This is a genomic window from Anaplasma capra, assembly GCF_025628805.1.
Classification (GTDB): Bacteria; Pseudomonadota; Alphaproteobacteria; order Rickettsiales; family Anaplasmataceae; genus Anaplasma; species Anaplasma capra.
Genome location: NZ_JAOTBG010000006.1, coordinates 15,335 through 73,005, shown reverse-complemented (window position 1 = coordinate 73,005; position 57,671 = coordinate 15,335). Strand labels below are relative to the sequence as shown.

Here is a 57,671-nt window from a genome sequence, read left to right as displayed (position 1 = left end):
CCAAAATTACAAAGTCATGCTGAGACCTCATGTCACTTGGGACCCGTAGAATCAGCTCCACCACTTCCGGACTTTGGAATACTATGGTTCTGCGATCATCAAACGCTATATGCCCGTCAACAGGGGCAAGAGATTCTGCGCTGTATCGTGAGAGCACATTACCGACGTTTGCTGGGCCTCCTTCACCCCAGGAATACTTGCACTCCAAGTACGCAACGTTGTTCAGTTGCGCATCGTAGTGGTTAATGTACTCAAAATCACCAGTGACCACAAAATTACTGAGAATTGAGTGCTCCGGATTCTTAAACGCACCCCCCGCTAGGAAATGCATCGTTCCATCTTTGTTATAAGTAAACGTTGCCGGACAAAAATGGTCAATGCGATGTTCCGCCGCATTCCCACCGTTATCTGTCACAATACGTTGGTCAGAGTGTATGTACACACTACCCCCGTGAGCATTTTCTGCGGAACCGCTATCAAAATATATCATTTAAGACCTATGAAAACGAAATAAGCAAACACTCCAACTATAGCTACCTAGGCAAAAAATGATTTCAACCACCCGAGAACTTCGCGATGCCACCCGGTAGATTTGTCTGCGTTACGCAACTCTTCAAGCGGAACGTCGCCGCCGTTTTTTGTGGGTTGGAGATTGTCCGTCACGTCCTTTTCACTAGGCACTTCACCTGATGCACCGGGAGCAGGCTTGGGATCCCCATTGGTAACGGCTCCAAGCCCCAAATTAGTCTCAGCTCCAAGTCCCGAATCAGGTGTGTGCGACTGCACCCCAGATGGTTCAGCGCGCCCCTGCTGAGAAGCTTCATTGTCCGTGTTCATAAAATGCTCCGCAGCCTCACGGCTTTCCTTATCAGTAGGCCGGACTTCACCCTTGACTGGGAACACATGCTGCGGCGGGTACAATATCACATCGAGAACCTGTGAATCTGAAACCGGAACTTGAAAAACAGCCGTGTTATCCCCCAACAACACTGCACCTCTCGTTGGACCAGCTAGTATAGAAAATCCATTCCTAGTAACATCCAGACCTCCTGGTTCGGCCAGCCGTCCTACAAGAAGCTGACCTCCACCATTTTGCGCCTTGTACGTATAATATCGCTCCCCATATGACATATTAAGCAACTCTGCGGATCCATAATCCGTGTATTTGAATGACCCGTGAACCTTGCAATCTCTGAACGAATCAGTTCCCTCAGGAACAATGTATGAGAGCCCGGCAAGCTTGGGGTCTACTACGCTCTCAAAGATGATTGCACCAGCTGCACCGTCTCGACGAAACTCTATAGGCGCAAGATAGTCTATGGTGAAGACTCCTTCAGTGATTTCACCATTAATGAACCTATGTCCCCAATGTGGATCTGAGTGCACGTATATCCCCCCATTACTAAATGCTTCCATAAATTTATTGTCATCGAAATATATCATCCTAAACCTCACCCCAAACTCCAGAACAACGACAAACAGCACTAAATTCTGGTAGGCGTAACACTCCCGGTACAAAGGCGCAGTGCTCACGTTCCCGCTATCAAGTCTGTACCGGGTTGCACATAAAACTTCTTCTACGTAAACCTGTAATAGGGCACTCAATCAACGCCCGAGCCATTCATCACTTTAGCTCCCGAACTCCAGAGACTTAACATAGCACCACACCAACGCGGCACACATTGATGCCCGTGGTGTGCTCTTAATAAATCTATGTGTTGTCGCCCAAAAGGCGCAACCAGCCGGAGCTTTTAGAGACAAAATCTTAAAAAACAATTACCGCATACCAAAAGACCAGGCTGTTAAGGGCTGCTACGCGGGGTATCATGAGGAGGAAGTAAGCCTGCGTATCGTGTTGCGTATTTCCGCAGCTCGCTCAAAATCAAGGTTTTCAGCACATAAGAGCATTGCCTTCTGCAACTCCGCAATATCACAATCAGCCAAAGGCTTGCCGTAATCATGCTGCGGAGATTTTATCTTGGAGCCCACAATCTTGCCGAGACTTGTTTGTACAGATTTTTTGATAGTGCGGGGAGTAAGGCCGTGTTCCTGATTATACTTGTGCTGCGCTTCCCTCCTTCTATTAGTTTCCTCCATGGCTCTTTTCATGGACCCAGTTACCACATTCGCATACAGAATAACCCTACCTTCAGAATTGCGCGCAGCACGTCCCATAGTCTGTATAAGAGAAGTCGTAGATCGTAGAAAACCTTCCTTATCAGCATCTAATATCCCAACAAGCGCACACTCCGGTATGTCCAGCCCTTCACGCATGAGATTTACACCTATTAGAACATCTATCTCTCCTAGTCTCAGGTTACTAATTATCTCCATTCTCTCCAGAGTCTTAACGTCCGAATGCAAATACGCAACCTTGATTCCCATCTCGTGCATATACTCCGTAAGATTTTCTGCCATTTTTTTGGTCAAGGTAGTAATTAGTACCCGATACCCCCGTTCTATGGCTGCTTTACTTTCGCACACTACGTCATGCACCTGTCCGTCCGCGCTCTTGACGATACACACGGGGTCCAACAACCCGGTTGGCCTGATAAGCTGTTCAACAGCCGCACCCTTGGTCTGGGTGAGTTCGTATTGCCCGGGAGTGGCAGAAACGTAAACCACTGTCGGTTTTCTATGCTCCCATTCCTCAAAAGTCAGCGGTCGATTATCTAATGCAGAAGGCAATCTGAATCCGTGGCTGATGAGATTCGCTTTTCTCATTCTATCCCCATTATACATTGCCCTTATCTGAGGTATGGTGATGTGGCTTTCGTCTATAAACATTAGGGCATCCTGAGGCAGGTAATCCAGAAGGGTATTCGGCGGCTCTCCTTCCTCCTTACCACACAAATAGCGTGAATAATTCTCAATGCCTTTACAAGTCCCCGTTTCCCTCATCATTTCAATGTCAAACTTTGTCCTCTCGACAATCCTCCCAGCTTCAGTCACCTTGTTACATTGCCTGAATTGCAGCGCACATTTTTCAAGCTCCTTTTCAATTTCAGAAATTGCCTGTAACAGGGTAGGCCTGGGTGTGACGTAGTGGCTGTTTGGGAATATCTTTACCTTTTCCAGCTTGAGCGTTACCACACCAGATTTAGGGTCAATTTCTTGAATAGAATCTACCTCGTCACCGAAAAACGATATTCTCCATATCCTGTCTTCGTAGTGCGAGGGGAAGATGTTCAGTATGTCGCCTTGCACGCTGAAATTGCCGCGCTCACACTTACTACTACACTTGTACTGCAGCTCAACAAGCCTCTCCTGTAGCTGACACATGTCTATTTTCATGCCCAAGCAAATCGGTATTGTCATTTCTGAGTACAGCTCGGGAGAACCTAGACCATATATGCAAGACACACTCGCCACTACAATTACATCTCTTCGCTCCAGTAGCGATCTGGTAGCAGAGTGCCTCAGCAGGTCAATCTTATCGTTTACCAGCGCATCTTTTTCTATGTAAACATCACTCTGGGGAATGTATGCCTCAGGTTGGTAGTAGTCATAGTATGAAACAAAGTATTCCACAGCGTTTTCTGGAAAAAACAACCGCATCTCCTCATGTAGTTGCGCAGCCAGAGTCTTGTTGTGCGCAATTATTACCGCAGGACGCTGCGTTCTCTCTATCACAGAAGCCATGGTGAAGGTCTTTCCAGACCCCGTAACGCCTAGTAGAGTCTGCTCTTTCTTTCCGTAACTAACACCGCGTACTAGCTTGTCTATTGCACTTGGTTGGTCTCCAGATGGTTTAAACTCTGAGAAAATTTTGAAGCGTTGCATAAAACCGCTATCCGGACTTACCTAGATTTAATATAATGTACCCCACAAATACTTAGTGGTAAAATGTGCAATGTTGGGCAAGGTGGTGGCCACACTTGTGTTGTGCATAATGTCGGTGTACCTCGTCCTGCCTAATTTTATGGAGTCCAACCTCCTGCTATCGAAGAAGAAAGCAAGTCTGGGCCTGGATCTTCAGGGCGGTGTTTATTTGTTACTAGAAGTTGATTTCAAAGAACACCTCAGAGAGAGATTATATGGCCTGAGCGACGCCCTACAGGATTTTCTGCTGAAGGAAAAAATTCAGTACGGGAAACTTTACGTAAAAGATAATGCAATAGTGCTATCTTTAGCCAACCACAGGGATTACGCACGCATAAAGCGCTTTGACCCCAATGCAGTGGTTTCCGGCACGCACGATCACGCTCTGATATCCCTTAAGGAGAGCTACGTTAAGGTACTACTGCAAGAAGTGATGGCTGATTCCATGCGAAATGTACAGCGCAGGCTTGATAAATCTGGGACCAAGGAGATTACTATAAAAAGTCATGGGGAAAGTAGGATATCGCTACAAGTGCCGGGAGTACATAACACGGACAGCATCAAATCCCTGATAGGCAAGACAGCTAAGTTAACCTTCCATCTGCTGGAAGAGGTAAAGCATCTATCAGAAGTAGATCACACGGTAACGCACATCATGAGCGATGCTGCCGGCAATGTGTACCCCGTCCTAAAAAAAGTGGAAATAAGCGGTGATTCACTAATAGATGCAAGTGCGGGCCTTGACAACCTGGGAAGGCCTGCGGTGTATTTTAAGTTCAATAGTGCAGCAACTAAAAAGTTTGCCGAGCTTACAACAAAGAACGCGGGTAAACCTTTCGCCGCGGTACTGGACAACGTGGTGCTAACCGCACCCACAATACGGGAGCCCATACTTGGGGGAAATGGTGAAATTAGTGGTAGATTCAGCCTTAGCGAAGCAAAAGAGCTTGCAGTACTGCTAAAATCCGGGGCTCTTCCCGCACCTTTAAGCGTAATTGAAGAAAGAGTAATAGGACCAAGTCTGGGTGCAGGATCTATCGCCATGGGTAAGGTGGCCATGCTCGCCTCGGTCGTGGGAGTTTCCGTGTTTATGATTGCATCATACGGAGTACTAGGAGTTTTCGCGGTTGTAGGGCTGATTTTCAACATCGTGTTCATACTGCTGGCACTTACTTTCTTGGGTGCAACGCTGACACTTCCAGGTATAGCGGGAATGACTTTAACGGTAGGCATGTCAATAGACGCGAACGTTCTGATCTTTGAGCGCATAAGGGAAGAAATGCGTGCCAGTAAAAAACTGAAGTGGGCTGTGGAGAGAGGCTTTAAAAACGCTATGTCGACAATTTTTGACTCCAACATCACTACGTTGATAGTTGCTGCTATAATGTTTATCATGGGGAGCGTGTCAGTAAGCGGTTTTGCCGTAACACTAGGAGTTGGCATACTATGTTCGATGCTGTCAGCAGTGGTGTTGACTAAGATGCTGATAGATGTATGGGTACATACGGTGAAGCGTCTACAAATAGCCTGATACCGGGGCGCGGAGCAGTGTTTACAGGGTAGTCACAATGGGTAGCGAGTCTAGCAGAGGAGAAGTGGTGTTCTGCGATGGAAGCGACGTAGAAGGGCTGTATTGCGGACACCCAAGGGTATACATAAGAATCACCGAAGAGAAGCAGTTGTGTCCTTATTGTGGCAAGATTCTAAGTTAGCGCTGTTGCTGATGCACAACGCAGTGTGACCGGTGCGGCCTCCTTGATAGCAGGCAGGGCCCCGCATACATGGATGCCGCCCTGAGCGCATCGTTATAATACCTTAGACTTTAAGATATTTTACTAAATAAATAACTCGTGCTAGAATCTCCATGGGTGTGTTGCTAGCCAGCCATGCGCGCTCGGTATCGCGCAGCAGCTCCTAAGAAATAGCACAGTGGGCGCAGCCGGCTTTTCTGTGCACGCAATATTGGAGAGACTTATTATGCCGCACAGTCGCAGGGTTGCGTACTCCGCAGAGGAGATCGCAAAAAGGTTCGCGCTTTTTGTGCCCCACAAGGGGATTGTGAGATTTGGACATACCATACCCGGCATCGCCCCGATGTCCGAAATGGTGAATAAAAGCAGAAGCGGAGGCGCGCTCCCCACTAGTGAGGTAGTAACACCAGAAGAATTCAATAGCGCGCTGTTCAGTAGAATTTTTTGTTGTTTCCACTCAAAGCCAAAGGACATTAAGAACACCGTTGCGCTTCTCATGTCTTCTGGGTTAACACCACGAGTGGTGTGCAGCCCGCAAGACCGCGAATATTTGATCAGAAGCGGGATAGGAGATGCATGCGTAACAAGCGAAGCGCAGCATGCGTTCCCCTCAGAGGATTCTGTCGCACTTATATATCACAAGGAGCTTTCGCGACTCGATTTCCGGACACTACAGGCTCATTTAATATGCTCAGAGGGCGAAGAGCATGGCATTCATCTGTTATTATCAAACCTTATGACAAACGCGCGCCTGGTAGAGCGCGCCAGCGGTGCCGATAATAAATTTTTTGTTGCAAAATATAACTCGTCCCAGAAGCCCAAAAACCGCAAGCTTCTTGATTCCGTGTTTTACATGGACAGATGGTCGTTGCTGTCAAATAAAGAAAAAACGTTGAGGTGCGTGGGAAGTGTTCTACTCACACTGATCATGCCCATAATGCCCCTAGTGTTCGCATTTCTCAGTCGCGGGAAGGATAAAAAGGCCAACTATGACATCGGGGTCACACCCTGGCAATGGCACTCCTACCAGGACATGTTAAAAAAAGCGTCTTCCCCGTATGACATGCTGTTCGGAGGCGACGAAGAAGCTGTACAGCGTCTTGTCAGTGCAGCGACTAAAGTGGCGTTGGAGCCCGACTTTGGGTACATGGACGAAAACCATGAACCAACAGAAAAAGCAAAACAAGTCAGTAGAAAGCACAACTTTCTACTGTTGGCGAGTGGCAAACAATTATCTAACAAGGATTTTGCTTTACGCATTGGATTCCTTGCAGTAGTGGCAATACTGGCTATCTCCAGCATAGCCCAACTATCCTTGCACAGTATGTCGCACCCAGGGGCCTCCGTAGCGTCTGCAATTTCGTATGGCATCGTTGTTTGCGTGTGCATGGGAGCTATTTATACCCACCGCAAGGACACGAAAAAGGTGGTTGCCTTTGGAATCCTCGCTTTTGTCTGTGCCGCATTTCTCGCGAATGCTGCAATAACATTCCATCTCGGAAATCCTAGCGGGGCTGTGGCCGAAGGCTTGGACACAATGATCTCATCAACAATGGTGATCCTATCGATTGTGTATGGCATCGCTGCACGTGCAATGAATGTCATACACAAAAAAGATAAAAAGGTGGCGGATGAGTTGGGAGTTGGCGTGACCGCATATCTCAACATGAGGACCAAGCTACATTCTGAGCTAAAAGACCGCAATCTTGAAACCGTAAAAGCAGAAGTGCTAGTTAAGGTATTAGAAGATAACGGCATAGACGTGAGCGCGCTGCTCACAGAACAGAATGCGGGTAGCCACAGCGCAGAACCTGACAGTGAGATACAGCAGCAGCCGAGCACTAGCGGAAGCACATCGGCACAGGTACATCAGGCAGAGGCCCAGCAGAGCCGGGCTACCACGGTGGAGGGGGGCACAGGTGCGCCACATTCTGCCAGTGTGAGCTCCAGTTTAAGCGATGCAGCAGCTCAATGCGTAGCCTCTCCTAGCGCAACACATGCCCAAGGGACTGGTTAGTGTGGCGCAAGCCCCGCTCACTTGCAGGACGCTTGCACTCGCACTAATACTAGTTGGGAGTAGCACCACAGATACTCAGCGCATTCATAACACAGCGCGCCATGTAGTTTCTATATTGCGTCCTGCGCTGTATGAACAACGCCTCTATAGCGCGTCAGCCCCCTGACAGTCGCCTATAGCGCTGAGAGCATAGACGATGCTTTAATCTATAAAAATTCGTCCCCTTTTTGACTTAATCTTTGCAGCTACAAGGGTCCCCCGCCTATATCTTCAACCCATACTCGGACCACCGCGATGTGACTCTCTCAACTATATCCTCGCTCATTTTTATGGGGGTGCCCCACAGCCTAGTGGTCTCAGGGTGAATTTTGTTTGTGGCATCGAACCCAACCTTGCTACCGAGACCTTCCTCGGGAGAGGCAAAATCTAGATAATCAATAGGCGCACTGTCAATAAACACGGTATCCCTAGCAGGATCCATTCTGGTAGCCATTGCCCATACTACATCCTTCCAGTCCCGTACATTTATATCTTCGTCAACTACAATAACAAATTTCACATACAAAAACTGCCTTAGATAGGACAATATTCCCATAATGATTCTTTTTGCATGTCCGGGGTACGCTTTTTTGATGGAAACCACGGCCACCCGGTATGAACACCCCTCTGGAGGCAGCCAAAAATCAACGATCTCTGGATATTGCAGCGTCAGCGTGGGAAGTAAAAGCTCAGTCAACACTTCCCCTAGTACAGAACACTCATCTGGAGGCCTTCCGGTAACAGTGCTTACGTACAAAGGGTGGGCACGCATAGTTATGGCTTTGACTGTGAATTTGGGAAATTTTTCTACACTGTTATAATACCCCGTATGGTCGCCGTACGGACCTTCTTCTAGAAATTCATCTGCGCTCACTACCCCCTCAAGTACAATTTCTGCATTAGCCGGAACCTTCAAGGGCACCGTTATGCACTCAACCAGATCTGTGGGGCATTTGCGCAAAACACCGGCAAACTGATATTCGGACATGGTCTCGGGAACCGGAGTAACCGCGGCTATCATAGTTGCAGGATCTGAGCCTATAACAACAGCTGCGGGAAAGTCCCCCTTGCCTTCTCTGACCCACCTAAAATATTGCTGCGCTCCTCCGCGGTGTTTCAACCATCTCATAAGAGTTGAATTCCTACTGACAACCTGCATGCGGTATACACCAAGGTTGAAATTATCCTCGCGCGCTGAAGAGGGGCCGCGCGTCACCACTATGGGCCATGTTATAAGAGGTGCAGGTTCCCCAGGCCAGCAAGTTTGTATGGGCAGCTTACTAAGATCTACATCAGAGCCCGTAACAACCACCTCGTGGCACGGAGCCTTCTTTACGATCCTAGTGCGCGCAGCAACGACATTACGCAGCACAGGAACCATGGTCAGTAGGTCTCTAAAGGATTCAGGAGGCGTAGGAGACTTCAGGAAAGCCAGCAACTTCCCAACTTCCTGCAAATCCCCAAGCTCAACACCAAGACCAAGAGCAACCCTCTCCGAAGTACCAAACAGGTTAACAAGCATGGGAATATCGCAAGGCCCATACTCTGTAACCACATTCTCAAAAAGCACCGCGGGGCCTTGTGCCGCTACTAGCCTCCTGTGGATTTCCGTAACTTCGAGCACTGAGGACACCTGCTCTCGTACTCGGACCAAACGCCCCCTACCTTCCAGGAAGTCAACAAACCCCCCAAGATCAGAAAAAGACATAAGGACCAGCAAAGATACCGAGCAAGGTTACCACACCCAAGGATAAAAACCAACAGCGCTCACACGCCAACAATGGGAATGTGCAATGCTAGAGCGACAACCTGAAACCGACCTCCAGCCCGAAGTATGCCAAGTCCATATCCAATGGCAAGTTCACCGGCAACACCCTAGGCTTCGTGGGTGGCCTATTGTTCGTAGACGACTGCCCCCCCTCGCGATAATAGGCATAAACACCCACAGCCTCATAGCTGCCATGCGGGAGCACTAGTTCACCGTTGCCCCTCAGAGCACGGTAATACATACTAGCAAAACCGTGGATCTTGTCCTTAAGTTTATAACTCGCACCGATCTTCGCCTGGCAAGATACACGATCTGCATGGACACCAAACATGTCAACCCTCTCCAGGCCAAAACCACCGCACACATAGGGAGCGATGTTCTCGCTCACGCCGGAACTAAAATCACGGCACAGGCTCGCCAGTACAGAGGAGAGCTGCACCCCATCATTCCTCACAACAACGACCACATCACCACCCGGGGTATACGGTAACCAACTCCGCCTATTCTTATCTTTCACCCTCAGCGCATCGGCACCTGAAAGCTTGATGTACACCCCAGAATACCTATAGCCCTCGGAAAAGTACAGATCACCAACCCTGGCACCTCCTCCGCCATTACTCAGATGGTCGCTGCCGCGCCCTACGTCGAATTTCTGCCTAGCCATTTCCAGCTCAACCCTGACTTGGCCAAAAGGGTACCCCAGCACTGCAGCAACCCCACACGAGCTGTTATGGTAGTCGTTATCCCTGGACAGCACAGACCAAGAATTGAACCCCCCCTCTTTGACCTCAATCCCCTCCGCTATGCGCACACTCCACTCACCTCCAGCCGCCGTCTTAGGCAATGCATTCAGGGGTATGGTCTTGAGAGAGGTACCAAAAACACCCTTGAGCACCAAGTCACTAAAAACAGGAGAAGCAGGCTTATACACACCCCCAACGTACAACCCGCCTATACCGCCCTCCCTACCTAAGGAGAAAGAAGCAGCAGGCGGAGCATAGATAAAGGAAACACAAAAAAGGGAGGTGGTAAGAAACCTTAAAAAACTCATCAAAAAAACCCCTCAACACAGAGTCACATACGGCAGCATCACCATACGCAGCAAGCGTACAGCACACCAAGTATTTACTCCCGTAGTATACACGCGTCAAGTGCATTTGAAGAATCATTACGCTAATAACGGATTCTCACCCAAACTCAGTACGCTTGGGGTATCGTAGCCAACTTCGGTACCGCTTCAACAGACACAGAATTCTACCTGAACATGTACCTAATACCTAGCTCTCCCCCAAGGTGCGCAACTCGCATATTAGCCTCAGCAGCCGCAGGTTTTGGCATATCATAAAATCTTCTGGGAACTGTTAGCACTATGGGATCAAAGGAGTTCCTGTGAAGCATGTGGTAGTATGCCCCGGCAAGCAGTGCCGTATTCTTGGTCACTGAAACTCCCAACCCTATCTTGCCTTGATACCCATGGGTTACGCTACTGGTATTAAGCAAATTTAGTCTATTGCCGCTGACTCCTACGCACGCGTACGTTAGCACCACATCAGTGTGCCCACGTTCGTAACACACGTTGAAAGCTAGGGAAGATATACCCACTTTCTTGTTTTCCACAACAACATAGTTGCCCGACGTTATCACGCCGCCTCTAACTAGCGCAATATTTGATGCATCATCCTGATTGACCGACCCAGTGCCCCCTTTTACCGCGAATTCACTACCAAACCTCTCCAGTTCAAGTCTGACGTGGCCAACGCTGTAGCCCACGCCTCCCACAAAGTTTAAATAGTCACCGCTGTAAAATGGAGGTTTATATACCCCAAAAGCACCGTAGTCGTTCACGTCGACTATCACATCACCCTTCATGCTCATTTTTACAGCTGTACCGACTCCTGGCACAAAAAGTTGCCTTTCGCTTACCTCCAAACCGTCAAAATCAGGAAAGCTACTTTTGTAGATACCAATTAGGTACACACGCCCCACAGGGACAGGTTTTTTTGGTAGATAATCACTAGCAAAAGTGTGCAAAGGGAACAAAATCGCAGCGAGTGCCCACACGCCGGCGGTAACGCAACTTTTTCTAGTAACCCGCCACATCATATATTTCATAGTACGCCCCTAAAAATGGCCAGAAGTTGCGCCACTACGTGAAAAGCCACGTAGCGCTAGCGGCACTTCTGTAAGGCCGCCTTTCTAGGGTAAAAACGTTAATCAAGGGCTAATGCCGCTGCAGAAATGCGCATCGCACCCAATGGTCTGGTGCATCCCGTACAACAAATCAAAGGAATAACCTCAGTCCCACTTCGATCCCAAAGTAGCTGATATCCAGGCCTGATACTCTGAGGCCCATACTATTGCGTGGGTTCTCGGCTTCCGATGCAGGCGCAGCAGCTGCAGCAACACGATAAACTCCTTTCCAAGGATAGATGATAGGCAGATCATCGAAGGCGCTATCCAAAACCCCGTGCATAAAAGCACTGGCTACTAGCTGTGTGGATGGGGACAATTGGCGATGAAACCCGACCTTCCCTTCCACGGACACACTAGACCTAGTAGTGCCAAATAGGCTCACAATATCCACACCTGAACCTACACAAAAATGCGGCACCAAAGGGGCGCCCAAAAATTGCCCGGTAACATCATAACATGCACTAACCACCGCAGAAGTGTTACCGATACCCCGATCACGAACCGCTAGCAACCCGTTTTTGACATTCGCGACCACATTGCTGCCGCTACCCCCCCTGGAAGGTGCCTTTTTCCTGATAAGCAGCTGGCTTCTATAACCGGTAAGAGCGTAGCCTTTCGTGTGCACAAGATCGAAAAAATTCCGGGTGGCTGCAAACTCCATTCTGAAGTTGCCACGTGCCACACCCAAGGCCCCAAACACGCCCTTAGTGTCGGAAGAAGAATACCCCACAGCCGGGGTCTTTGCAGATTTTAGCGCCGCATCTGCACTATTACCACTGTTTGGATCACTTGTACTACTACGCACGACATTACTACGCACGACATTCCGTGCCGCCATGGGGTCACAGCACATTTCTATGCCAGGGAGAAAAACATCAGCAGCCTGCTTTCCGACATACATTGAAAACCCACTAATATCGTGAAGCGCCGGCCTATACCCAGCAGAAGCATAAAAATTCGCGGCAGAACACACCTTCGCGTACACCACTGAACAAAAAAGACATAGCACCACAGGTGCAACAAAGTTCCTACGACAAACCATCGCCTCCCTCCGACTACAAACAGAGCCAGACCTTGAAAAACGGGCCCACAACCACAGATATCGCACAACCCATCACCACAGCCGGGTAAAGTGCAGACCTGCGTACCCTTGTTTTAACCACTTGGACATAAAAGTCAAGGTTGTACCGCCGTGTCCATCACAGCGAGTTACGATAACCTCCACAACTTTATGTGCACTCTAGTGTAGAGGTGAGCGTGAAACATTGGTCAGTGGCGGGCATGGAGCTGGATGGGAACAAATAATCACGACGCCACACAGCTAGACTTGGCCACCGGGAAGTACGCAAGTTCACACAAGGCGCCATAAAGCCGGCAGTTGGTGTGTGTGCCCCCAACTAATCGCGTTAAAAAACCATTGCAGAGGGATCAGTGCCCGTGTGCTGGCCAACTTAAAGGTTTACACAAACTTTCGAAAGTAGTAGTATTCCGTAGCCTTTGTTTTCGTATGCTAATGTCGCTTGACGTCTACCTGCCTGACCAGTCCGCATCCGCGGTACGACCAAGAATCACTGTCCTGGGAGTCGGTGGAGCTGGCGGCAACGCAGTAAACAACATGATACAGTCGTGTCTTCAGGGGGTCAACTTTATAGTTGCCAATACAGACGCCCAAGCGCTTGATTGCTCTCTATCAGAAAAAAAGATCCAGTTGGGAATGAATCTGACGAAAGGACTGGGAGCCGGCTCCTTGCCAGAAGTGGGAAGAGGCGCTGCTGAGGAGTCAATAGACGAGATAATGGGGGAGATTGCCGACAGTAACATGCTCTTCATCACAGCAGGCATGGGGGGTGGCACAGGAACTGGTGCCGCACCTGTAATTGCGAAGGCTGCCAAAGAGAATAAGATCCTGACCGTGGGAGTGGTGACTAAGCCATTCCACTTTGAGGGCGCGCATAGGATGAAAACCGCAGACCTAGGGTTGGAGGAGCTCCAGAGATATGTCGACACCTTGATAATAATACCAAACCAGAACTTGTTCAGAATCGCAAACGAGAACACCACTTTTGCTGATGCGTTCAGGCTCGCTGATACGGTCCTCCACACCGGAGTCAGGGGAATAACTGACCTTATGGTGATGCCGGGGTTGATAAATCTTGATTTCGCAGACATAAAAGTTGTAATGGGCGAGATGGGTAAAGCAATGATGGGCACCGGAGAAGCCGAGGGGGATCACAGAGCTGTGGTCGCCGCAGAAGCCGCAATCTCCAACCCACTTCTCGATAATATCTCCATGAAGGGAGCCAGAGGCATTTTGATAAACATTACTGGGGGGTTGGACCTCACCTTGTTCGAAGTGGACGCAGCTGCAAACAGGATTAGAGAGGAAGTGGATGACAATGCTAACATCATCTTTGGCTCCACGTTTAATGAGGAGAACAGCGGGAAGATCAGGGTCTCCGTGCTTGCGACTGGTATAGATAGCGTGCGAGTTGCACAAAAAAGCCATAGCGTCGAACAGCAAAAGCCGTTACCAGCGAGTGGTAGTTCTTTCGAGTTTGAAAATGAGCTTGGCCCTGAGGATGGCGGTAGTGCGATGGCTTACTATAAACCCAGCCTTCCAGAGGAGGATGTTCTTACCGATGCGTACTCGGTAGAAAAGCAGCCTCAGAAGGCTGGGTCATTTAATTGGAGCGAGTCGTTTGACGTGCCAGCATTTCTCAGAAAAAAGGAGAAGTTGTGAGGTCTTTAAGTTGCCCCAACAAAGTGGGCAGTTTTCGTGCTAGAGTGTAGAGTGCTGGTAAGGCGGGGTGTGCGCCAAAAACTGTGGATTTTCCTATAATAGCAATGGTCTTGTGTTTTTGCCGCGTATAAACCCGCGCTCTGGCGTTTCTAGCACTAGCAAGCCCCGTGGCAATGAAACCCCATTTTTAGAGCGTGCGACAGTTGCAATACATGGCGCACTCAATAGAGCCTGTAGCCGTGCAATTGCTCGCGCATCGGAAGATATCGGCAACATTTTGTCCTGCTGTGCGCCAGCTCAAAGGGAAAGCCGTAGTGGTATGTTCTATGCAAGTAAGTTCGCATGGTAGAAGTGAGTCTACATACACAAAGCTGGTACAGGCTGGTTAGTAAACCTAAAACTTCCGCAAAGCGCGTTATAAGACTCTGTTTATCAGAGCTGGATATTGCTAGGTACAGACCAAGAGTATTTGTTGTATTGGCCAACGATGAACTGCTACTGGAGCTCAATTCGCGATACCGGAAGATCCACAAGGCTACAAACGTTCTTTCTTTTAATTATGAAGCGCTGTCGCAAAACTGCTGCCTAGGAGAAATATATTTGTCCTTAGAACGAATCGCAGAAGAGTCACGGGAGATGGATGTGGATATCAGAGCACACTTCACTCATATGCTGGTGCATGGCATGTTACACATAATGGGTTATGATCACGAAACATCCACAGAAGCCACAATTATGCAATCACTCGAAATAGGACTTTTAAAAAAACTAGGCGTAAACAATCCATATGTTCCACGTGAAACATAGGCACCCCTATTCTCCATGCCTAAATAAAATATGAAGTGACAATATCCGCGGCTTACGTATAATCGTGACAGTGGATGGTATTGCCAATGGCTAAGGTTTTCGCAGTTGTAAATCAGAAGGGTGGCGTCGGCAAGACTACAACTAGCATAAACCTAGCTACGGCGTTTGCCGTTGTTGGAAAATCAACCTTACTGGTGGACCTAGATCCACAGGGGAATAGCAGTAGCGGCCTGGGAATTGCTTATTCTGAAAGGTCACCTGATATATATAGAGTGTTGATTGATGATCAGCCCATAGCATGCGCAACCAGAGAAACTTGCATACCTAATCTGTCAATTACCCCCTCCACCATAGATCTGTCAGCAGCAGAATTGGGGCTCGCACCCATGGAATCCAGGGAATTTGTGCTCAAAAATCGTTTGTCGAATGCAAGTGGATACCAGTATATTTTCGTAGACTGCCCCCCCTCACTGGGGCTACTTACCATAAATGCACTAGCTGCAGCTAGTTCTGTCATCATCCCAATGCAATGCGAGTTTTTTGCGCTTGAGGGGTTAAAGCACTTGATGAAGACCATAAATCTTGTCAAAAAGCGCCTCAATCCCGCCCTGACAATTGAGGGAATTCTACTAACTATGTACGACCGCAGAAATAACCTTAGTGAGCAGGTTGAGGATAACATAAGGGTGCACTTGCGCGAGAATGTATACAAAACAGTCATTCCGAGAAACGTTAGGTTATCTGAGGCTCCATCACATGGTAAGCCTGCAATAATTTACGACTACAAGTGTCCGGGTTCGCAGTCTTATATATACCTAGCAAAGGAAATACTCGCACAGCAGAATGGGCATCGAGTGCTTGGGATGGAAGAAGTTATAGGGCAAAAACAATGAAGCGATCTCTGGGCAAGGGTATTCTGGAACTAATCGGAGAAGAAGAGATTACAGATCGCTCACTGGTTTCTTTCTCTGTAGACACAGAGGTCCCTGTAAGCCTTAAGGTCAATATGCTTCACCCAGGAAGGTTCCAGCCCAGACAGAAGTTTGATCAGGCCTCGATCAAGGAGTTAGCAAATTCAATCGCCAAAAAGGGGCTTATTCAGCCGATTATAGTCAGAAAAGATGTGGCAGGCAGTAGGTATGAAATTATAGCTGGGGAAAGAAGGTGGAGGGCAAGCATCGCCGCAAAATTGACAGAGGTGCCTGTCATCATTAGGAATGTGAGCGACAGCGAGTGCTTGGAGATTTCAGTAATCGAGAATATTCAGCGAGAAGACCTAACAGCATTAGAGGAAGCTGAGTCGTATAGGAAGTTGATAGACGAGTTTAGGCACACGCACGAAAGTCTTGCCACAATACTTGGTAAAAGCAGGAGCCATGTAACTAATATGCTGCGCATCCTCGCGTTACCAGACTCTGTGAAGCGCCTCATAAGTGACAGGGCCATATCTTTTGGCCACGCTAGATGTCTTTTGAATGTAGAAAACCCTGAAGAGCTGGCTGAAAGGATTTTATCTTCGGGGATGAGCGTGAGAGAAACAGAGGTTATGGTAAAAGATTTGCAAAATCACAGAGATTTCGTGCAGGCTACTATAATGCATATTGAAAATTTTCTACCTGGCAGGTTGGATACTGAAGTTCGAGTAAGAAAAAGCGGTAAGAGGATTACTCTAAATTTTCGCGATGAGGGAAAGTGTGAGGAGTTTTTGCAAATGTTGCACAAGCTTTAGATACATTAAGATTGAAGAGCGTTATCCCAGAATGTAAAGTTTTAAGAGAGTACGCAGCGTTTGAAAGCCATGATTAATGATAGTAGTATGGTACTTCTGTGTGCGGTGCGCGCACCGCACGGGGTACGGGGGCTTGTGAAAGTTAAGACATTTACAGAGGACCCATCTAACATATCCGCCTACGGTCCCTTGACTGATGGGCATAACCATTTTGAAGTCACGGTGGTGTCAGTATTGGGAGCGGACAGCGTTATAGCAAAATTCAGGGGAGTCGAATCCAGAACAGATTCAGAAAAACTGCGGGGTAAGCGCCTCTATATAAGAAAAACCAGCTTACCTAAGTTGCAGGAAGATGAATTTTACAGCAGTGAACTTGTAGGAATGGATGCTAAGCTTGAGGACGGTACAGTGTACGGAGTAATCTCGGCCGTTTTTAATTTTGGATCATGTAACGTCGTGGAGTTATCTACAAGCAACGGCAAATTGGTCATGGTACCTTTTTCTAAGTCAGTTTTTCCTGTTGTGAGTGTGGATAGGGGAATTGTAACCATAGTTCCCCCCGAGGTTATAGGTGTTGGCAGCGTATGATTTTCAATGTCCTGACCATAGTCCCAGACATGTTTCCAGGCCCGCTAGGGTATTCTACCATTGGCAATGCGCTAAGAAAGGGTTTGTGGTCCCTGAATGTGGTGGATATTAGAGCATTCACCAACAACAAACATCTGACGGTCGATGACAGGCCGTACGGCGGTGGCCCCGGTATGCTTATGAAGGCCGACGTGCTGGGCAGATGCATAGATAGCGTACTGGAGGCACATCCCAATACCAAGCTAATCTACACCTCCCCAAGAGGTGAGAGGCTAACGCAAGATATATCTAGACAAATCATTCGTTTTGACAATATAACTTTACTCTGTGGGCGCTTTGAAGGTGTGGACGAGAGGGTTATTGACTTCTACAGTTTCCAGGAGCTTAGCATAGGAGACTATGTGATTTCCGGTGGAGAGTTGGCAGCCATGGTGCTGATTGACTCGTGTGTTAGGATGATCCCTGGTACTGTTGGTAACAGTGACAGCCTCAATAGCGAAAGCTTTGGTGACGGCCTTGAGTACCCGCAGTATACGAGACCAGCCGAGTGGAGAGGAGTTGCGGTTCCCGATGTTCTCTTGAGGGGGAATCACAGGGAAATCGAGCTTTGGAGGCGTACGGTGTCCAGAATTATTACGGAGCGCAGGCGTCCTGACTTGCCGCTCAGTAAGTGTAACGGAGATAAAGATGAGTAACGTGCTAGAAAGGTTTAATAAGAAACAAATAGAGTCATTGTCTGGTGTTGAAAAGCCGCACTTTCTCCCTGGAGATACAGTTAAAGTCGCAGTAAACGTCTTCGATGGTGTCAACTGGAGGCTACAAACCTTTGAGGGAGTGTGCATAAAAAAGCGCAATAGAGGCCTGCATTCGTCCTTCACTCTCCGTAAGATTAGCCATAATGAGAGTATACAACTGCAAGTTTTCCTGCACTCTCCCAATGTCAAGTCCATAGAAGTGGTGAGGTATGGTAAGGTGAGTAGGGCCAAGCTGTACTACATACTTAAGCTGTTCGGCAAAGCTGCAAGAATTAAGGAATCTACGGATGCCCGCAGAAAGGGTGTTGTTGCCAGCCAGCGGCGATCCGCTTAGGAGGCTCCATCAGGGAATATCGCCATTTCTATGAAGTCTATTGCCTTTTCCACTGCTGCTTCTTGAACCTCGAACCGCGTAATGCATCCTAGGTCATACCGGCGGACTTTAACCCTGGAGTTGCGCCTAGCCAACCCCATGTAAACAGTCCCCGTTTCCGGATCCGGGGGCACAGGTTCCGTACCGTGTACCGCGTGGCCAGCGGTACCGGTTACCGAAAGCACAATGTCAGCATGGTGTCCTAGCGCCCTAAGTGCACCCTCAGCCATCATTCCGGCGACCTGCTCACTCACAACGCCGTATTTTTCTATCTCTCGTTGCGGCACCTCAAGTACCACACACTTTGAGTGTGTTTTGTAGACTACTACAGAAGAAAATAAAACATCGGAAACCCCGGGAACACACGAAAAAACGAACGAAAGCAGCCCCCCGGTGCACGATTCAGCGAAAGATACTTTTAAGTTCCTCTTGCGTAAATGCTGTATACAGACTTCCGCTTTCCCAATTAGAGCCTTAGAAATTAGCATATAAAACTCGCTACAGAGCGCAAATAGAATTATTATAGCATGTCTCTCCCTAGGGAAGTTGCTGCCCATGATAAACATTACCACCTCTTTCCCAGAGAAAAAAGAGGCAGAGTTTCACAAGCATGTTACGGGATTCGAGGTAGCAGAAACCATGTTTCCCGACATTATGGAATCTATAGTTGCATTATTAGTGGATGGAAATCCGCAGGATCTGGCAATCCCGATAAGTAAAGACAGCTATGTAAGCCCCATAACAGCGGAAAGCGCCGCGGGAACGGAGATAATCAGGCACGATGCGGCTCACATTATGGCTAGAGCAATCAGAGAAATTTTTCCAGATACTAAGTTGGCAATTGGACCTACCATAGAGAGCGGGTTCTATTACGATTTTGATCTCCAACACAGTTTATCTGAAGCGGACTTCGAAGCCATAGAACAAAAAATGGCAGACATTATCAATAAGGATGAAAAGTTTGTTAGAGAAGTTTGGACTAGGAAACAAGCCATAAAGTTTTTTAAAGACTCGGGTGAGCGCTACAAATTGGAAATCTTGTCAGAGATTCCTGATTGCGAAGAGATAACAGTTTATAGGCATGGAGAATTTATAGATCTCTGCAGAGGGCCACATGCCCCATCCGCAAAGTACGTCAAAGCGTTCAAGCTCATGAAAATTTCTGGAGCTTATTGGCGCGGCGACTCTCAAAATAGGATGCTACAGCGTGTTTACGGCACGGCGTGGCATAGCAGCGAAGCACTTGAATCTTATGTGCATGCACTACAGGAAGCAGAAAAGAGGGACCATAGAAGGATAGCCAAAGATTTGGGCTGGTTTCATATACAGGACGAAGCGCTCGGTCAGGTATTTTGGCACGACAAAGGGTGGACACTGTACCTCACAATAGAAGAGTACATCAGATGTAAACTCAAGGAGAACGGGTACTGCGAGGTAAAGACCCCTATAATGCTGGATAGAACGTTGTGGGAGAAATCTGGTCATTGGGAGAAGTTTAAAGAAAACATGTTTGTGATTGAGGACGATAAAAAGGCACTTGCCATAAAGCCTATGAATTGTCCATGTCACGTACAAATATTCAAATCAAAAACGAGGAGCTACAAGGAGCTACCTATACGCATGGCAGAGTTCGGCATGTGCCACAGAAATGAGGCCTCAGGCGCACTCTACGGGCTGATGAGAGTTAGGGGCTTCACCCAAGACGATGCACACATATTTTGCACGCATGAACAAGTTAAAGATGAGGTGCTACGGTTTTACAAGCTACTCGTGGAAGTATACAAAGACTTTGGTTTTGACAACATAACGGTCAAGCTCTCTGACCGCCCAGATAATAGGATGGGATCAGATGAAATATGGGACAGATCTGAACAATCTTTGATGGAGTCTATGAATGAGGCAGGAGTAGAGTATACAATCAATAAAGGCGAGGGGGCCTTTTACGGGCCCAAGTTGGAATTCACCCTCAAAGATGCTGTTGGTAGAGAATGGCAATGTGGCACTGTACAGCTGGACTTCGTGCTTTCTAGTAGATTGGACGCCTTCTATATGGGAGAAGATGGCAAAAAACACAACCCTGTAATAATACACAGAGCAATTCTAGGAACAATTGAAAGGTTCATAGGAATTTTGATCGAGCACTACGCAGGTAATGTTCCGCCATGGCTTGCACCCGTGCAATTGGAAATACTCACTGTAAGCGAAGAGGTAGAAGAATACGCTAGAAATTTGATGGATATGGCACTGCAGCAAAACGTGCGCACAAAATTAGACTCAACAAAGGAAAATATAAGTCACAAAATACGTAAATCGATTTTTAACAAAGTGCCTATAGTATGGGTGGTGGGAAAGAGCGAGGCTGGAAGGGGGTTCGTGTCGGTTAGGCGTCACGGGTCGGCCGAGACTTGTCGAATGGAGGCCGATAAAGCATTGAAAACCTTGTTGACTTGTGTTAGCATGCGCTAGTTCCTTTGTTGGGGTTCATAGGTCAGGAGTGGAGAAAAAAGGACCGAGGGTTAACGAAGCGATAACCGCCAAAAAAGTTAGGCTCGTTGATGAAGAGGGTTCCATGGTCGGTGTGGTCGATATAGAAGAGGCCGTGGCCAGGGCAAGGGAAGCGGGACTCGACCTAGTCGAGGTAGTCAGCGAGGAGGAGTTCCCGGTATGCAAGATATTTAACTACAGCAAGCAGAAGTACAACAAAAAGAAGCTTGGTGGCCCGAAAAAGCATAGGTCTTCCTCCTTGAAGGAGCTTAAGTTTAGGCTCAACATTGAAGATAACGACTACAACATCAAGCTAAACAACCTCAAAGGGTTCATAGAGAAGGGAAACAAGGTCAAAGTGTCCATAAGGTTTGTAGGGCGCGAGCTGCAGTACAAAGAAGTTGGGCTGTGTATCCTAGATCGCCTGGTGAACGACACCGAGGGGGTGGCTAGGCCTGAGTCATCTCCTAGAATGGATGGAAACGTGATGAGCATGATATTCGGCAGCAAAAGGTCGTCATCTTCCTCTTCCACCCTACAGTAGCGGGCACCAGTCGTAGGTCCCCTCCCGCATTGGCTCTTTACACATCTCGCTTTCCGAGAATCCTGCAAACGTTCACCCTCTACAAATAACGTTGCCTATATGGGTACAGTTTTGTCTCAGACTGGCGGCCGCCCCACCACAACGGTGCGTCGTGACGCATCACCTACCTCCGTATACCCGCAGAGAAGCTCCGCACACAGTTAAATAGGAAGCTTGCCTATTTTAGACACGATAACTAGGTCACGCATGTCACCCCCTTCCTTGGAGTTGGTTATACTGAGCTTTATATCGAATTTCACGCAGCTGCCAAGAACTTCCGGCCACTCAACCAGAACCAAATTTCCGCTTAAGATATCGAAAAGACCAACTTCTTGGGCTTCCTTAACCGAAGATATCCTATACAAATCCACATGATAGAGCAGGAAGCCACAGCATTCATACTCATGCACTATACTAAACGTGGGACTACCTAGAAAACTCGAACTAGACAGCGCACAGACTATACACCTACAAAACTCAGTCTTCCCGACGCCCAAATCCCCACTCACAGAGACCGACATATCCCCGGTCAAAAACCGAGATAAACCCGCGGCTACCTCACACAAGGAACTAAGGCCCAGCCGGCGGCGGCGGATGACGAACCCCTCACCCCCCCCTCCTTTCACCAAGGGAGGCGTAGGAGCGCACACCTACCTACGGTCCCCAACAAGGTGCAGTAGACTCAGGAAAATGTTTATGTAGTTGAAGTACAGGCTGGTGGCACCCATCACAGCCATCTTGCTGGAGGTAACCTCAGAGCCGTCACTGAGACGGTAATACATATCCCGGATCCTCTGAGCGTCAAAAGCAGTCATCGCTGTAAACACCACAACTGCAACCAGAGATATGGCGAAATGCAGCGGCCCGCTAGCCACAAATATGTTCACAACTGAAGCTATCAGCAGCCCTACTACCCCCATAATGAGAAAGGCACCGAACTTAGATAGATCCCGCTTGGTGGTATTACCATACAACGCCATAACACCAAACATCGCAGAGGATATGAAGAAAACCCTGGCTATACTATGGGCAGTATACACCATAAACACGTACGACAGGGAAAGCCCCATCATCGCAGCAAACCCAAAAAACGCGAACATCACCGATCGCATGCTCATGCTGTGCACTCTCGAGGAAAGAAAGAACACCATCACAATAGGAGCAAGAGACACCACCCAATGTAGCGGAGTCCCATATAGAACGTTCATCAATCCATGAGAAAAGGAAGCCACCAGAGCGACAGCACCGGTAAGCCCAAGAGCCGCAGCCATATAGTTGTATACCTTAACCAAGTAGCTCCTAAGCCCCGCGCAGTAGTACGCACCCTGAAACTGGGCACTGTAATCATTCATAAATTACAACCATCCTCTTCGAAAACCCCACATGCTACCACAGAAACGGCCCAATATCAACTAAAATGAGGCAAGTGGTCCGAGACCAGGGTATCTCACACGTTTACACTTCATCAATAAAAGTGCTATGCTACGACGTAGTGTGCAGCCTCTCTTGGAGTACGACCACCTTATACATTTAGATACTCGTCTACCAAGATTTGTGTAATTTGCACCAAGTTCAACGCAGCGCCCTTTCTAAGATTGTCTGATACTACCCACATACTCAGTCCATACGGCACTGTTGTGTCTTCACGAATCCTAGAGACGTACACTGCATCGTCATCAACACAATCTATCGGGGTTACGTATTGCAAGCTACTTTCATGATTCAGCACGAGAACACCCGGTGCTTCGCTAAGTGCATCATATGCCTCTTCCACAGAGATTTTGCTGTGGAACTCAATGTTCAAGGCTTGCGAGTGACACACAAAAACGGGAACTCTGACACAGGTTGCTGCAACTTCTATATCTATCCCCATTATCTTCTTTGTTTCGGCTGACATCTTCCACTCTTCAGTAGTGGATCCATCGTCCAAAAAATCACCAACATGTGGTATACAGTTAAACGATATTTGTCTGGGAAATTCCGTTGGCTCAACTTTTTGACCAACAAACGCAGCCTTGGTCTGGTTATATAACTCAGACATAGCGTCTCTCCCCATACCAGACACAGATTGGTAGGTTGATGCTACCACCCGCTTTATGCCAGCCACCTTACACAACGGATTTAGCACAATGAGCATTTGTGTAGTTGAACAATTGGGACTCGCAACTATATTTCTATTGGTATACGATGCCAGAGAATCTCGGTTTACCTCCGGGATAACGAGTGGGACATCGGCCTCCATACGAAAACAAGATGAGCTATCTATGGCTACACAGCCGCATTTAACTGCCCTATCAACGTATCTTTCCGACACAGCATCACTGGTGGCAAAAATGGCCAGCTCAGACCCATGAAAATCGTATTCATCAAGGCTACCACACCGAATTTCGCGATCATCACCGTAGCTCAGGCGTTTACCTACAGACTCAGATGAAGAAAGCGCAACAACCTGGTCAACGGAAACACCCCGCTCGCTCAGAACCTTCAACACCAGCCTGCCAACATTCCCAGTTGCCCCTACAACAGCAATTTGGCTCATATCAAAAGTAAGAGGACATAAGTGAACTGATAAAGCCCTTGTTGTGCTCTACAGATTTTCTAAATGCGTCATCGAATGCCGCTTTTATTAAGTCTTCCACCATAAAGGCCTGACTCTCCAAAAGCGCGGGATCGACTCTGACTTCCTGGACCTTATATTCCACAAAATTAGATAGGAGTATCTTCACAGAAACCTTACCACCTAGTGACTGGCCATCGAACAGCCTAGGCTCCTGGTGAACGCGAAACTCGGACAGTTTTCTCTTTATAGCATTCTGGAGATCGGAAAACCTCTGATCATCAAAGGACATACAACCACTCTAGTCTAAATCACAAAAGCCAACAACCGACGCGCCCTCGAAATCCCGCACCACGCCCATCACAGCTTCATCCTCCTCCGGATTGTACATCTTATCAGAGGTATTGACACCATTTTTTTTAGTGGGTTCGGCTCGGTCATTGCTGTCAGCAACCTCTCCAAGGCAATAATTTCCACCCGAACTAGAACAATCTTCCATGCTAGAAGCCCCTAGCCTGTTTGCATCACGCCCCGGTATAGGTGCTTTACTGTTGTGTGTTGCGTACTCAACTTTTTTTTTAACGGTATCCACCTGCGCTGTACTTTTTGTCTTAGAAAGCAGGAACCCAGCAATCTTTTGTGGGGATGGTAGGCCACTCAAGTAGCACAGCCTCACTACTACCATCTCTCCGGCGCGCTGCGTATCACCAGAGTTTTTGACCTCTTGTAGCCCGTGCGCCAGGGCTTGCCACACCCTAGAAAGAAATGGTGTGGAATCAGACCTAGTGGTAGATAGCAGATCGCTGCCTAGGTCAAACTTATACTCTCTACTCACCGAAGCAACGCAAAGCTCATACACTATCAGCTGCACCCCCTCTAGTACAGAGATAGGCTGGCTTTGGCAGCACAATTTTCTAAAGACCTCAAGCGCCGAACGGGCATCGGCAAGCAATATGTACTTTACCAGGCCTTCTGCTAGGCTCTTATCCACACACCCAAGCAAGGTCCTAACATCGTTGGCAAAAACCCTGTTCTTAGTATAGACAAAAGATTGCTCTAGTAGGAAAAGGGCATTTCTTACCGATCCAGAAGAATTTTCCGCTATCAGCCGCAATCCCTCACCATCATGCTCTATACCCTCTTTCTTTGCAATTTCAACAAGGTGAGCAAACAGCTGTTCCACAGAGAGCTTGTATAAATCCAGTCTCTGACACCTAGAAATTACAGTAACTGGAACTTTCCTGACCTCTGTTGTGGCCATTATAAATCTCACATGCTCTACTGGATCCTCTAGGGTCTTTAGCAGGGCATTAAAAGCGCTAATAGAGAGCATGTGTACTTCGTCTATGATGTAAACTTTAAACCTAGATGACGTCGGAAGGTAGCTGGAGTTTTCCAATATTGTTCTGATGTCATCAACGCCTGTATTGCTCGCGGCGTCTATCTCAATAACATCCGGGTTTGTAGAATTCTTTATGGAAACACATGCATGGCACGCTCCGCACGGATCAGGCGTGGGCCCATTTACGCAATTGAGGCAAAGCGAGACTATCCTCGCGCATGTGGTCTTACCGACTCCGCTTGCCCCTACCATCAAAATAGGAGAGCTCAGGGACCCTAGCGCAAAAGAGTTCTTTAAGATCCTCACTAGGACATCCTGACCCACTAGATCATCAAAGCTGCGCGGCCTGTATTTAAGAGCTAAGTTCACAATCACATTACGAACAACACGTGGGAAGCGCAACCCAGAAAAACGACGCTACGGCTGCTTTATCTCTAACCTGACCGACTTCACGCGCAATCTGCTCGCACCGCCCTTGGCATTCTATCACAGCTCGTAAAAAACTCAACTAAGTTTCAGACGTGTGTATGCCGAACAGGCGGTTACAAAAACCTACGTAACTCTCTGGAAACGTCAATCATCCTGGCCGCAAAAGCCCACTCGTTGTCATACCAAGCTAGTATCCTAGATAAACTTCCACCCTTATTGGTGTACGTTTCCAGGAGATCAAAAATGGCACTGTGAGTTGTGTGATTAAAATCAGACGAGACGAGTGGTTCATCTAGCGCCATAAGTATATCAGGTCGCGCAGTGGCGGCCCTATGCAAGGCCCCGTTTATTGACTCAACAGTCGTCTTAGAGGAGGACGCGAAAGTGAAGTCAACCGCTGAAACATTGGGAGTGGGAACCCTAATAGAGGAAGCCGAAAGCTTGCCTACCAGCTTGGGAAATAAAGCTTCCAAAGCCTTAGATGCACCTGTAGTTGTAGGAATCATGGAGAGACCACATGCTCTGGCTCTTCTAAAATCCTTGTGGCTACCATCCACATGATTCTGATCATTCGTGTACGCATGTACTGTAGTGATAAAACCTCCCTCAATACCAAACTCCTCATCCATAATCCGTACAGCATGGGCCGCACAATTTGTGGTACACGATCCCACAGATATTATGTTGTGACTATCCGTTATTTTCTGCTCATTCACTCCAACAACCACTTGAATATCAGCATCAACAACTGGAGCAGAAACTATCACCTTTTTCACACTATTTTTGAGATGATAACCCGATAATTCCCTGCTATTGAACTTCCCCGTACACTCAAATACTAGATTGACTTCCACATCGCTCCATGGAATGTCTTGGGGGAGCTGCTTTCTGAAAAACTTAACTGTTTTACCACAAACCTCGAAAGAGCCGTCGTCCCCTATACTAATTTTGTGCCCAAACTTTCCGTGTATAGAATCATTCTCAAGTAAGTGCCTGTGTAACTCCGCGCTGGAGGACCCATTAACGGCCACCAACTCCACATCTGGCGTTATATTTTCAAACAACATTCTGAACAAGCACCTACCTATCCTACCAAGGCCATTTATACCAATTCTGATCATAAAAGTTCGTGAGCTAAATCCGCATAAATCTGCCACCATTCAAAGACTTTCGCAATCTAATTTGGTGTGGTACTGTGCCTTGCGTCCATGGGGTAGGTCTGCATCCTAAGGTGCAATTACCCACAATCCCAGATAGCGCCACAAATAACACGGAAAGCTGTGCTCGCGTATATCCCCGTATACCACACGCGGTAATACGTTACGGTTATATGCTCTAAGTAGCTAAATCCATGCTTCGGACAACTCTCAGATGATAAATTTAATTTTTAACCCAATAGTGAAATCGGCCTTCTTAGCTCTTTTGATCTACTTTTCTGTGCGTTAATATGTAAAAATCTTATGAATTATGCTAGAATCTACGTATACGTCACCAGGGTGCACGATATGACTCTACCTATTAGCATCCCAAGGAGGATGCTTAAAATAGAGAAGCTCAACTACGTAAGGCAGTGCTGCTCTATATTCACACTTGCAATATCAACTACCATGTTTATATTGCTGGCGCTTTCCCAGGCTGGGTTTCTTTCCGGAATGGGCAAGTCCGCAGCAAACTTTTGGACAGCAATGGAGTTTCTAACCGCGCTTACCGCCGCTCTAGGGGTTGTGTGTGCCTTTATTTTAGTTTTCAAGATAGAAGTAGAAAAACGAAAAATACAGGAAGCAATAGAACGCGAATCCAGACTATCTGGTGTGCAGAGTAAGATATCCCTAGACAAAGCTGATAGGAAGCGACTGGATAAAACTTCAGACTTCATTGAAGCGCATGCAAATAAGGTGGATCTGGCTGCTTCTTTACTCTTCGTTACCGTGCAGTTCATCGGTCTGGGAGTGCTCATGTACTCCGGGCTTGCTCTATCTGACCATGTTAAAGTTGGAAGCCTAGGTCTGGGTGTAACCCAGATTACTGACATGGTAGTTAACGCGCTGTTTTTCACATCTGCTTTGGCGTTTGGAGTTTCTTTCCTAATCATCCATAGAAACAAGAAAGAGTACTCAAAAAACGTTGCGTATCAGGCGAAGCTTATGGTACTTTTCCTGTGCGGTAGCTTTTTACTGTTTGGTGGAAAGATTGTGTTGGCGATGGAGTCTGTAGGGAAGGTGGTCGCGCCTCCGTTACCCTCCGGTGGAGTATTCCCAATAGGGTGGGCAATACGCTGCGTTGGGATTGTCATGTTGATGGCAAGTGTTGCTATGATGCTTTCTGCCAACCACGACAAGTGTACGCAATTGAAGCAGCTGGTGGAGAGTGGAGAGGGCACTGAAAGGTTGGCTATGCTCTCTGCCCATGAGGTTAGGTCTTGCTTCGGTTACCAGGAGTGCCGCCTATTGCGGTAGGGAAATGGAGGAGAAAGCTGTGAACTGCATGGTGCTTTTGTCCGGGTGTGGTCACATGGATGGCTCGGAGATACGCGAGTCGGTGCTCGTGCTGTTGGAATTGGATAGATTGAATGTTAAGTTCCTTTGCTGCGCACCAAACTCCCCACAGCAGGATGTGGTGAACCACATTTCAAAATCTCAGGTAGGTTCAGAAACTAGAAACATTCTGGAAGAATCTGCGAGGATTGCACGGGGGGATGTAATTGACATCAGGGAAGTACAAACATCTGAATTCGATATGTTGGTAATTCCAGGAGGCTTCGGCGTAGCCAAGAACTTTTCCAACTTGGTCTCCCAGAACGGACCCGTTGAAGTGTTAGGGGGTGTCAAGTCTCTGATTCAGGGGTTCTACCTCGCAAAAAAGGCCATAGGTGCAGTGTGTATAGCTCCTGCCATTGTGGCTTCAGCTCTTAGTGAGCTGGTAAGAGTACAGGTTACACTAGGAGATGACACCGATGGCATAATATCTAGATGTGGAGGAGAGCACGTAGCATGCCCCACTGACGATTATGTTACAGATGAAAAAAACAGGATTTTCTCTTGCTCTGCATACATGCGTGATGACAGGCTCTATAAGGTGCATATCGGAATACAAAAGATGGTTGAGGGCATGACCAAGCTTGTCAGGGAAAGCAGGAGCTAAGTCACCCCAGTAGTTCAAATATCGAGCCTTATTCTATGTCCTAGGTGCCTCATCCTGTAAAATGCCATAAGCATACCTTGCATGATACTAGTAGCAATGAGTGAGGATCCACCGTAGCTGAGAAACGGGAGTGCTACACCTGTTGTTGGTAGTAGATTTAGCGTCACTCCAATGTTAATCATAAACTGGGATGAGAATTGAAAGAATAGACCAGCAACAGATACTAACTTGAACATGTTACTCTCCCGATAGGCGAAAAGCCAGGCTCTCGCTGCAATGTATCCTAAGACACATAAAATCAGCATACACATTACAAAACCAAACTCCTCTGCGGCAACGGAGAATATGAAGTCGGTATGGCAATCTGGAAGCAGGAGTTTTACTACTCCTTCACCTGGGCCTACCCCAACTATTTTCCCGGCTTTGAACGACTTTATAGAATTTCCGATCTGAAAGTGATCATGGTTTGCGGGATCAAAAAAAGCCATAACTCTCTCCCTTGTATAGGGAAAGAAGAACAGACATGTGAGCAACCCAGAAAGAAAAGCTACTGTAATTACGAGGATAGAGAGGTACGATATACCATATACAAACAGCTGACTACTCCAAACCAGAGATAACATAATAGACATACTGAGATCTGGCTGTAGTAGGAACAGTGATACCAATCCAATATAAAGGGTTGTAGAGACAAAATACCGCGTTATGCCTCCAATTTTACATAAAATCCAAGCATTGACTACTGAGAAAAGCGTCTTTGCAAATTCAGATGGCTGTATAGACAAACCAAAAAGGAAGAACCATCTCTTCGCGCCCTTAACCCCCACTCCCCAAAATGCTATATATCCCAAAAGAACGATACATACTGACATAAAAAAGAACGATGACAGGACAATGAGCCTTTCATTCATCATTGAATATGCCACCAAGGTGCATAGTGATATAAAGAGGTAGGTAAGATGTCGCAGTAGGAAATAGTCCTTTGGGAGCATTACCCTGCTTTCTATAACCGGTCCTGCAGAAGAAATGAGTGTAAGACTAATAATCGATACGACAAAAAAAGAAAGTAGCAGATGTTTATCTACAGACCTATACCACCGATTGAAAAACAGATTTATAAAATCGAGTATGGTGGCTGTAGTAGATCTTAAACGCATTCCACGCATCTTAGCCCGAAAACTCTTGCCATATTCAAAGAGAGGTCTAATCTCTCCCAGGAAAAGCTATCACCAGGACTGCGACCAAAGTGCCCGTAGTATGATGTTGGGCTATAGATCTGCTTGAACAGAGATAGATGCTCACATATACCACTGACAGAGAGATCTATGTTTTCCGTTAAATACTTCTCTATTTGTTCATCGGGAATGGTTCCGGTTCCTAAAGTGTTGACGCTAAAAGTAAGTGGGTCAGGAACACCTATAGCATAAGACATCTGAACAAGGCATTCCGTTGCCAACCCAGCATACACTACATTCTTGGCTAGATATCTCGCCATGTATGCGGCGGACCTATCAACCTTACTTGGATCTTTACCAGAAAATGCCCCTCCCCCATGAGGTATATGCCCCCCATAGGTATCTACCATTATCTTTCTTCCAGTCATACCAGAGTCGCCAACTGGGCCTCCAATGACAAACCTACCTGTTGGATTGACTAGGAAGTCTTCATCCTTACACATCCACCCCCTTGGAATTGCAGCCACAAAATATGGGTAGACTAATTGTCTCACATCTTGCTGAGTCATCCCCTCATCATGCTGAATAGACAGCACCGCTCTGAGCACTTTTACCGGCCTGCCATCTACGTACAAAAGGGTTATTTCAGTTTTCGCATCTGGGCCTAACCCTGATATCTTTCCTGTATCGATAGCTGATGCAATATTTTTTAATACAAGATGTGAATAAAAAATCGGCGCCGGTATGAGAGAATCTGTTTCATCAATCGCATATCCATACATTACCCCCTGGTCTCCCGCTCCTGTTTTTCCTCTCCCAGTATTCACACCAAGTATTATATCTGGAGATTGTTCATGTATTAGCACTAAAACATTTATACTATTCCAGTGAAACCCCGGAATTGAGTATCCTATATCTCTAACAGTGCTGCGTACCACGGAATCAATATCACTGGGATTAACGCTGACTCCACAAACTTCCCCTACCACTACCACGTTGTCTCTTGTGACTAAAGTTTCTACCGCAACGTGCGCGTAGGGGTTCTGTGTAAGAAAGTGATCTAACACCTCATCTGAAATTCTATCAGCCACTTTGTCTGGGTGACCTCTAGATACAGACTCACTAGTAAGGAAGTAATCCCTACCCACGTTACCTAGATGAAACACAGTGAATTAATTAAGAAAAACCCCATAATGATACACAAAAGCCCAATAACACACAAATGTATATAAGGCTTAATCCCAAAGCGCCCTCTATGATATATTGAATTGACTTAATAAACTAAATGTGTAAGCCTTTTTCCCTCTTGGGTGTCCGTAGCTCAGTTGGACAAGAGCAGCAGCCTTCTAAGCTGCGGGTCAGGGGTTCGAGTCCCTTCGGGCACACCAGATATCTGAATACTAGGTGGCTCTATGGTCCACTACTGCGATGTAGTAATTCTAGGTGGGGGAGTTAATGGTGTCCTCACAGGAATTGGGCTCACAAAACATGGGATAAAAACGGCTATCATTGAGCAAAAAGGGGAGATATTAAACAACCTTGAACATAGAGTTTTCTCAATCTCTAGAAAGTCTAAAGAAATTTTTGAGTGTTTCGGAGTATGGGAGAAAAACGGAAATTACTGTCCTCTGGAAGATATTCTCATCTTTGATGGAAATGGAAGCCCTTCCATTCGTTATAGCCATAAGTTGGTTGGTAATGAACCTATGGGTTATACTATCACAGGAAAGGAAATACTTTCCATACTGAAGAAAAATACAAAGGAAATTAATCTACTTACTTCTACTTCCTATAGTTCAGTAGATGTTGACAGTGGTTTTATCGAGATTTCGCTGTCAGGCGGAAAAAAGGTTATTAGTAGACTGGCCATCTGCGCTGAAGGAAAAAACTCTAAGTTTAGGCAGCTACAATCAATTGAAACTTTCGTACACGAATATCATCAGCGCTGTATTACATGCAATATTAAGCATGAGAGACCTCACAGAAATATAGCAATCGAGCATTTTTTCAGTAGTGGCCCATTTGCAATTCTCCCCATGTACGGGGGATATGATTCATCAATAGTGTGGACCGAAAAGTGTGAAACAGCAAAAATGATATTACAACTTCCTATAGATGAATTTGAAAGTGAATTATATAAAAAATGTGGTGAACATACAGGATGTATAAAAATCAATGGAAAAATATTAGGATTTCCAGTCTCAATGGTGATCGCAAAAAGACAGTATGCGGAGCGCTCCATCCTTGTTGGCGACGCATTTCACTCTATACACCCAGTAGCTGGGCAAGGGCTAAATGTTGGTATTAGAGACGTGGCAATAGTAGTTGAGGTACTAAGCAAGTATTATAAACTTGGGTCAGATATTGGCCAGCGCTTTATCTCAAAAGAGATAGAAAACCGGAGGCTACTCGACAATTATCTTATGTCCCTAGCAACTTTTGGTATAAATTCCATTTTTTCTAACAAGTCAACTGCAATCAAGACAGTAAGGGGTTTTGGTATGTCTATAATAGAAATGCTCCCAAGTATAAAGAAAAGGCTTATCACTCACGCAATGGGAATGAGTATCATATGCAACCAATAACCTCCTACTTCTCAATGGATTTTAGTGCGTTATGTATAAATTCATCGATCTGGTAACTTATCTTAATCAAGAGAGATTTTTTGAGTGATGTTAGATCTTCTTCGGTTGTTTTTTGCTTTCGAGATATTAAAATCGTGCCCCAGATATCCTGAAGACCGTCATCAATCTCGTCTATTATCTTATTTCTAATATTATCAAATCCATTTACATTAATCCTTACCACGGCCCCTCTTAGTGCCGACTTCCCATATCTAATACTAAAAATACATCTCTTGAAGAAACGTAGTACCATAATCGGTACTATCTTCCAATTAATATTCCAAATCGAATATTGGAGTATAAAAGTACTTCCTAATACTAAAAATATTTTGAATCCCATTCCGAAGGACAACATATCTCTATTGTGGTAATACCACTTTGCTATGGAATACATACGAACATAAAGAACTACTGGCTCCTTATATTTAAGAAACCCAGGTAATCCGTCATGTAGTGCCACAATAGAGACTGAGGATATATATATATATATAATTAGAAAGAATAACCGCGTGATTATCTTTTCAAAGTTGCATATCATGTAGGAAAGCATCATGAATCTCAGAATAGACATGCACTACCCACTAAAAACTAATGAAAAGAAGCTGGGATGGGAGGGATCGAACCTCCGAATGACGGTACCAAAAACCGTTGCCTTACCGCTTGGCTACATCCCAATCGGACGACCATAGCACAGGGTAATAAAAAATAGTGAAAATGCAATAAAAAACGCGGAAACCAAAGGCTGGGAAAAAGAGCGCATTCGAAAATAAAATTTCTTGTTAAAGAGGCCTTTTCATATCATCATGAGCACCATCATAGGTGATTATCACTAGATATCGTGAATTTTCAGGACATAATCAGAAAGCTTGACGATTACTGGAAAGCTTATGGTTGTATACTTATGCATCCATATACTTCTGAGCTGGGTGCTGGAACACTACATCCTGCAACCTCGATCTCTATTCTTTCAGGAAAAGACAATATGGTTGCCTACGTACAACCAGTTATTAGGCCATCAGACGGTAGATATGGAAAAAACCCTAATAGGCTTTACCAACATCATCAGTACCAGGTTATTATTCAACCTTCTAGAAGCACGCTTCTAGACGACTATCTGCTAAGTCTTGAAGCTATAGGTCTCTCAAAAAACGATTTTGATGTGAGGTTTATAGAGGACGATTGGGAGAATCCCAGTATTGGGGCATTTGGCTTTGGATGGGAAGTGTCCTGTAATGGTATGGAGATTACACAATTCACTTATATGCAACAAGTTGGGGGAATTGAATGCCAAACCATCCCTGGGGAGATAGCATATGGAATTGAGAGAATTGCCATGGTGCTTCAGGAAGTAGATAACGTATATGATCTCAAGTGGGATGAGACAGGAATAAAGTACGGTGAAATATTCCTTGATAGAGAAAGAGAGTTTTCAACCCTCTCCTTCGAATATTATGACGTAGATTTTTTGATATCTAGGTTTGAGAATAGCGAGAGGATGTGTGCAACCATGGTTGAAAAAAACCTACCTATAGCAGGGTACGACTTTTGTATTCAAGCAAGCCATGTACTTAACCTCCTAGAGTCAAGAGGTGTTGTAGGAGTAAACGAGCGGGCTTCTTATATACTTAGGGTTAGAAAAATGGCAAACATGTGTTGTGACTCTTATATAAAACTATACAGAGTGGCTTGATATGTCCTCAGATTTAGTTTTCGAAGTTCTTTGTGAGCAACTTCCTATTAAAACCACTGAGACGGCATCGGAATACATCCTTCCAAGGATTAGTAAGGGATTCTCAGCTAAGGGAATAAAATACGATACAGCAAAAACACTTACTACCCCTCATAGAATAATATTCATTGCACACAATATTACTTTAGAGGGAGTTGGTGGTACTAAGGAAGTTAAGGGACCAAAAGTATCTTCAGATGAAAAATCCATAAACGGATTTCTTAAAAAGGTAAAAAAGAATAGTATTGAAGAACTCGAAGTAAGGGAAATTTCTGGTGAGAAATTCTACTATAGTTCCACCACCAATGGAACACTGGATATCAGTAGTGAAGTAACTGAAGTTATACAAGACATGATTAACAACTTCCCCTTACACAAGCGTATGAGGTGGGGAAGTGGAGTTGAACATTGGGTACGCCCCGTTATTAATGTATTATGCGTTGTAAACGACAAAGTTTTACCCGTATCAGTCGCTGGAGTTCAAGCAAACAACCTAACATATGGAAATCTGAGATTTTCAAGAAATAGCCACACTGTTACCACTATAGATGATTATCTTGGTTTCTTGTCCAAGAATATGGTCATAGCTGATGAAGAAGAAAGAGAAAACTTTATCATTAAACAGCTGGATGAAGTAATTTCTGGAACTGATCTTAAATACGACCTAAGTGACCAGGTATTGCGGGATTTAGTTAGTAACTTAGAGTATCCAAAAATACTCATCGGGGAAGTTAGAGGAGATTTACAAGAAATACCAGGAGAAGTGGTTTCTTGTGTACTAACTCGTCACCAGAGGTATTTAGCAATAAAAAGCCAAAGCGGAAAAATAGTAAAGTTTGCTTCAGTGGCTAGTGTTGTCAATAATAGGGCTGTAAAAACCCATGAAACGGTCTTAAGAGCTAGGCTCTCTGATGCGTTATTCCTTATAAAAAAGGATAAGGAGTATAGTATAGACCACTATATTGAACTTCTTTCAATAATAGTCTTTAAGAGCGGTTTAGGGACTCTATTAGATAAAGTAGAGAGAATGTCAGCTCTAGCAAAGTACTGTTCTATTTGGATACCAAGATCTTCAATGTTGAGTGCTGAACGAGCTTCGATGGTTTCCAAAGCCGATCTAGCAACCCTAATAGTAAAAGAATTTCCAGAGCTCCAAGGAAAAATTGGTAGATACTACGCAAGCTATCATGGAGAATCTGAGGAAGTTTGCTTAGCGATAGAGGAGCATTATCTTCCAGTGAATCCAAAGGATCCCTGCCCGAGTTCCCCAACTGGAATAGCTGTTTCAATTTCTGATAAAGTAGATAGCCTAGTAGGTCTCATGGCCATAGAAAAAATATCAGGATCTCGTGACCCATTTGCTTTAAGAAGAACAGCTATCTCACTCCTAAGAGTTATCTTAGAGAATAACATATGTATACCACTTGATCTAATAGTCTCCAAAGCCGTTTCCTTATACTCTTGTGGAGCTAGAAAAAATAAAGACGAAAACTTTTTTCTACGCGTAGATAAAGATATAATTACCTCAATAGTTCTTTCCTTTTGTTACGAAAGGTTAAAAGTCATTCTAAGAGACGGTGGCCTTGATAAAGAGGTAATAGATGCTGTTGTAGGGAGTATACATGATGTTTCATTAGTTAAGAATAAGGTTGAGGTAGTTTGTAGTTTCTTAAAAACAGATAAAGGAAAGGAAACGCTAACCTCATATAGAAGAGCCTATAATATAGTTTCTAAAGAAAATATAAGCGATATCTCTAACGCTAAATGTAGTCCTAAGTTATTTGTAGAAGACTCTGAGGTTTCTCTATACAACCAAGTAAAGGATTATAAAAAGTTATTAGGTGGCCTTATTAAAGAGAACAACTTTGTTGAGGTTATGGAATCATTGTTTAGGTTTAGTGCTTCTGTGAGTAGTTTTATGGATGGTGTACGGGTTTGTGATTATAAAAATAAGGAGTTATATCGCAATAGAATCGGATTATTGGCGTTTTCTATAAATATATACCATATGATGTTGGACTTTAGTAAAATACCTAGGGATTCCTAGTGTTTACCCTTGAATTTTTATGTTCTAATACATAGATAACTAAGCTAATTGAAAAATTTTTATAAAGATCAAAGATGGGTAGCGAAGACTACTATGAAATACTGGAGTTAAACAGAAACGCTAGTGAAGAGGAAATTAAAAAGTCATACAGGAAGATGGTTTTTAAGTACCATCCAGACAAGAACCCTGGTGACAAGAAAGCAGAGGAAAAATTCAAGAAGGTAAGTGAAGCGTACGAGGTACTAAGTAACCCGGATAAAAGGGCTGTTTACGATCGTTATGGGAGTAATGCGTTTACTCCAGGAGGGGCTGGAGATCGAGGATTTGATTTCACTAGTGGTTTTTCTACTGACTTCTCTGATATATTTCAAGACTTCTTTGGTGGAGGTTTTGGGAGAAGTACAAGGCAGGCTAGTCGTGAGCACCTACGTGGATCAGATCTAAGATATGATATTGAAGTATCTTTAGAAGACGTATTTAAGGGGATTAAAGTTCCAATTAGCTATGCAACAAATGTAAAGTGTTCTTCTTGCTCAGGAAGTGGGAGCGAGGGTGCAGTTAGTTCTGTAAAGTGTGGAAATTGTAATGGGGTGGGAAGTATAAGAACTCGTAAAGGGTTTTTAACTATAGAGGAGGTTTGCCACATATGTAACGGAGAAGGAGAGGTAATAAAGAATAAGTGTAGGAAATGTGGTGGGAATGGTAGAGTAAGAAGTGAGATAAGCTTACTCGTAACTGTGCCAAAGGGTATAGAAACAGGAAATAAGGTTAGAGTTAACGGAAAGGGAGAAGCAGGATTTAGGGGTGCTAAGGATGGAGATTTATATGTGTACGTTAGGGTAAAGGATCATAAATTCTTCACTAGAAAGTCTTCTGATTTACATTGTAGCGTCCCTATAAAGATGACAACCGCAACTCTTGGAGGTGATATAGAGATACCTTCTATAGATGGTTCTTGGGCTAGATTAAAGATTCCTGACGGAACTCAAAGCGGCGATAAGCTTATGATGAGAGGGAAGGGAATGCCTGAGGTAAACTCTAAGGATAAAAGAGGGGATATGTACGTTCATATCACTGTTGAGACCCCTATAAAACTCACAAAGAAGCAGATAGAGCTACTTAAAAAATTCGAAGAAGAATCTAACGTAAACTGTAGCCCGAAATATCAAGGTTTCTTTAAAAAGATCAAAGATCTATGGAATGATATAAACTCTAATAGCTAGTAGGTATAAAAATTAATTCAAGAGATATCCATTCCTATATCTTTAGATGAAAAAGAGTTGGTGATACCCCCTATAGAGATGTAATCTACGCCAGTTTTTGCTATCTCTTGAACGTTATCGATGTTAACTCCACCAGAAACCTCAATCATTGATGATTTTCCAATTAACCTCACGGACTCTATAATATCTGAAAGACTCATATTATCTAACATAATCAAGTCAACTTTATTCTTAAGAGATTCCTCTACCTGGATTATACTTTCACACTCTATAGTAATAAAAACCTCTCCTAGATTTTTTCTAATCCTAGAGACACACTCAGTGATACTACCACAACCAGCTATATGGTTATCCTTCACCATTATTCCGTCATACAACCCCTTTCTATAACTTTCACCTCCTCCAACACTCACTGCGTATAAATCAAATTCACGAAGGCATGGAGAAGTTTTCCTAGTACTTCTAATTTTTGTTTTAGTTCCATAAACTTTAGAGATAAACTCCCTGGTAATAGAGGAAATGGAAGAAGCCCTCTGTAGAAAATTAAGCAACACCCTTTCTATGGATAAAATCTTTGAAGCTGGACCAAAACCATTAACAACACTTGTACCAGGAGGAATTTCATTACCATCAAACTCTAGTAGTCTAAATTCTATTCCACTACCAAACATCTCAAATATTTCTTTGACAACAACAATACCTGAGACAACCATTGACTCCCTTGAGTTTATTGAAAACCTTATCTTCTCCTTATTAAAAATACAGTTTGTAGTAATATCCCCACAATCACCAAGGTCCTCCACTATAGCGGAGCGTATAATCTCCTCAAACATAGTGTATTTTCCATGGATAAACCCCTCCTAAGATGTATACTATATCACCATTTAATAACGAAGTTAATTTACTTATGGGTGATATATCGATAGTCTTAATAATATTAACTTCGTACTTCATTGGTTCGGTACCTTTCTCGTGGATATTAGGAAAGTTTTTTTTAAAAGTTGATATTAAGAAGGTTGGATCAGGGAATAGTGGATCTACAAACGTCTTTAGAATTAATAAAAAAATCTCAATTCTAGCCCTATCGCTTGATATAGCTAAATCTGCATTAGTTACTCTATTTTTAAAGGTAAATGGTTTTACAAAAGAGATTACCTACCTCATAGGATTTATATCGGTTTTTGGTCATATATTTCCGGTATGGTTTAGATTTAAGGGAGGTAAGGGAATAGCTTCAACTATTGGGGTAATTATGGTTTTAAATACAGAAATGTTTTACCTATTTATAGCAACATGGGTAGTTTTTTTTGTAATATACCGATACTCCTCATTATCTTCGATATTAGCAATTTTAATATCATGCTCTCACTGCTTAATTATTGAGGATATTATACCCTCAATAGTATACCTAATAACCTCTATAGTCATAATATGGAAGCATAAAGAGAATATAATTCGGATAAAAAACGGGGTAGAGAGTAAGTTATTCTAATAATTGTAAATCTTAGCAACTCTACTGTTATATATATGACACAGAGCAGCTGCCATCGCGTCAGATGAGTGGTGGATAATCTTTATCTCTTGGGGAATTTTAAGTGAATTCCTTACCATAAAGGAAACCTGATTTTTAGGTGCCATACCATTTCCAGTAATACACTTCTTGATCATAGTTGATGAATATTCGAATATCTTAACACCTCTAGACATAATAGAAATTGTAGAGGCTGCCCTCGCATAACATAAGGAAATAGAAGACTTCGGATTTGAATTTATAAACACCTTTTCAATTGAAGCCTCTTCAACTTGATACGAATTAAGAATAGAAAGAAGTGAGTTGTATATTTTATATATTTTTTCGTTTTCCTTACAAACCTCACGTGTGGAGATCACCCCACTATCGAGAAGACATATGGAATCAATCCCTAAACTAGAAACAACACTCCAACCAGTGAACTCAAGGCCGGGATCTATACCGAGCACAATCACATTAATATAAAAAATTACGAGCTAAGAACATATAAAAAAATAAATAGGAATAACCAAACAACATCAATAAAGTGCCAATACCAAGCTGCACACTCAAACCCTATATGGCATTCACTAGAAATTTGCCCTTTTTTCATCCTTATAAAGCACACAATTAAGAAAATTACTCCAAGTAGTACATGTATTCCATGGAAACCAGTTGTCATATAAAAGTTCGATGAATATATAGACTTTCCACCAATCTCCATGAACTTAAAATCGAGATGTGTATACTCTATAAACTGAAATAATAGAAAAGTTGTCCCTAGTAGTATGGTGTACATTAACATCCTAGAAGAGGATTTTATATCATCCTTAAGAAGGAAGTGATGAGACCAAGTTAATGTACTTCCGGAGAGAAGTAGGGTTATAGTATTAAAAAACGGAATTGACCATGGGTTAACAGTATTTATCCCTTCTGGAGGCCATGAAGTTGCTATCTTATTAGAAAAATCGACTAAATTATATATAGGAAAAAGCCATGCTTTAAAAAAGGACCAAAAAAAAGCAAAAAAAAACATAGTCTCAGAGAGTATCATGATGGCAAGCCCAATCCTGAGACCATGCTTCACTACATTAGTGAAGCACTTATCCCTTATTGCTTCAAGAATGACATCACCCCACCAACAACACAGTACTAACACAGTAAGAGATACCCCAATTGGGAGAATAATAATCCCATATTGATCTTGATGTATTACCTTTACAGCCCCCAGCGCAGAGAAGAACGAACACAGGGACAATAGTATGGGCCATGGACTCTGGGAGAGTATATGGTGTTCATGCTTCTTTTTCATCTATGACACGCAAAGCAGTAGGAGAAACCTATATACCAACGATAGTTAGTGTCAAGTTTATTCATTGAAGATCATAGCTAATCTTCCTAATAGAATTAATTAGATCCTCAACGTTCTGTATTGGAGTTTCTGGGAGAATCCCATGTCCTAGATTAAATATTAGTGGTTTATTCCCTAATTCCTTAACAATCTTTAGAGAGTGATCTTTAGATAATTCCTTGTTATAAGCGAGTAAGAATGGGTCCAAATTTCCCTGTACGACACCACTTATATTGCTACTTATCCAAGTTAATGGGATACTATAATCAACGCTAGTGGCTGAAACACCAGTTTCATCAGAATACCTTTTATACATAACTCCAGCTCCCTTTGGAAATCCTATGATTGGAAATCCTGGATATTTAGAATGTATAGAGTCTACTATCCTTTTTGTTGGAAGGATAACAAACTCTTCAAATAATTCGACTGGAAGTACGCTTGCAGAACTATCAAATAATTGAATCACATCTACGCCACTTTCAATTTGTTTGATTAAGTAGTGAGATGTAAAATCAGTTAATAAGTTAATTAACTGTGTAATTTCATCTTCATGAGTAGAGTTGGAATCCGTATAGTATCTTGATTTTCTGATTTTGAAAAAGTTATTCTCCTTTCCTAGAATGTAGGTTGCCAATGTCCATGGTGATCCGGCAAATCCTATTAGGGTTTTGTCTATACTTAGAGATTTTCTAACCCTACTAATACCACTAAATATTGGTTGGAGGTTTTTGATAGCTTCGTCAGTTGAGTTTTGGTGAAAGATACCTCCTACTTTAGGTCCTGATCCTCTGATAAAATCTATTTCATATCCTAAAGCATGTGGAACTACCATAATATCGGAGAATATTATCGCAGCGTCGATATCAAATCTCTTTATAGGTTGTAGGGTTATTTCTTCCACAATATCTGGAGTGTAGCATGCCTCAAGGAAGTCGTGAAACCCGTTCATGGATTTATGGTATTCCGGGAGGTAGCGTCCAGCCTGCCTCATGAACCATATTGGGATTTTTTCCTGTCTTTTTTTCTGAGTGAGAACCCGTTCGAGCACTCTACTTTGTTTTTTTGAATTAAACATAAATAATCTTCCTTATCTATAACTATAGTTTATTTATACCTGTTGATTATGTGGATAACTGGGAATGACGCAAAATTCTGCTTAGGGTAGCGTGGGGTTTTTTGTGGATAAATTTGTTAGTAAAGTATCTAAGCTACTGATTTTATGCGAGAATTTATGTTCATAAAATATATGTGAATTGTGTTGATAACTACGGGGAGAAAAATTGTTTCTACAGCGTTAAACTTAGGAGTTTTTCTAAGAACTCTGTGTATAACTTCTTGTTGTTATGTGAATATCTTTTATTAACTATTCGTTTACATTGTTATCAACACAGTTATACAGACAACTTTGTATGGAAAGTGGGGGTTTTCGGGGTATACTCTGGGACCCTTAGGTGATCTCGGTTTTTGATTCGATGGGAAGTAAGATTTCTGAGGAGAGTGAGGGCGGAATTATTCCCATGTTGAGTAGTGTGAGGTCTTACTTCTATTCTTTTATTCTCGGCAAACTTCCTGGATTTAAGGAGTTTGTGAGAAATGAAATAATGGTGGGTAGTATATTACACTTTGATGGCTCTAACATCATGAGCAACGTCATTAGACTAGATGAGTGCTCAGTAAAAGACATTATGGTTCAAAGATCTGAAATACTCGCCTTAGGAATTGATGACGATAACCTATTGGTAAAGGTATTAAAGAGCCAGCATACCAGGGTACCGATCTATAAGGATAACATTGATAATATCATCGGGTTTATCCACATCAAGGATATTATGTCGAGGGAAGGCCTGGATTTTAATGTCAAGGACATCATACATAATGTGATGTATGTTCCACATTCCATGAAAGCTGCGAATCTCTTCATAAAGATGCAATCCTCACGCGTACATATGGCGATTGTGTTGGATGAGTACGGAAGCACAGATGGGTTGGTCACAATGGCGGATATAATCGAGGAGATCGTTGGCGATATAGAGGATGAACACGATGTTCCATCGATTCCCGATATTGTCAATATTTCTAATAATAAGATTGAAGTCAATGCAAGGGTGCTAGTTCGTACCTTAGAGCAGTCACTTAGAATTGCGCTCAGGGATTCTGAGGAGGAGGAGTATGTTACCGTTGGGGGTCTAATCCTCGCAATGGTTGGAAGAGTTCCAATTGTGGATGAGGTTTTTCACCATAAGAGCGGGGCATCTTTTTTGATTAAAGAAGTAGATAGCCGGTGCATATACAGGGTGGTTATTGATCTTAGTAATGTTCCCAGAAACCAATAAGCACACTCCATTTAAAGCAATTTCACCTCACTTATTTTCGCCAGATTGTTTGCTGGAAATGTTACTAAGCTAACTTCCCATAAATCTATTTTTGAGATTACCCTGATTGAAGATGTACTATTTCCCTCCACTTGTATTACTCTATACCCTATGGATAAGGAATTTATGCTACCATCCAGTATAAGCGAGTAGATCTCTCTTGCTCTTCTAAGCGCTAGGTTTAGTTTTGCAACGACAAGTAATCCGAAATTATCTTCCTCAGATTTCAGTATTTTTCCTATGGGCTCATTAACACTATGCTGCCATAGTAGAGCAATTCTTCTTCTTTTAATAGAGTGTAGAAAAGCTCCGGGTTTTATAACATCGTTATGGGCGTCGATTCTATTGAAAACACTCGCGTAACCAGAGAACCTCCCAGGCTCCTTTCCATGAGTTGTCATATGTATACAGTTTAATGGTAATTATTCTTCGAGGGAATTACCCCCATTTATGGGGGGTAGCCCAAATAGGGACCTTTTTTCGTTAATAGTCATAAAGGTTGCATTTTGCACATACTGCCAAAGTCTTTGTCTTTTTTCTGTGAGGACACTAATTGATTCTTTATCATAAGACAGGAACATATTGCTGCCGTACTTCGGCACTAACCATGAGTTTAGGTGCGCAATTATACTTTCTAGATTGGGGATGATTGTCTGTTCCCATAATGCAAGCCTGGCTTCTGAGAGATTACTGTAGGTGTTATCTCCAGGGATTCCAAGTAGTTGTGGGGGAACCCCGAAAGCTAGAGCGATCTCCCTTGCAGAGATGTTTTTCGACTCAATAAAATCCATGTCTTTGGGAGACAGACTCATTTCTTTCCACTCTAATCCTCCCTCTAGTAAAATAGGCCTTCCAGAGTTTCTTGGCCCCGTGTAAAAATCCTCAATTTGGGTTTTTAGTCTTTGGTATTGCTCTTTTGTCAATATACTATTTTTTTCGTCCTTGGTCTTTACAATTAAAGCGCCGCTAGGGCGAGCTCCGTTCTGGAGCATAGCCTGGTTCCAGGAGCCAGCCTGGTTGTGTTGGTCTATACTATAGGAAGCTGCTTCTATTGTTGAGAGTCCGTACCAGTCGTTAAGAGGATGAAAGTTTTTCAGATGTAATAGATCATGTTGATTTGTTGACCTATTGACTTTAAACTCGTGCACCCTGTCATTTACGTGGTAGCGATAGGTTATGACATCGCAATCCGTCTTTGTGACGATTTCTACTCTATCTGGTCTGAGTAAATATAACTCCTTGGGAAGCATGTCCTGGTTTTCAATGGATAGGATGTAAGAGTTTCCACTGATGAGCCTGTAAGTTACTATTCCTTCTATTAACTCAGATCTTGTCATGGTGTTATTAGGGCGGGATAGTAATTTCAATATGGGGTGATTGAATATCTGAAAAATACCCCCTTTTGTGCTTCTGTGTAGGGTTATATTCACGGATCCAGCGGCAGAGGCGACCATGTGAATGGATCTAAAAGCTATTACATTTTTGATATACCCATTTCTAGCAAAATTTTTGTAATCTCGCTCACCCCATGAAGCCTCTCCACGGCATTCTAGAAATACCGAGGATAAACCTACATCATTATTTTTGTTAAAAAGTCTAAAAGACCCTTGCATATAAAAACTACGGCTTTATTGGTAATGTTAACGGCCCCACCATATGTACCGGAAGCAATTTTAGTTATTTGTGCAGTGCGTATATCGTGGAGTCTGTTACAATGTCTGACATGCTAGGCCAAGACGTTAAATGCACTGGGGTAAGGGGGTCGTTCGACAGAGCAGCGCACTCTTATGACGGGTTTTCCACTATTCAGCGGAGTGTAGCGAAAGAACTTTGCGCCCTCATAGGTGATATTGATGATGCAGATACAATACTGGATGTGGGCTGCGGTACTGGGCATGTGGGTTCTGAAATTAGTAATCGCGGTAGGCTTTTTCAGATAGACATTTCTGAGAAAATGTGCGGTGTGGCCAGTGGAAAGAATTTTGGTTTTACCATAAACTGCGACATGCAAGCCATGCCGTTTCCCGCCAATTTTTTTAGTGTGGTGGTATCCTCCATGGCTGTTCATTGGGCTCAAGACATCTGCGCTTCTCTGCATGGTATGTTGAGGGTGTTGAGCGGGACAGGGCGAGGGCTGTTTATTAGTGTTCCGGTACGGGGCACCCTTGAAGAGCTATCAGTTTGTGAAAGGCTAGTGAATCGGGGACAGCGATTCACCTTCCGTGACACTAAGTTTTTTACGGAGATTATTTCCTCACTGGGGGGTAAAGTTGAGTATGTGCAGTGTAAGGAGTACACATTAAAACACAAAACGTGTATTCAGCTACTTAGCTCAATTACCAAAACCGGCGCTCAGTTTTTTGGAGGCAAGGCGGGAACCGCGCGAGACATTTTGGATGTATGCCGAACGTACAGTAATCTGTTTTCTCGTGATGGGATGGTGGTTAGTTCTTGGAATGTAGCTTATTTTATTATAAAAAAGCAATTTTACTGATATCATACCAGCAGCGTTTTGTGCCAAAGACGTATTTGCTATCATGCCTGGCGACTATCGCGACCTCTCACACGCAATAAGGGATATTTCTAGGGCGAAAAATGCCGTTATTCTGGCCCACTACTACCAGGATGATGAAGTCCAGGAAGTAGCAGATTTTGTTGGAGATTCTCTGGATCTGTCAAAAAAAGCTGCGGCAACAGATGCTGATATTATTGTTTTTTGTGGCGTCTTTTTTATGGCAGAGGTTGCCAAGATTCTGAACCCAAGCAAAAAGGTAATAATTCCAGATTTGAACGCCGGATGCTCGCTGGCTGATTCTTGTAGGGGGGAGGACTTTGAGAAGTTTCGTCGTGCACACGAAGACCATTTTGCTGTTACATATATCAACTCCTCGGCTGAAGTGAAGTGTCACTCAGATATAATCTGTACCTCCTCCAATGCTGTAAAGATAATCAATAGTATACCAAGGGATAAGAGGATATTATTTGCTCCAGACCGATTTTTGGGTGAATTTCTTAAACAGAGGACGGGAAGAGACATGCTATTATGGCACGGGAGCTGCATAGTGCATGAAAGCTTCTCCGAGAGCAGCCTGATTGGCCTGGCTACTAAGTACAAAGATGCGCACATCATAGCACATCCTGAGTGCCCCGGTAATCTACTACGACATGCTCACTACATTGGCTCTACCACGCAGCTTATACACTACACAGCTGTGCGCCCGGGATCAAAATTCATAGTACTTACCGAGGAGGGAATTATTTATCGAATGAAGAAAGCATCCCCAGGGAGCGAATTTTATGTAGTTGGCTCTCACAAGGGTTGTGAGTCCTGTAGCAAGTGTCCGCATATGCGGCTCAATACTCTGGAAAAATTGCATAAGTGCATCGTGGCAGAACTACCTGAGGTGACTATGAGGGAAGAAATAATTGCTGGAGCAAGAAAACCAATAGAAGCAATGATGCGCGCGTCCTGATCTCAGAAACAACCCACTTAGCGAAAGGCTAGAGATTTTCGTTGAAGTACTGAGCCTTATTTAGATCGTCTTTATACTGTTCTGCCTCTTCCATAGGGGGTTTCGAAGAAGTAATGTTTTTCCACTTTTTTGAGAACTCCGCATTTATTTTGTGAAAGTTCTGTAGGTTCTTTTGGTATTCATTCAGTGTGCTTTCGTCGCTGGAGAGAACCTCTTCTATGAATTCATCGCTCACTATGGCATCTACTGGACATTCGGGTATACATACACCACAGTCTATGCACTGGTCTGGGTCAATTACCAACATGTTCTTCCCTTCGTAGAAGCAGTCTACTGGGCATACCTCAACGCAGCTGGTATACTTGCACCTTATGCATCTATCTGTTACAAAGTGAGTCATGAGGACTAAGGGGTTAAGTGCCGGTTTCCATGATACTCAACTGTCACAAAAAGGTAAAGGCAATTACGGGGCGGTGTAGATGTGCACATGGCTGTCTGTGTGAGTTCGTCCTACTTGCCGGGTGGCTGTAGTGGTTAAGGTGTACTCACACAGTGAACATGAGTTCCTGAAAAATAAGAAGTTCTGTATTGTGGGCTACGGCTCCCAAGGTATGGCGCAGGCCTTGAATCTCCGTGACAGCGGAGTGGGGGATATCACCATCGTTCTCTATGAGGGCTCCAAAAGCATTAGTATAGCAAAAGAAGATGGCTTTGCCGTCGACACTACGGGAAGTTCAGTTAAACATGCTGACGTAGTAGTAATGCTAGCTTCTGATGAGCTACACAAAGAAATATGCGAAAAAACTTTGTCTGCACATTTCAGACCGGGACAGGTGGTTATATTTGCACATGGATTCAGTGTACTGTATGGCCTGGTTGAGTTACCGGAATTTGTGGATGTGTGCATGGTATCCCCAAAGTCGGTGGGCGCCGAGGTACGTAGGCGATACCTGGCACGTAACGGAGTGGTGTGTTTTGTTTCTGTGATGCGCGATAGTAGCGGCATTGCACGCATGGTGGCTGATTCTTATGTTTCTGCAATAGCTCATGGTAATACGATTATAGAGACTACCTTCAAAGAAGAAGTTGAAGCTAATCTGTTTTCGGAGCAAGTAGTTTTGTGCGGTGGCCTTCCTTCCTTCATAAAGTGCGCGTTTGAAACCGCGGTAGAGTCGGGTATATCGCCAGAGCTAGCATATCTTGGTTGCCTGCACGAAGTTAAGTTGATTGCTGATCTAATGTATCGTAAGGGGCTATATGGGATGCTGAGCAACGTTTCCAGAGTGGCGGGGTACGGAGCCAGTATTGTTGGAGACCTACTAATCAACGATGAAGTTAAACACAGGATGCGTGAGACTCTAGATAGAATACAAAGTGGCGAGTTCTTTAACCAACTTGCTGGCGAGATGGACCTTGGTCAGGTCACGAACAAACACTTGGATAAGCTGAAAGACCACCCCATTGAAGTGGTGGGAAGAAGGCTACGTGATCTGATGCAAGTTTAGCCCACTCCAGAGATCACGTATCGTCCTTATTACGTGTGTCGTCATACCCTTCCTCTGAGTGTTGTGGCTGGGTGCTATCCTCGTCGTGTATTTCATCTTCCTCATACGGTGGATTGTAGTTGTGTAGCAACTCATCGCTGTCTTCCCCGCCATAGATGGCTTCTTCAGGCTCTGTGCCACCATGTTCATCATCTGTGCCGTCTTCCCCGCCATAGATGGCTTCTTCGGGTTCTGCGCCACCATGTTCATCATCTGTGTCTTGTAGCGGGAGCGGGGTATCCTCACCAGTAATTTCCTCTTCTGTATACATCTGTGGGTCTTCGTCATACCCTCCGTCGTCAAGATATGCGCTACCAGCATTGCCCTCAGCGCCGTCTACACTTTCCGTACCACTCTCTAGATTGTCCTCGCCACCATAATCGTTCTCACTGCCCCAATCGTCGTTTTCATAATTCTCGTCTTCGGTGTACTCCCCACCGCTTCCATCATCTATGTCGTCTAAGCCGCCTGCATCCAGGAATTCGTCTTCTCCCTCTATTTCATCTAGGCCTTCAGCATACTCGTCATCTGGGCCGTAATCATAGTCTTGTGGGTACTCTCCGAACTCATCATAACTCGCTTCCTCATCGTAATGCTCTGGTTCCTGAGCACTTTCATGCGTCAGCGCAGGTTGCTCTCTTTCCTCTTCGGCCGGTGGTGCTTCTTCAGCTACTGCGTCTTCCTCGCTCAGAGTGCCACTTCCCCCCCGCGCGGTTTCAGGATTGTATGGCTCCTGTGTTGGTACGAAGGTGCTCTTGAGAAGCTTCTTGGTGAAGAACTTATCCTCATAGTACCTGATCTTTTTCGACTTTATAGGGTAAGTGGACTCAATTAGTAAAATCTGCTCATCCTTTGGCAACATGATAACTTCCTGCGGAAGTAATAATGCCCTTTGTGTATCTGAGATGTGCAAAGACCGCGATGCTGGGTTTAAATCCAAAAATTTCGGTCTATTCAGCGATTCTTGGCTCACAGTTTTATTGCCGATGAGCTGCGAGATCAGGTTTGCAGTTTCAATATTATTCGCAGCAAACGTAATTCTATAGGTGGAGTTTGAAAGGAAGGAGTTCATTCCTGCCTCTTCGTATATACCCTTCAGCTGCTCTGTATCTTGTATTATGAGAAACAACCTGACCTTATAACCGCGAAAATACGCAATACCAGTCTGAAATTGTTCCATCTTACCCAAGGTAGGGAACTCATCCATCATAAACAACACACCGTATGGCTCATCGTCTGATGGGAGCGCCCTACACAAAAACTCTGTTGCCTGTTGGTAGAACACCTGCATTAAGGGCCTGAGTCTGGTTAGGTTGTCGGGAGTCACCCCGACGTACACCGTGATCTTCTTTTTCTTGAACTCCTGTATGTTGAAGTCACTAGATGCTGTGGCAGTATCAATTAGAGGGTTGGCCCACAGCTCCAGGGATGAGTTCATCGTTGATATCACCCCAGACCGTTCTTTATCAGCCTTCTGTAGGAACGCTGCGATATTCATGTACGCCACGGGGTGGATTTTTTTCCCTATTGTATCCAGTACTACTGCCAAGTTGTACACCACGTCATCGCTACGCATGGTCCTCACAACTTCGCCGAACGACTTAACCTTTTCTGGGACTGCTAGCAGATACAATACAACCCCTACGAACAGACTACGTGCTTCGTTGTACCAAAAATCCTGTTCTGGCATGATGAGGTTCGCAATTTTCTGCACATCGTCCACCATTTGACCGGGTTTTTTACTTATCCAGTCTAGGGGGTTATAACAATGGCTTATGCCGTCTGGCTGGGCAGGATTCCATACATAGACCTCCTGGCCTATTTTCTTGCGCCACCCACTGGTAATATCATAGTTTTCCAGCTTGATGTCATGCACAACAAGCGAGTCTTCCCAAAACAGAAGGTTTGGTATTACAAATCCCACACCCTTACCTGAACCCGTAGGCGCGAAGAGCAAGGCATGCTGGTAGCCATCAGCGACCAAATATCCCCTCTGGTCCTTTCCAAGCAATAACCCCTTCCTGCTTCTGAGACCGATTTTACGTATGTCACGCTCCGATGCCCACCTAGAGTCCCCATGTAGGGCTTCCTTTTTCTTAAAAGGCCTCCAGTCGAGAAGGATATGGCGCAGGTTCCAAAAAACTGTGCCCAAGATGCACAGTGGCGACGCGAAGGATAGCCACAACTTGAGCGAATTAGTAACCCCGTAAAGTTTGGGGTCAGACCACCAACCATGAATGTAGTTGAAAATAGTTGGCCACAACCTCATGGGGAAATCGGATATACTGGGATTCAAGGCGTTGAAATCCAAATACTCCAAGCCCCACATAGAAAGCACAAAAAGTGCTCCAGAGATGTAAAAACAAAACTCCAGGATGAAAAACACCCCGAAGAAGAGAACGAGGATGTTACGTATGTGATTAGAACTACTATGCATGGCTAAACAACGGGAAAACCTGGGTGGTAGACGATGCTGCGGAGAATCTAATCATTGCCTTGTTGATGTTTAGTGAACATAATTTCCGAGATGTACCTCACCCCCCCAGATTCCCTTTTTAGCTGTATTATGACATCTACTATGTTTGTGATATACACCGCTATTTGCTCTGGTGGGAGCCCCAAATCTGCTTGCATTACCATAAGCTTGAGTTGCTCCACAGCCATTCTCGGCGTATCTGCGTGCAAAGTGGAAATAGAGCCCGGGTGACCAGTATTAATTGCTCTCAGAAAGCTAAACGCCTCCGCTCCTCTAAGCTCTCCCACGATTATCCTATCGGGTCTCAACCGCAAGCAGGCCTCTATGAGATCTTGTGTAGTAACCTTAGCGCGTCCCTGACCGCCCTTTGATGCCATCAAATGCGCCTTATTGGGGTGCTCGAGCACTATCTCTCTGGAGTCCTCTACTGTTATTATCCTCTCGTCTTTGGGGATAACCCGCAATGCTGCATTCGTAAACGTGGTTTTCCCCGTGGAGGTACCTCCACTGATAATTATGTTCTTTTTGCTGAGAACGGCGAGTTCTATGAAGGCCTTGATGTCTCCCTTATCTAGGAGCTCGCTCAGCTTTTTGTTTATGTCGGCAGCTTTGCTGTTATGCTGGGCCACATAAGCGAAGGCACCCATTTTCTCGTAGTCCTCGAGCGACAGCTGCACTGTTGACGGCTTTCTTATGGAAAGTACAACCTTATCGCTCTCACACGCGGGGGGAAATACTACCTGTATACGGAACCCATTAGGTAAAGACGCTGATAACAGTGGGGTTTCCTCGCTCAACTTTTGTTCAGTTGCTTGTGCTACTAGCCTGCCAAGCGCCTTGAGATGCGATAATGTTAGGCTCTCAATTCTCTCACGCCTTATCTCCCCCCTGTTTTCCACCCATACCTCACACTCCCTGTTGATGGAGATCTCGTTCACTCCATCTTCTGCGAAGACGCTCTGCAAGGGCTCCAGGTATGTCTCTAACGCTGCATATCCCGCTGTCATAAGCGCACACAACACCCCACACTAAACACTATACACCTCGCACGAACGAGCCCGAGGTAACTACCTTCTAACCGCCTCCCTGGGGAACACTATGTCCTGGTTTACAAATACCTTCATTACAGTTCCCTGGTCAACATAAATGGTCGGCTTGGTAGAGTCCGCATACTTCTTGATTAGAGATTTCATAGATTCAGAGAAGTCCTTCACGGCATCAGAAACAATCCTAACCGGGAGAGTAGTTGACTTCTCCTCCTTCTTCTTTTCCCCTTTCTCCTCAGTGGTATCCTTGATCTCGGATTGCAACGCTGGTATTTTCGAGGTCACAAAGGCAGTGCCGATGGACACCCCAGCGAGCAAAATTGTGGATGTCAGGACGTTCCCCACTTTCGCGTCGATGGCCCCAGAAGTTCCGTTCCTACCCAACTCATCTGTTCCGGCTGAGTTAATTTGAATATCTACGCCGTGGGGCAAGATTACCCTAGACCAACTTACGTTCACTCTAGTGTTATTACCAGACGCATCAAAAAAGTAGCTACCTATTAGTCTGGAACCCTTGGGTATCATGACCATAGTCCCAGCCTCCGCGTATACATCCCTAGATACTATTGCACGCAGTACTCCAGGAATATCTGAATTGATGGCGGTTTCCAGTACCGCGTCTATCATGTGTCCCTGGAGAATCACATATCCTGGATCTCCTACCCTGGTAGCCTTAACACTGGGGGACGAAGTACCATCTAGCGTGCTCCATGTCCTAAAGCGACTGTCAGAGCCCGGCCCCCCACTGTCCTCAGCTGTGCCGCCGGTGCCTCCTCCCCCTAGAACTATCATGGGCGTGCCCCGCTTTTCCCTATCGTAACCTAAGAAGGACGGCATCTGTTCGGGGATACCTCCCCCGCTGCTAGGGCGGTACGGCATCGGTATGCTTTGAGACAGTCTATCTCCCTCCGAGGGGTGACGACGCTGCTCATGTTCTGTGGACTCCGCAGTTGCCGTAGGGGGTAATATCTCCCTGGTTTCCTCCACTGCTGGTTCCTCTTTCTTCTTTCTAGATATCCTGGCAAGTGTTGGAAGCTCAGGTGCAGTAGGCATGACCAGAGGAGGCAACTCAGGTAGCTTGGGTGGAGGAGTCAATATTCTTGGTGCGGTCTCCTGGGCTGGAGCCTCGGCCTCCTTAAGCAACCTATCAACATCCTGCTTCTCTATTGTGGTCTGGGGCTCCTCTGATTTCTCCTTTGTACTGTCCCCACGGAAGAAGGCATAGTAAGCCATTCCAGTTACAGCGAACACTACCACGGCCACGAAAAGCTTCTTGCTTTTGTGCACACCCACTACATTGACGCTTTCCTCTATGCCATCGCCGTAGTTATTACCCTTGGTCTCGTCTGACATTACCTAACTCAACTGTTAATTAAACGCCGTATTTACAACTTCAACGCCACTATTACCGTAGTCAAGGTACAACTGCTTGTGCACTCCCTTGATTATCACATAGCCCTTCAGTAGCAACATCTTGCAGGGAACCTTTTTGCCATGTTTGCCTACCTGGAACACGCGGGGAATCACCTTATTGTTGTTATAGAACTGAAAATACGTAAGCGATCCGTCATCAAAAGTTTGCACTGGAATTACCGTTGCATCAGAACTACTTGCGGAATACACGTAGTTCTTACCTGTGGCGTTTGGCCGTATTGTAACCTCTGCACTATCTGGGCTTTTTGCCAAGCTTGGGATTGACAAATCAACCAGCTCCGAACCCTTGAGGTCAAACTCCCTGTTGGTCTCTGGGTAGTAGAAGCGTACCACATAAGCCAGATCTATTAATGGGGAACTCACCTTTCCTAACTCGTCAGCCACCGTTCTGGATTCTCCCGCATCGGGGCCTGATTTTGAGACTAAATCGAAAGCGTAGCTCCTGCCTTTGTTAGTCTCAACCAGCATGTTGGTTTTACCCTCTCTTTCCAGAGGCATAATAAACAACTTGTTGTCTACGGGTTTAACTTTCCAGTGGGCGCTATCCCCCATAGCCATAACCTTTATGGTTTCCCCCCTGGAGAACTCTATGAACGAGTGATACCCATAGTTAAATACAACCGTGAATATCTCATTAGGACTATAAACGAACGTTTTGATCCTGCTGTCCACAGATATGGGCCTGTCCGCAGATATGGGCACGCCGCCATCTGCGGCGGACTGAGCTGTGCCTCCCGCAAAAACGACGGCCAACATTGCTGAAAACGCAAGCAAGTTTTTATAGAAATTCATCATCTGCCCTATAGTAAGTAATCTGAAATCCCAGAGGGTTCACCTGCCTGTCTTGATCGTTCATCTCAAGAGAAGAATACCTAAAGGAGAGAGTGGCAATCCTGTCCCTCTTGGTAGTAGATCCGTTGTGGTTATTAAACTCCAACGAAAACCTAATCTGCACGTTTCCTGTACTTAGGTGCTGTAGAGAGCGCACCTTCAGGCTCCCAGAGACCGCATCCGAGTATAGTGTCATGGGACTGGAGGGGTTGCTAGGTCGTATCCAGTTGCGAAACTCACCGTAGGTCTCCTGGGAAGAAAGCAACCGCACCCTTGTGTAGTAGTTGTATTGGAAGTTGTTCGGATCGTAGAGCTCTCTTGCCCGGACGTACTCGATTATGAAGTAGTTGCTCAGAACCTCATCAGCGGAGTACTGCTTGACTGTGATTGGGTTGACCAATGTAGTGATTCCAGACTTCTTCTCTATTTCGACCACAAATGGCTCGATTGTTCTTGTTTTTCCTATCCTGAAAATTACAAAAGTGCTTACCGCAATGCAGAACACGGACAGCACAACCAGCAGAAGCAAAACGTTACGCTGGACCACAACAGAGCTGTATCTGTCGTGATACCAGTCATCAGCGCCCGCAGAAGTAGAGGCGCCTCCGTCCTTCTTACCGAAACCGAACATACCCATACAAACCCGCAGAAACCAGCCAGACAAGAGGCGAAACCCTTTCCGGCGACAAAGCCCGCACAATACACGAACACAACCTACAACGCTTTTATTTACATCAAGTTAACGGGAAAAGCACCCTTAATTAACGTGACCGAGGCGCTCTCTCTTCGTTTTGATGTAGCCATCATTGTGCTTATTGGTTTCCACCGAAAGCGGTATCATCTTTGTGACAGTAAACCCATGACTACGCATGCTAGACACCTTGCTGGGGTTGCTGGTGAGCATCTGAAATTCTGAAATCCCTAACTCGTTCAGGATGCTGACTGCTGGTAGGAAGATTCTTTCATCATCGTCGAATCCCAGGAATCTATTTGCATCTATAGTGTCTAGTGAATCCTGGATCTGCAGGTTGTAGGCTCGTATTTTGTTTGCGAGTCCTATTCCCCTTCCTTCCTGCGAGATATACAGCACTATGCCACCGTGTCCACTACCAAGAAACTGTATGGCCCGTAGCAACTGGCTTCGACAATCACACGATAGGCTGCCCAGTAGATCTCCCGTGTAGCAAGATGAGTGCAGCCTGATGATCGGGTTTGTAAAGCTGGGGTTACCTATCACGATTGCGTAGTGCTCTGGCTCCCCCAGGTTTGACCTGTAGACAAAAATCTCGGACTCGAGCGAGCTATGCAGAAAAAGACCCGACTGGCAAACCCTGTGTAACCGGTATTCTTGGCAATAACTAGACAGCGCGTCACATGCTAAATGCAATATGTTGTTCTGCGCGCACCACTGCTCCATTTCTCCATCGTTGGAAAACTCCATGTCCGTGACCAAAGCGGAGGGCAACAGCTTTGCCAATTTCATAAAGTCTATTGCATATCCGTCCAGCGGATTGTCGCTATCCATGATCTGTATACCGGGTGGGAGACTGGTATAGGTGACCAGTGCCGCCGCAATTTCCTCTAGTGTGAGGTTATTTGCTAACACCCTAGACAGCACACGTCTGCCTGTGGTGCAGGCAGTCCTGTTGGCGGTGAGTAGCAAGTACATGTTACTGGAAAACTCAGCAAGTACGGAAAGTGAGTGCTTTTCCAGCAACTCGCTGGAAAAGACCAGCGCATACCTTCCGCCCTGATGGAGCACAACCGGCGCACAACGCCTTATCTCCAATACTAACCTTGCCACAACATTGCTGCCAAAGCCGAAAGCTTTGCCTATTGAACCCATTTGAGACTCACGAGATGGTGCGGTTAAGAAGACTCGAACTTCCAAGGCCTGTTATAGCCACAGCGACCTCAACGCTGCGTGTCTACCATTTCCACCACAACCGCGACAAATACCACGCAATGGTAAGAAAGGCTAGCTTATATGTCAACAACTACGGCGCCGGAGCGCATGAAAAGACACTATAGTTTACTCTTTGCGCTTTGTTGTCTTTCCTTCTGGTGTTGCCACGAGACTATCGTGAGATATTGCGAATAAGAGACCGTCTACCCGGTCTCCGTATATCTTACAGCGGTTTACGTAACTCAAGCGGAGCCCTAGACTTTCTACCTGCTGCTGAACATACGCACCCGAGTGGCAGAAGAAATCTCCCTCCTTGACGAACCTGTAGCCCTGGCCACTACCTTCGCGCACCAATGCTATGATCATACCTCCCTTGGCCAGAGCACCGCTAGTGGCCTTCAGTATTTCTCCTAAGTGCCCTCCCGAGTAGTGCAACACTTCGGTCATTACAATGACGTCATATTTTTTGTTGTTGCCCCGCAGAAACTCACTCATACTCATGCAAAGCAACTCATTATACGCCTGCCTTCCGTTTACGAAGCACTTTCTTGCGATATCCAACATCCTGCGCGATATATCAACGCCGGTTATATGGCGACCTATTCCTTTCATTTTTAGGAACTGTCCACAGACACCAGTACCGCATCCCAGATCCAGCACGTCAAGCTCTGAGATTCTATCCCCCAGAAAATTCATCACTAGGGACCGCACGTATTCGTGTCCCCTGTAGTTTTGGGCGATCAACCAGTGTTCCACGAAGTACTCACTCGTATAGTTGAAGTGCTGCCGTATGATATTTTCGGGTACCTCAGTCACCTTCTCAGGGGCCTCAATTTTCTGTAGGTAATACATGGATTCCTGATGTGACTTATCTAGCAGCAGTGCCCGCTCAAAACTCTTAACTGCTTTTTCTATGTTGCGCAAAACCAGATGGCACCTGCCTATGTTGTAGTGGACATCCGGGAATTTTGGTCTTACCAGACTAATAAACCAGAATCGCGTTTTTGCGTCCTGCACATTACCCCTGTAGAAGTGATATAGTCCCAGGTCCATATTTGTGCACAGCAGACTCTTGGACTTATCGCGCAGGGAGGCAACGCTTTCCTTAATCGACGCACGGCTGCCCTTTACGAGCTCAGCGACTTCTCCTGTGCCTGGGAATGAACAAAAAACCCTCGAACACAACGACCCAACGCCGTCGCCGAAGAAAGAAAGGATTTTCCTCATATTCTACCTAATAGGTAAGACAAAACTCTCCACACCCAAAAAACTGCGAATACCGTCGGTAAGTTCTAAGACAAAATCGAGTTTTTGCAAAGCGCTCTTTGGTGCATTATGGAATCCGTGACATCCAACAACCAGAGCATGCTACCAACCCTACGTCTTTCATTGCCCTTGTACGCGCGACCATCTGGCTTTCTGGACCCTTTTCGTCCGTCGTAGCCGTTAAAATTTGCGGGGACGGCACGATCCCGCTCTGTCAGAGCTTCTTTTGCCTTGTTTCCCTCCAGCAATAGCCACCATGCTATGACTGCAGCAAAGCTCCTGTATCTGTCAGCAGTGATGGAGGCCGCGTACCAGGCACGCTCCAGCGTCTGAAGCGCGAAGAACAATAACGCTATGACCGTGAGCGCTGCACACACCATAAACCTAGCTAACGAGGCTTCCAGAGGCCAATCTCCGGACTTAGTCTCCGATACTTTTATTACCACTGCAGCTAAACACGCCACAGAAACACAAACGAGAGCAGACACAACACACGTTGACACTGCTGCCCTATCCGCAGAAGAAGACTCTTGCATAACACAAAGC

55 protein-coding genes, 3 tRNA genes and 1 other RNA gene (1 of these 59 cut by a window edge) are annotated in these 57,671 nt (G+C 45.1%); 24 read left to right on the top strand and 35 right to left on the bottom strand.

Translation table 11 applies throughout. From position 1 onward, the window contains the following. The 3 genes from OC187_RS02065 to uvrB all read right to left on the bottom strand — a co-directional run. Positions 1-490, bottom strand: partial view of a hypothetical protein gene (locus tag OC187_RS02065; RefSeq protein WP_262997526.1) — the 5' portion only. The gene continues 17 nt to the left of window position 1, outside the view; the window shows 490 of its 507 coding nt (coding positions 1-490); it begins with the start codon at positions 488-490; the stop codon falls past the left edge of the window. A 47-nt stretch (positions 491-537) separates the two neighbouring features. Next, complete coding sequence (locus OC187_RS02060) at positions 538-1,443, bottom strand: hypothetical protein (protein WP_263008543.1); 906 nt, start codon at positions 1,441-1,443, stop codon at positions 538-540. A 381-nt stretch (positions 1,444-1,824) separates the two neighbouring features. Next, entirely contained in the window at positions 1,825-3,783 is a 1,959-nt protein-coding gene (gene uvrB / locus OC187_RS02055) for an excinuclease ABC subunit UvrB (protein WP_262997528.1), read from the bottom strand. Between the two features lie 70 nt (positions 3,784-3,853). Here uvrB and secD point away from each other — a divergent pair, with 70 nt between their 5' ends. From secD to OC187_RS02040, 3 genes are all read left to right on the top strand, one after another. Continuing rightward, positions 3,854-5,353 (top strand): protein translocase subunit SecD, encoded by a 1,500-nt coding sequence (secD, locus tag OC187_RS02050; RefSeq protein WP_263008542.1) that lies wholly within the window; start codon positions 3,854-3,856, stop codon positions 5,351-5,353. 37 nt (positions 5,354-5,390) lie between these two features. Beyond that, entirely contained in the window at positions 5,391-5,534 is a 144-nt protein-coding gene (locus OC187_RS02045) for a zinc-finger domain-containing protein (protein ID WP_262997530.1), read from the top strand. A 265-nt stretch (positions 5,535-5,799) separates the two neighbouring features. Next, positions 5,800-7,590 carry a hypothetical protein gene (locus OC187_RS02040; RefSeq protein WP_262997531.1) on the top strand — a complete coding sequence of 597 codons (1,791 nt, stop codon included), beginning with the start codon at positions 5,800-5,802 and terminating at the stop codon, positions 7,588-7,590. Positions 7,591-7,852: 262 nt separating this feature from the next. Here the strand turns inward: OC187_RS02040 and OC187_RS02035 are convergent, their stop codons facing one another. The 4 genes from OC187_RS02035 to OC187_RS02020 form a co-directional block, all read right to left on the bottom strand. Then, on the bottom strand, positions 7,853-9,337 hold the full coding sequence (locus tag OC187_RS02035; RefSeq protein ID WP_262997532.1) for a UbiD family decarboxylase: 1,485 nt from the start codon (positions 9,335-9,337) through the stop codon (positions 7,853-7,855). Positions 9,338-9,425: 88 nt separating this feature from the next. Beyond that, complete coding sequence (locus tag OC187_RS02030) at positions 9,426-10,448, bottom strand: P44/Msp2 family outer membrane protein (RefSeq protein ID WP_262997533.1); 1,023 nt, start codon at positions 10,446-10,448, stop codon at positions 9,426-9,428. Positions 10,449-10,651: 203 nt separating this feature from the next. Continuing rightward, positions 10,652-11,374 carry a P44/Msp2 family outer membrane protein gene (locus OC187_RS02025; protein WP_263008541.1) on the bottom strand — a complete coding sequence of 241 codons (723 nt, stop codon included), beginning with the start codon at positions 11,372-11,374 and terminating at the stop codon, positions 10,652-10,654. Positions 11,375-11,678: 304 nt separating this feature from the next. Continuing rightward, positions 11,679-12,602, bottom strand: a complete 924-nt coding sequence (locus OC187_RS02020) for a P44/Msp2 family outer membrane protein (RefSeq protein WP_263008540.1) — start codon at positions 12,600-12,602, stop codon at positions 11,679-11,681. Positions 12,603-13,103: 501 nt separating this feature from the next. Between OC187_RS02020 and ftsZ the strand changes: the two genes are divergently transcribed. The 7 genes from ftsZ to rplS all read left to right on the top strand — a co-directional run bounded on the left by ftsZ (position 13,104) and on the right by rplS (position 18,543). Then, positions 13,104-14,330 carry a cell division protein FtsZ gene (gene ftsZ / locus OC187_RS02015; protein WP_263008539.1) on the top strand — a complete coding sequence of 409 codons (1,227 nt, stop codon included), beginning with the start codon at positions 13,104-13,106 and terminating at the stop codon, positions 14,328-14,330. A gap of 342 nt (positions 14,331-14,672) precedes the next feature. Continuing rightward, the gene (gene ybeY, locus OC187_RS02010; RefSeq protein ID WP_262997537.1) at positions 14,673-15,137 is read left to right on the top strand and encodes an rRNA maturation RNase YbeY; all 465 of its coding nucleotides are present in this window, start codon (positions 14,673-14,675) and stop codon (positions 15,135-15,137) included. Between the two features lie 86 nt (positions 15,138-15,223). After that, complete coding sequence (locus OC187_RS02005; RefSeq protein WP_262997538.1) at positions 15,224-16,030, top strand: ParA family protein; 807 nt, start codon at positions 15,224-15,226, stop codon at positions 16,028-16,030. After that, entirely contained in the window at positions 16,027-16,866 is an 840-nt protein-coding gene (locus tag OC187_RS02000; protein WP_262997539.1) for a ParB/RepB/Spo0J family partition protein, read from the top strand. Before OC187_RS02005 ends, OC187_RS02000 begins: the two co-directional genes overlap by 4 nt. A gap of 69 nt (positions 16,867-16,935) precedes the next feature. Beyond that, positions 16,936-17,454: a ribosome maturation factor RimM gene (gene rimM / locus OC187_RS01995; protein ID WP_262997540.1), complete on the top strand. Its 519-nt coding sequence runs from the start codon at positions 16,936-16,938 to the stop codon at positions 17,452-17,454. Further along, the gene (trmD, locus tag OC187_RS01990; protein ID WP_262997541.1) at positions 17,451-18,149 is read left to right on the top strand and encodes a tRNA (guanosine(37)-N1)-methyltransferase TrmD; all 699 of its coding nucleotides are present in this window, start codon (positions 17,451-17,453) and stop codon (positions 18,147-18,149) included. Before rimM ends, trmD begins: the two co-directional genes overlap by 4 nt. Further along, positions 18,142-18,543 carry a 50S ribosomal protein L19 gene (gene rplS / locus OC187_RS01985; RefSeq protein WP_262997542.1) on the top strand — a complete coding sequence of 134 codons (402 nt, stop codon included), beginning with the start codon at positions 18,142-18,144 and terminating at the stop codon, positions 18,541-18,543. Before trmD ends, rplS begins: the two co-directional genes overlap by 8 nt. Here rplS and OC187_RS01980 read toward each other — a convergent pair. Next, positions 18,540-19,148, bottom strand: a complete 609-nt coding sequence (locus tag OC187_RS01980; RefSeq protein WP_262997543.1) for a CinA family protein — start codon at positions 19,146-19,148, stop codon at positions 18,540-18,542. The two genes, rplS and OC187_RS01980, sit on opposite strands and share 4 nt — an antisense overlap. On the opposite strand from OC187_RS01980, the gene thrS reads away from it, so the two are divergent. Together thrS and infC are read left to right on the top strand one after the other, a co-directional pair. Next, positions 19,138-21,048 carry a threonine--tRNA ligase gene (thrS, locus tag OC187_RS01975; RefSeq protein ID WP_262997544.1) on the top strand — a complete coding sequence of 637 codons (1,911 nt, stop codon included), beginning with the start codon at positions 19,138-19,140 and terminating at the stop codon, positions 21,046-21,048. The genes OC187_RS01980 and thrS overlap by 11 nt on opposite strands. 28 nt (positions 21,049-21,076) lie before the next feature. Next, positions 21,077-21,610: a translation initiation factor IF-3 gene (gene infC / locus OC187_RS01970; protein WP_262997545.1), complete on the top strand. Its 534-nt coding sequence runs from the start codon at positions 21,077-21,079 to the stop codon at positions 21,608-21,610. A 200-nt stretch (positions 21,611-21,810) separates the two neighbouring features. On the opposite strand, the gene tsaE is transcribed toward infC, so the two are convergent. From tsaE to OC187_RS01935, 7 genes are all read right to left on the bottom strand, one after another. Next, complete coding sequence (tsaE, locus tag OC187_RS01965) at positions 21,811-22,275, bottom strand: tRNA (adenosine(37)-N6)-threonylcarbamoyltransferase complex ATPase subunit type 1 TsaE (protein WP_262997546.1); 465 nt, start codon at positions 22,273-22,275, stop codon at positions 21,811-21,813. A gap of 24 nt (positions 22,276-22,299) precedes the next feature. Further along, positions 22,300-23,001, bottom strand: a complete 702-nt coding sequence (locus OC187_RS01960) for a Bax inhibitor-1/YccA family protein (RefSeq protein WP_262997547.1) — start codon at positions 22,999-23,001, stop codon at positions 22,300-22,302. Positions 23,002-23,171: 170 nt separating this feature from the next. Then, a complete protein-coding gene (locus tag OC187_RS01955) occupies positions 23,172-24,188 on the bottom strand; it encodes an aspartate-semialdehyde dehydrogenase (RefSeq protein ID WP_262997548.1) in 1,017 nt (338 codons plus the stop codon). Position 24,189: 1 nt separating this feature from the next. Beyond that, positions 24,190-24,498 (bottom strand): YbaB/EbfC family nucleoid-associated protein, encoded by a 309-nt coding sequence (locus tag OC187_RS01950; protein ID WP_262997549.1) that lies wholly within the window; start codon positions 24,496-24,498, stop codon positions 24,190-24,192. A gap of 9 nt (positions 24,499-24,507) precedes the next feature. After that, a complete protein-coding gene (dnaX, locus tag OC187_RS01945; protein WP_263008538.1) occupies positions 24,508-25,917 on the bottom strand; it encodes a DNA polymerase III subunit gamma/tau in 1,410 nt (469 codons plus the stop codon). Positions 25,918-25,931: 14 nt separating this feature from the next. Beyond that, positions 25,932-26,026, bottom strand: an RNA gene (ffs, locus tag OC187_RS01940) — signal recognition particle sRNA small type. A 64-nt stretch (positions 26,027-26,090) separates the two neighbouring features. Then, positions 26,091-27,098 (bottom strand): type I glyceraldehyde-3-phosphate dehydrogenase, encoded by a 1,008-nt coding sequence (locus OC187_RS01935; protein ID WP_262997551.1) that lies wholly within the window; start codon positions 27,096-27,098, stop codon positions 26,091-26,093. 339 nt (positions 27,099-27,437) lie between these two features. Here OC187_RS01935 and OC187_RS01930 point away from each other — a divergent pair, with 339 nt between their 5' ends. Next, the gene (locus OC187_RS01930; RefSeq protein ID WP_262997552.1) at positions 27,438-28,433 is read left to right on the top strand and encodes a hypothetical protein; all 996 of its coding nucleotides are present in this window, start codon (positions 27,438-27,440) and stop codon (positions 28,431-28,433) included. Between the two features lie 19 nt (positions 28,434-28,452). Beyond that, positions 28,453-29,118 (top strand): isoprenoid biosynthesis glyoxalase ElbB, encoded by a 666-nt coding sequence (gene elbB / locus OC187_RS01925; protein WP_262997599.1) that lies wholly within the window; start codon positions 28,453-28,455, stop codon positions 29,116-29,118. Between the two features lie 14 nt (positions 29,119-29,132). Here the strand turns inward: elbB and OC187_RS01920 are convergent, their stop codons facing one another. After that, positions 29,133-30,275 (bottom strand): FtsW/RodA/SpoVE family cell cycle protein, encoded by a 1,143-nt coding sequence (locus OC187_RS01920; protein WP_262997553.1) that lies wholly within the window; start codon positions 30,273-30,275, stop codon positions 29,133-29,135. Beyond that, positions 30,266-31,459 carry a methionine adenosyltransferase gene (gene metK / locus OC187_RS01915; protein WP_263008537.1) on the bottom strand — a complete coding sequence of 398 codons (1,194 nt, stop codon included), beginning with the start codon at positions 31,457-31,459 and terminating at the stop codon, positions 30,266-30,268. The genes OC187_RS01920 and metK overlap by 10 nt, the downstream gene beginning before the upstream one ends. Before the next feature lie 144 nt (positions 31,460-31,603). Here metK and OC187_RS01910 point away from each other — a divergent pair. Together OC187_RS01910 and OC187_RS01905 are read left to right on the top strand one after the other, a co-directional pair. Next, positions 31,604-31,681, top strand: a tRNA-Arg gene (locus OC187_RS01910). A 24-nt stretch (positions 31,682-31,705) separates the two neighbouring features. Further along, positions 31,706-32,878, top strand: a complete 1,173-nt coding sequence (locus OC187_RS01905; RefSeq protein ID WP_263008536.1) for an FAD-dependent monooxygenase — start codon at positions 31,706-31,708, stop codon at positions 32,876-32,878. 4 nt (positions 32,879-32,882) lie between these two features. Here the strand turns inward: OC187_RS01905 and OC187_RS01900 are convergent, their stop codons facing one another. Together OC187_RS01900 and OC187_RS01895 are read right to left on the bottom strand one after the other, a co-directional pair. Further along, positions 32,883-33,488 (bottom strand): hypothetical protein, encoded by a 606-nt coding sequence (locus OC187_RS01900; protein WP_262997556.1) that lies wholly within the window; start codon positions 33,486-33,488, stop codon positions 32,883-32,885. A 31-nt stretch (positions 33,489-33,519) separates the two neighbouring features. Then, positions 33,520-33,591: transfer RNA gene (locus OC187_RS01895), tRNA-Gln, on the bottom strand. A gap of 164 nt (positions 33,592-33,755) precedes the next feature. On the opposite strand from OC187_RS01895, the gene OC187_RS01890 reads away from it, so the two are divergent. The 3 genes from OC187_RS01890 (at position 33,756) to dnaJ (ending at position 37,916) form a co-directional block, all read left to right on the top strand. After that, positions 33,756-34,607, top strand: a complete 852-nt coding sequence (locus OC187_RS01890; RefSeq protein ID WP_262997557.1) for a glycine--tRNA ligase subunit alpha — start codon at positions 33,756-33,758, stop codon at positions 34,605-34,607. A gap of 1 nt (position 34,608) precedes the next feature. After that, on the top strand, positions 34,609-36,693 hold the full coding sequence (glyS, locus tag OC187_RS01885) for a glycine--tRNA ligase subunit beta (RefSeq protein ID WP_263008535.1): 2,085 nt from the start codon (positions 34,609-34,611) through the stop codon (positions 36,691-36,693). A gap of 74 nt (positions 36,694-36,767) precedes the next feature. Continuing rightward, positions 36,768-37,916 (top strand): molecular chaperone DnaJ, encoded by a 1,149-nt coding sequence (gene dnaJ / locus OC187_RS01880; protein WP_262997559.1) that lies wholly within the window; start codon positions 36,768-36,770, stop codon positions 37,914-37,916. 17 nt (positions 37,917-37,933) lie between these two features. On the opposite strand, the gene nadC is transcribed toward dnaJ, so the two are convergent. Continuing rightward, positions 37,934-38,749: a carboxylating nicotinate-nucleotide diphosphorylase gene (gene nadC, locus OC187_RS01875; RefSeq protein ID WP_263008534.1), complete on the bottom strand. Its 816-nt coding sequence runs from the start codon at positions 38,747-38,749 to the stop codon at positions 37,934-37,936. A 74-nt stretch (positions 38,750-38,823) separates the two neighbouring features. Here nadC and plsY point away from each other — a divergent pair, with 74 nt between their 5' ends. Further along, positions 38,824-39,408, top strand: a complete 585-nt coding sequence (gene plsY / locus OC187_RS01870) for a glycerol-3-phosphate 1-O-acyltransferase PlsY (protein WP_263008533.1) — start codon at positions 38,824-38,826, stop codon at positions 39,406-39,408. Here the strand turns inward: plsY and ruvC are convergent. The 3 genes from ruvC to hemE form a co-directional block, all read right to left on the bottom strand. Beyond that, complete coding sequence (gene ruvC / locus OC187_RS01865; protein ID WP_262997562.1) at positions 39,405-39,896, bottom strand: crossover junction endodeoxyribonuclease RuvC; 492 nt, start codon at positions 39,894-39,896, stop codon at positions 39,405-39,407. The genes plsY and ruvC overlap by 4 nt on opposite strands. A gap of 20 nt (positions 39,897-39,916) precedes the next feature. Next, the gene (locus OC187_RS01860) at positions 39,917-40,738 is read right to left on the bottom strand and encodes a cytochrome c oxidase subunit 3 (RefSeq protein ID WP_263008532.1); all 822 of its coding nucleotides are present in this window, start codon (positions 40,736-40,738) and stop codon (positions 39,917-39,919) included. 61 nt (positions 40,739-40,799) lie between these two features. Then, positions 40,800-41,852: a uroporphyrinogen decarboxylase gene (hemE, locus tag OC187_RS01855; RefSeq protein WP_262997564.1), complete on the bottom strand. Its 1,053-nt coding sequence runs from the start codon at positions 41,850-41,852 to the stop codon at positions 40,800-40,802. 397 nt (positions 41,853-42,249) lie between these two features. Between hemE and OC187_RS01850 the strand changes: the two genes are divergently transcribed. Next, positions 42,250-43,110: a hemolysin family protein gene (locus tag OC187_RS01850; protein ID WP_262997600.1), complete on the top strand. Its 861-nt coding sequence runs from the start codon at positions 42,250-42,252 to the stop codon at positions 43,108-43,110. 11 nt (positions 43,111-43,121) lie between these two features. Here the strand turns inward: OC187_RS01850 and OC187_RS01845 are convergent, their stop codons facing one another. Both OC187_RS01845 and OC187_RS01840 read right to left on the bottom strand, forming a co-directional pair. Continuing rightward, positions 43,122-43,550, bottom strand: a complete 429-nt coding sequence (locus OC187_RS01845) for an HK97 family phage prohead protease (RefSeq protein WP_263008531.1) — start codon at positions 43,548-43,550, stop codon at positions 43,122-43,124. Positions 43,551-43,571: 21 nt separating this feature from the next. After that, entirely contained in the window at positions 43,572-44,762 is a 1,191-nt protein-coding gene (locus OC187_RS01840) for a phage portal protein (RefSeq protein WP_262997566.1), read from the bottom strand. A gap of 86 nt (positions 44,763-44,848) precedes the next feature. Between OC187_RS01840 and OC187_RS01835 the strand changes: the two genes are divergently transcribed. Together OC187_RS01835 and nadA are read left to right on the top strand one after the other, a co-directional pair. Continuing rightward, a complete protein-coding gene (locus OC187_RS01835; protein WP_263008530.1) occupies positions 44,849-45,643 on the top strand; it encodes a methyltransferase domain-containing protein in 795 nt (264 codons plus the stop codon). Positions 45,644-45,686: 43 nt separating this feature from the next. After that, positions 45,687-46,622, top strand: coding sequence for a quinolinate synthase NadA (nadA, locus tag OC187_RS01830; RefSeq protein WP_262997568.1), 936 nt, complete (start codon positions 45,687-45,689; stop codon positions 46,620-46,622). A 28-nt stretch (positions 46,623-46,650) separates the two neighbouring features. Here the strand turns inward: nadA and OC187_RS01825 are convergent, their stop codons facing one another. Continuing rightward, positions 46,651-47,022 (bottom strand): ferredoxin family protein, encoded by a 372-nt coding sequence (locus tag OC187_RS01825; protein WP_262997569.1) that lies wholly within the window; start codon positions 47,020-47,022, stop codon positions 46,651-46,653. A gap of 121 nt (positions 47,023-47,143) precedes the next feature. On the opposite strand from OC187_RS01825, the gene ilvC reads away from it, so the two are divergent. Continuing rightward, positions 47,144-48,127: a ketol-acid reductoisomerase gene (gene ilvC, locus OC187_RS01820; RefSeq protein WP_262997570.1), complete on the top strand. Its 984-nt coding sequence runs from the start codon at positions 47,144-47,146 to the stop codon at positions 48,125-48,127. A gap of 13 nt (positions 48,128-48,140) precedes the next feature. Here ilvC and OC187_RS01815 read toward each other — a convergent pair whose 3' ends face one another. The 9 genes from OC187_RS01815 to OC187_RS01775 all read right to left on the bottom strand — a co-directional run. Then, positions 48,141-50,603, bottom strand: a complete 2,463-nt coding sequence (locus OC187_RS01815; RefSeq protein WP_262997571.1) for a type IV secretory system conjugative DNA transfer family protein — start codon at positions 50,601-50,603, stop codon at positions 48,141-48,143. Between the two features lie 47 nt (positions 50,604-50,650). Beyond that, entirely contained in the window at positions 50,651-51,649 is a 999-nt protein-coding gene (gene virB11, locus OC187_RS01810) for a P-type DNA transfer ATPase VirB11 (RefSeq protein ID WP_262997572.1), read from the bottom strand. 60 nt (positions 51,650-51,709) lie between these two features. Beyond that, a complete protein-coding gene (locus tag OC187_RS01805; protein ID WP_262997573.1) occupies positions 51,710-53,041 on the bottom strand; it encodes a TrbI/VirB10 family protein in 1,332 nt (443 codons plus the stop codon). A gap of 15 nt (positions 53,042-53,056) precedes the next feature. Then, positions 53,057-53,914: a P-type conjugative transfer protein VirB9 gene (virB9, locus tag OC187_RS01800; RefSeq protein ID WP_317618997.1), complete on the bottom strand. Its 858-nt coding sequence runs from the start codon at positions 53,912-53,914 to the stop codon at positions 53,057-53,059. Further along, a complete protein-coding gene (locus OC187_RS01795; RefSeq protein ID WP_262997575.1) occupies positions 53,901-54,590 on the bottom strand; it encodes a VirB8 family type IV secretion system protein in 690 nt (229 codons plus the stop codon). The genes virB9 and OC187_RS01795 overlap by 14 nt, the downstream gene beginning before the upstream one ends. 120 nt (positions 54,591-54,710) lie before the next feature. After that, positions 54,711-55,799 (bottom strand): GTP cyclohydrolase II, encoded by a 1,089-nt coding sequence (locus tag OC187_RS01790; RefSeq protein ID WP_262997576.1) that lies wholly within the window; start codon positions 55,797-55,799, stop codon positions 54,711-54,713. Positions 55,800-55,814: 15 nt separating this feature from the next. Then, positions 55,815-55,903 (bottom strand) — tRNA-Leu (locus tag OC187_RS01785). An 82-nt stretch (positions 55,904-55,985) separates the two neighbouring features. Next, positions 55,986-57,086 (bottom strand): methyltransferase, encoded by a 1,101-nt coding sequence (locus tag OC187_RS01780; protein ID WP_262997577.1) that lies wholly within the window; start codon positions 57,084-57,086, stop codon positions 55,986-55,988. A gap of 65 nt (positions 57,087-57,151) precedes the next feature. After that, positions 57,152-57,671: hypothetical protein (locus OC187_RS01775; RefSeq protein ID WP_263008529.1), on the bottom strand; the 520-nt coding region annotated here is incomplete at its 5' end.

Bases quoted from the DNA above. Each gene is read 5' to 3' on its own strand.
- OC187_RS01930 (WP_262997552.1), top strand. From the start codon at position 27,438: ATGAATTATGCTAGAATCTACGTATACGTCACCAGGGTGCACGATATG.
- glyS (WP_263008535.1), top strand. From the start codon at position 34,609: ATGTCCTCAGATTTAGTTTTCGAAGTTCTTTGTGAGCAACTTCCTATT.
- OC187_RS02030 (WP_262997533.1), bottom strand. From the start codon at position 10,448: ATGAGTTTTTTAAGGTTTCTTACCACCTCCCTTTTTTGTGTTTCCTTT.
- OC187_RS01790 (WP_262997576.1), bottom strand. From the start codon at position 55,799: ATGGGTTCAATAGGCAAAGCTTTCGGCTTTGGCAGCAATGTTGTGGCA.
- dnaJ (WP_262997559.1), top strand. From the start codon at position 36,768: ATGGGTAGCGAAGACTACTATGAAATACTGGAGTTAAACAGAAACGCT.
- OC187_RS01780 (WP_262997577.1), bottom strand. From the start codon at position 57,086: ATGAGGAAAATCCTTTCTTTCTTCGGCGACGGCGTTGGGTCGTTGTGT.
- ftsZ (WP_263008539.1), top strand. From the start codon at position 13,104: ATGTCGCTTGACGTCTACCTGCCTGACCAGTCCGCATCCGCGGTACGA.
- virB11 (WP_262997572.1), bottom strand. From the start codon at position 51,649: ATGACAGCGGGATATGCAGCGTTAGAGACATACCTGGAGCCCTTGCAG.
- OC187_RS02040 (WP_262997531.1), top strand. From the start codon at position 5,800: ATGCCGCACAGTCGCAGGGTTGCGTACTCCGCAGAGGAGATCGCAAAA.
- OC187_RS01860 (WP_263008532.1), bottom strand. From the start codon at position 40,738: ATGAAAAAGAAGCATGAACACCATATACTCTCCCAGAGTCCATGGCCC.
- OC187_RS01920 (WP_262997553.1), bottom strand. From the start codon at position 30,275: ATGCGTTTAAGATCTACTACAGCCACCATACTCGATTTTATAAATCTG.
- nadA (WP_262997568.1), top strand. From the start codon at position 45,687: ATGCCTGGCGACTATCGCGACCTCTCACACGCAATAAGGGATATTTCT.
- virB9 (WP_317618997.1), bottom strand. From the start codon at position 53,914: ATGAATTTCTATAAAAACTTGCTTGCGTTTTCAGCAATGTTGGCCGTC.
- OC187_RS02045 (WP_262997530.1), top strand. From the start codon at position 5,391: ATGGGTAGCGAGTCTAGCAGAGGAGAAGTGGTGTTCTGCGATGGAAGC.
- OC187_RS01805 (WP_262997573.1), bottom strand. From the start codon at position 53,041: ATGTCAGACGAGACCAAGGGTAATAACTACGGCGATGGCATAGAGGAA.
- OC187_RS01960 (WP_262997547.1), bottom strand. From the start codon at position 23,001: ATGAATGATTACAGTGCCCAGTTTCAGGGTGCGTACTACTGCGCGGGG.
- OC187_RS01840 (WP_262997566.1), bottom strand. From the start codon at position 44,762: ATGCAAGGGTCTTTTAGACTTTTTAACAAAAATAATGATGTAGGTTTA.
- OC187_RS01795 (WP_262997575.1), bottom strand. From the start codon at position 54,590: ATGGGTATGTTCGGTTTCGGTAAGAAGGACGGAGGCGCCTCTACTTCT.
- thrS (WP_262997544.1), top strand. From the start codon at position 19,138: ATGATAAACATTACCACCTCTTTCCCAGAGAAAAAAGAGGCAGAGTTT.
- OC187_RS01900 (WP_262997556.1), bottom strand. From the start codon at position 33,488: ATGTCTATTCTGAGATTCATGATGCTTTCCTACATGATATGCAACTTT.
- OC187_RS01980 (WP_262997543.1), bottom strand. From the start codon at position 19,148: ATGTTTATCATGGGCAGCAACTTCCCTAGGGAGAGACATGCTATAATA.
- OC187_RS02060 (WP_263008543.1), bottom strand. From the start codon at position 1,443: ATGATATATTTCGATGACAATAAATTTATGGAAGCATTTAGTAATGGG.
- OC187_RS01950 (WP_262997549.1), bottom strand. From the start codon at position 24,498: ATGTCCTTTGATGATCAGAGGTTTTCCGATCTCCAGAATGCTATAAAG.
- OC187_RS01815 (WP_262997571.1), bottom strand. From the start codon at position 50,603: ATGCATAGTAGTTCTAATCACATACGTAACATCCTCGTTCTCTTCTTC.
- rplS (WP_262997542.1), top strand. From the start codon at position 18,142: ATGAGTAACGTGCTAGAAAGGTTTAATAAGAAACAAATAGAGTCATTG.
- trmD (WP_262997541.1), top strand. From the start codon at position 17,451: ATGATTTTCAATGTCCTGACCATAGTCCCAGACATGTTTCCAGGCCCG.
- OC187_RS01935 (WP_262997551.1), bottom strand. From the start codon at position 27,098: ATGATCAGAATTGGTATAAATGGCCTTGGTAGGATAGGTAGGTGCTTG.
- nadC (WP_263008534.1), bottom strand. From the start codon at position 38,749: ATGTTTGAGGAGATTATACGCTCCGCTATAGTGGAGGACCTTGGTGAT.
- secD (WP_263008542.1), top strand. From the start codon at position 3,854: ATGTTGGGCAAGGTGGTGGCCACACTTGTGTTGTGCATAATGTCGGTG.
- OC187_RS01845 (WP_263008531.1), bottom strand. From the start codon at position 43,550: ATGACAACTCATGGAAAGGAGCCTGGGAGGTTCTCTGGTTACGCGAGT.
- plsY (WP_263008533.1), top strand. From the start codon at position 38,824: ATGGGTGATATATCGATAGTCTTAATAATATTAACTTCGTACTTCATT.
- OC187_RS01905 (WP_263008536.1), top strand. From the start codon at position 31,706: ATGGTCCACTACTGCGATGTAGTAATTCTAGGTGGGGGAGTTAATGGT.
- hemE (WP_262997564.1), bottom strand. From the start codon at position 41,852: ATGTTTAATTCAAAAAAACAAAGTAGAGTGCTCGAACGGGTTCTCACT.
- OC187_RS01955 (WP_262997548.1), bottom strand. From the start codon at position 24,188: ATGAGCCAAATTGCTGTTGTAGGGGCAACTGGGAATGTTGGCAGGCTG.
- OC187_RS02005 (WP_262997538.1), top strand. From the start codon at position 15,224: ATGGCTAAGGTTTTCGCAGTTGTAAATCAGAAGGGTGGCGTCGGCAAG.
- OC187_RS01850 (WP_262997600.1), top strand. From the start codon at position 42,250: ATGGGAAGTAAGATTTCTGAGGAGAGTGAGGGCGGAATTATTCCCATG.
- ybeY (WP_262997537.1), top strand. From the start codon at position 14,673: ATGGTAGAAGTGAGTCTACATACACAAAGCTGGTACAGGCTGGTTAGT.
- uvrB (WP_262997528.1), bottom strand. From the start codon at position 3,783: ATGCAACGCTTCAAAATTTTCTCAGAGTTTAAACCATCTGGAGACCAA.
- OC187_RS02000 (WP_262997539.1), top strand. From the start codon at position 16,027: ATGAAGCGATCTCTGGGCAAGGGTATTCTGGAACTAATCGGAGAAGAA.
- rimM (WP_262997540.1), top strand. From the start codon at position 16,936: ATGATTAATGATAGTAGTATGGTACTTCTGTGTGCGGTGCGCGCACCG.
- OC187_RS02035 (WP_262997532.1), bottom strand. From the start codon at position 9,337: ATGTCTTTTTCTGATCTTGGGGGGTTTGTTGACTTCCTGGAAGGTAGG.
- OC187_RS01825 (WP_262997569.1), bottom strand. From the start codon at position 47,022: ATGACTCACTTTGTAACAGATAGATGCATAAGGTGCAAGTATACCAGC.